Origin of the sequence: Stutzerimonas stutzeri (genome assembly GCF_000935215.1) — a bacterium.
In the GTDB taxonomy this organism is placed as follows: domain Bacteria; phylum Pseudomonadota; class Gammaproteobacteria; order Pseudomonadales; family Pseudomonadaceae; genus Stutzerimonas.
This window is the reverse complement of the sequence record NZ_JXXD01000026.1, coordinates 1-55998: the sequence shown is the minus strand read 5'-3', so window position 1 is coordinate 55998 and position 55998 is coordinate 1. Positions and strand designations below refer to the sequence as shown.

Here is a 55998-nt window from a genome sequence, read left to right as displayed (position 1 = left end):
CCCAGGCGTAAGCGCCCAGACCGGCAGGGTGCCAACCCAATTCACCTTCTTCGCTCGGCTCGAAGCGACGCGCCATGAAGCCGCCGATGATCGGGAAGTGGTGGGGGGTGATCTGGATGTCGAGATTCAGGCTGGCAACGGCACCACCAACCACCGAGCGCGACTTGAGCAGCGCGATCTCGGTTTGCGCCGGAGACACCGGCGGATTGGTGTTGACCACGTCAGTCAGGCTTGGCAGCCCGTTCTTCGGTTCGATCTGGATCATCGCGCTGGCGAGATAGACCGGCGTCGCAAGCAGGGCGTAGGCGATCCCCAGGGCTGCAAAGAACCCGGTGATGCCCAGGATCAACAAGCGGTTGTTGATGAAGGTGTCAAAGAGGTGGGCCAAGTCGATGTCCTTGTCCTCTTTGGTTTCATAGATCGGGCGGGGCATGGTTGTCATCGAAGTTCCTTCTTCATTTCAGGTAAGGAAGCCAGCTCTCGACGGATTTCGTCAGGAGATTGTGGACATGTTCAAACGCGGGTTTGGATTGGCGGTACGGGTCCGGGATTTCCAGCTCGTCCTGCCATTTACCGATGAGAAACGTTTTGCCGTGCACTTCAGGTGCGATCTGGCGAATGTGCTGAATGTGGCTATGCTCCATCGCTAGGATCAGATCCGCCTGGTGCAGCATGTGGCTGTCGACCTGGCGCGCGCAGTGAGCTGGTAGCTCCAGCCCGTTGTCCTGCAGTACTTCATGGGCGGTCTTGTCCATCGGGTTACCTACTAATGCACCAATCCCTGCCGAGCTGATCGTCAGGTCCTGGCCGCTGAGTCTGTGTGCGAACAGCGCTTCGGCCGTGGGGCTTCGGCAGATGTTTCCGACACAGACGATCAAGATGTTCTTGAACATGGGATCAACCTCGTGGCTGCAACTTCGCAGCCGCCGGGGTGCGGCCCGGGGTGAACGAATGTGAGATTTTTGGGAGTGTCATTAGTTCCTTCCTGCCGCATCTTGTGATGCGGCTTTTCTGATCTTTTTCGGCGGTGTTCAGCGCGTTTGCCGATCAGTACACATCCTTGTTGAGCAGCAGCGCTGGCGGGGTACGCACCAGGATGTAGAGGTCGAACCATACGGACCAACGCTCGATGTAATCCAAGTCGAACTCGACGCGTTTCTCGATCTTCTCCAGCGTGTCGGTTTCACCGCGGTAGCCATTGATCTGTGCCCAGCCAGTGATGCCTGGCTTGACCCGATGGCGCGCGGAGTACTCGGCCACGGCATCCTCGAACAGCACGCCGGCAGCCTTGGTAGCCGTGGCATGAGGGCGCGGACCGACCATTGACATGCTGCCGAGGAAGACGTTCAGCAGCTGAGGCAGCTCGTCGAGGCTGGTCTTGCGGATGAAGCGGCCCACACGGGTGATGCGATCATCGCCACGGATGGTTTGGCGATCGGCGTTGGCGTCCGACTTCTCGTGGTACATCGAGCGGAACTTGAAAACTTCGATCAGGCGGTTGTTGTAGCCGTAGCGCTTCTGCTTGAAGAGCACGGGGCCTGGCGAGTCGAGCTTGATCGCCAGGGCGATCGCCAGCATGACCGGCGCGGCGGCGAGCAGGGCGATGCTGGAAATGACGATATCTTCCAGACGCTTGAACATCGGCGACCATCCACGCAGCGGCAGATCCGACGCGATCAGGGTCGGCAGGCCGCCGACCTCGGTGATGCGCTTGTCGGCGTGGCGGAAGGCGACCATGTCGGGTACCAGCAGAACATTGACCGGCAGCTTGCGCAGCTCGGCGATCAACTGGCCGATCCGGCTGTCGGCGAACCAGGGCAGGGCGACCAGCACCTGGGTGACCTTCTCTTCACGGATCATCTGTTCGAGATCACGCGTGTTGCCCAGCAGCGGCAGGTTGGCCAGCTCCTTGGGCAGACGCTCGAGGCGATCGTCGATAAAGCCGAGCACGCCGGTGCGAATATCGCGGTGGTTCTGCAGGTACTCGGCAACGCGTACGCCATTGTCGGTGCCGCCGAGGATCACGGCGTTCTGCAGGAACATGCCGCGTGCCATCAGGCGACGGAACAGCGCAAGCATCGCCAGGCGTTCGGCGCCAAACAGGATGGTGCTGGTGAGGAACCAGAACGCCAGGTGTTTGGCCTCGAGATAACCGAACATGCCCATGCCTTGATGCATAAAGACCAGGAAACTGAACGCTGCCGCCCAGGCGACGAACATCACGCGGAAGCGCAGCAGGGTGCTGAACACCTCTTCGCTGTAGATGCCAACGGTCTGGAAAATGATGACGCTCAGTACCGCGAAGAAGCCGAGGAAGGCGCTGAACGGGCCGCTGGTGGGCAGCTCCATGAAGGCCAGAAGCAGGAGCCCCGGCAGGATGGCCGTCAGCGCATGTATCAGGCGAATGCTGGCAAGGAAGTAATCGACGAAACTCGGGTGAGCATATTCAAGGGTTCCAACTGACTGTACGCGCATACAAGGCTCCATCCTCAGCTCAAAGCTGGCTCAAATCTCGAATTAATCGCCGCGGCACGCGGGAGGGTGATAGCAGGCCGCCATCGCAACCGTGTTCGGGACTCCTGCTCCGACCGTGCCTCTCAGGATGAGTTCAGTACTAGTCAAAGGCCTGCCAAAAAAATGATGAAAACCACGATCTCCCTGCAAGCCACTGTTTTGAAAGAGGTTTAGACGGAACTTGCGGATGTCTGGGAAGACCTGGGTGCGCGCATCCGGTGACCGACGGCGCTATTGATCGAACTTTTGGATTAATACCGCTGCGCTTGTTTCGCACAACTTCCGGCGCCGGCTCCTGTCTTATGCAACGGTGCGAATAGCGAGGAATGAACAGCCATGAGCGATGCCAAGGCGCTGCTGATACTGCATGGAAAACAGGCGCTCAATGACGAGGTGCGCGAGGCTGTCAAACAGCAGCGTGAATTGGGCTGGGAGCTGGCGGTTCGTGTGACTTGGGAACCCGGCGACGCCCAACGGCTGGTGCAGGAGGCCTTGAGTGCGGGCTACCGAATGCTGGTCGCCGGTGGTGGCGATGGCACCCTGCGTGAAGTAGCTGAAACCATGCTGGAAGTCGAGGCGGACGCGTCGTTGGCACTGATGCCGCTGGGTAGCGCCAATGATTTCGCCAAGGCTGCCGGTATATCGCTCGATCCATTCGAATCGCTGGCGCTGCTGGACGAGCCTGCGCAGGCCGTCGATATCGGCATGATGAACGGTCGGCCATTCGTCAATATGGCCACTGGTGGCTTCGGCTCGCGAGTAACCGCCAGCACCTCGGAAGAACTCAAGCGTTTTCTGGGTGGCGGCGCTTATCTGCTGACCGGGCTGACGCGCTTTGCCGAGATCGATGCCGCTCGAGGGCGATTCAGCGGTCCGGGCTTCGAATGGGAGGGCGAGTTTCTGGCGCTAGGGATCGGCAATGGTCGCCAGGCGGGCGGGGGCCAGCTGCTCTGCCCGCAGGCAAGCATCAATGACGGCTTGCTCGATGTCTGCATAGTGCCTGCGCCGGCCGATGCCGTCGGTACGCTGGGAACATTGCTCAGCGGCGGATTGCTCGGAGTCGAGGCTGTGTCCGTCAGCGCGCGGGTGCCCTGGCTCGAGGTAGAGGCGCCGACGAAGATCGACATCAATCTGGACGGCGAGCCGTTCCGCAGCGCCCATCTGCGCTTCGAAGTGCGCGCCGGCGCATTGCGCATGCACCTGCCGCCTGACTCTCCCTTGCTGTTGCGCAATGCCGACAAGCAATAACCCCTGTTTGCCATTCCGACGGTTGCGACGCGCGGCATAAAAAACACGCTGCGTCGCATAAAGCGTTGGAGCATCCGGCCGATATGCCTTTTACCATGTTTTCCCAAGGAGCCTGGAAATGGCCGGCATTCTCGATTCAGTCGATCAACGTACCCGTCTTGTGGGGCAGAATCGCCTGGAGATTCTCATGTTCCGGCTCGGCGGGCGGCAGAAGTTTGCCATCAACGTCTTCAAGGTGCAGGAAGTCGTCCAGCTGCCGAAGATGACCCTGATGCCGCACCGCCACAGCTCGGTTTGCGGCGTGGTCAACCTGCGAGGGCAAACGCTGCCGGTGGTCGACCTGTCTCGCGCCATCGGCCTGCGACCGCTGGTGCCGGATGAGCGCAGCACCATCATCGTCACTGAGTACAACCGCACCGTGCAGGCTTTTCTGGTTGGCGGCGTGGACCGCATCGTCAACCTGAACTGGGAAGAGGTGATGCCGCCGCCAACCACGGCCGGCCGTCAGCATTACCTCACGTCCATCACCAAGGTCGATAACGAGCTGGTGGAAGTGATCGATGTGGAGAAGGTGCTCGCCGAGATCGTGCCCTACGACACCAGCATTTCCGCCGAACGCCTGGCCGATCCGATGCTCGAGCGCGCCAGAGGCCGCGAAGTGCTTTGCGTGGACGATTCCACCGTCGCCCTCTCGCAGCTGCGCGAAACCCTCAGCCAGCTCGGGCTGAAGGTTCACACCGCCAGCGACGGACTGAAGGGCCTGAACATGCTCAAGGCCTGGGCCGATGCCGGCGAGGTGCTGACCGACAAGTTGCTGATGGTCTTCACCGACGCCGAAATGCCGGAGATGGATGGCTATCGCCTGACTACGGAAATTCGTCACGACCCGCGCCTGCGTGATCTGTACGTGGTGCTGCACACTTCGCTGTCGGGCAGTTTCAACCTGGCGATGGTGCAGAAAGTCGGTTGCGACAACTTCCTTTCCAAGTTCCAGCCGGAAAAGCTCGTGGACGTGATCCAGGACCGTCTGAAAATGGAAGAGCAGGACTGATCAGTCCCTCGCTCTGTCGGCTGCTGAACATCGCAGTCGAGCCCTGATATGCTGCTGCGCTTCCCCTCAGGAGGCGCCGCATGCATCTCTCCTCGCTCTATCGCTTCCCCCTCAAATCGGCCGCTGGCGAAGCGCTGCAGCAATGCGCGAGTGACGCGCTGGGTCTGGTCGGTGATCGGCGCTGGATGGTGGTTGCAGCCGGCACAGGTCGCTTTCTTACCCAGCGTGCCGTACCCAGAATGGCGCTTTTACAGGCGCACTGGGACGGCGAAACCGCGCTGCGGCTGACTGCGCCGGGCATGCAGGAGCTGCCGGTTGCCGTGCCGGATGCCAAGGTAATGCGCTGCGTGCAGATCTGGAGTTCCAATGCCGTGGTGCCTGATGCCGGCGATGCCGCAGCGGCCTGGCTGACGGATTTTCTCGGCCAGCCCTGCCGTCTGGTGTATCTGCCCGAAGACGACGGCATTCAAGTCGATCTTGACTACGCAAGGCTGGGCGAGCGCACGGCATTCAGCGATGGATTTCCCTTTCTGCTGATCGGTCAGGGCTCTCTGGACGACCTGATTCGCCGCGTGGGGCGCCCGCTGGAAATGTTGCGGTTTCGCCCGAACCTGGTCATCAGCGGTACGGAGCCTTATGCCGAGGACGGCTGGACGCGTATTCGCATCGGCCATTTGGCGTTTCGCATCGTCAAGCCCTGTTCCCGCTGTGTCATTCCCACCCTCGACCCGTTCACCGCCGAGCGCGATCCCGATCGTGAACCGCTGAATACGCTGCTCACATATCGCAAAGGGAAGGGCGGTGTCTTCTTCGGTCAGAACCTGATCGCCGAAAGCGCCGGTGAGCTGGAGGTGGGGATGCCGGTGGAAGTGCTGGAGTAATTCCAGCCAGGCCTGCCCAAGTGGGCAGGCCTGTTTGGTTGCCTGAAAGCCGCCGCATCACTGAGACTCGAAGAAGCGCTCGTGCCATTCCACCAGCGGTTGCGGCGAGTTCAGTTTCTGCCCGTAGATGACCGAGTAGGTCAGCACGTTCTGCACGTACTGGCGGGTTTCGTCGAACGGAATGCTTTCCACCCAGACATCGAATGACAGGTGCTCGGCGTTGCGCAGCCATTGACGTACGCGACCCGGCCCGGCGTTGTAGGCCGCCGAGGCGAGCACGCGGTTGCCGTTGAACTGGCCGTAGATCTGGCTCAGATAGGCGGTGCCCAGCTGGATATTGGTGTTGGGGTTGAGCACCTGCTGTTGTGAGGCCAGCTGGATATTGAAACGTCTGGCGGTTTCCTTGGCCGTGGCCGGCATCAGCTGCATCAGCCCAGTGGCGCCGACATGGGAGCGGGCGTCGGCCATGAACGCGCTTTCCTGGCGGGTGATGGCGAATGCCCAGCTCGGGTGAATCTCTCGGGCCCTGGCTGACTGAATAAGCGTGCTGCGGTGGGCCATGGGAAAGCGGATGTCCAGGTCGTCCCAATACTGCGCCTGGCTGATGGTGCGGATCGCCGGGAAATACCATTCCTTTTCATAGGCAAGCCGCGCCTGCGCCACCAGTTCGTCCCTGCTAAAGAGACGGCTGACGTGGTACCACTCGCGACGGCCATCGACGATCTGCCCGCGGTCGTGAAATTCCAGCGCGCGGCGGATGCCAGCGGTGTTGCGCACCTTTTGCACGACCTTGCTATCGAGCGCCAGTGGCTGGTGGTTGAGCTTGTACGGTGCCTGAATGCGGTCGGCAGAAAGGAAGCCGTAGAAGTCCCGCTCCCTGGCAACCGGCTGGTAAAGCTGTGCCGCTTGCTGGCTTTCGGGCTTGGCCAGTTGCAGGCTGCGTGCCTGCCAGTAGCGCCAGCGATTGGTATTGGCCAGGTCTTCGGGGAAGCGTTGGGTAAGCCGGTATGCGTCATCCCACTGGCCCAGGCGCAGCAGCAGCCGGGCGCGCCATTCGCTGACGGTGTTGTCACGCAGTTCGGGGTCGTATTCGGCCATCACTTTCAGGGCGCGTGCGTCGAAACGCTTGGCCAGCGTCAGCCCGATCTGCCGGGCGATGGCGACTTTCTCTTCGGCCGAGAAGGCGAAGCGCCGAGCGTAGCCGTCGAGCAGATTCAGCGCCTGCTCCGGGTCCTGACGGGCGAGGCGGCGCAATCCGAGCGACACGACGTCGGCCATTTCCGGGCTGGTTGGCACGAAGCGATCCGACTGGCGAAGCATTTGCGGCTTCTGCGCGACATCGATCATCAACTGCCCCTGAGGTTGCAGGGTCGGCAGGCGTTTGACCAGATAGCTGGCCACGCCGTAGTTACCGCTCTCGACTGCCAGCTTGGTGCGCTTCCAGCGGCGTTCTTCGGTCAGCAACCCTTTGATATCCCACAGTTCGAACAAGGGATCACAGGCGTTGTGCTGCGACTTGCCGACCAGCCAAAGGCGCTCGGCCGTGGCATCGGCACCTGGCAGGTCGTTGCGTAGCTGATACTGGCCGAACAGACAGTCGAGCTCGGTGAAATTCATCTTCGGGTCGTAGTAGCGGATGAAGGTCTGCCAGTCCCCGCGCGCGGCCAGAAGGCGCAGCCAACGCAGCTTCATCCAGCTGATCTGTGGCAGGTCACCGTGCTCGGCAAGAAACTTCTCCACCTCCTGGTTGCTGGCCGATTTCAGACGATGGGTCAGGTCGTCGTACGCGAGATAAGGTTCGAGCGGGTAGTCGCGCAGGGCGTTGTAATAACGCCGGTAGGGGCCGCTGTCGCCCTTGGCCAGGGCCTGCTTGGCCTGGTCGTAATACTGGCGCTGCTGACTGAGACTGGCGGCGGACGCATCCAGGCCGAAGGTTGAAACGAACAGGCAGAAACACAAACTGGAGAGTCGGCCGCGCATGGTACATCCGTAAAACGGGGGCTTGAGATGACAGGTGATCGGCTGCGCCTGGGCGCAGCCGCAATCGGCCTGTCGCAGGGGCTAGCTTAGCCTGCCGCACGGGGCAGTTAAACGCGCATTAAGCTCCCGTAACAAACAAAGGCAGACTTCCGGCGAGCGTACCCCCATGGCTCGCGCGACCATCGACCGGGAGCGGATGCGATAGCCCGTGTGGCTGGTAAGGCCTTGCTCACAGCGGGTGGGCCATGGCGATCTGTTAGACTGCGCGCCCAGTTTTCCGGAGGTAGTCATGACCCTGCTCAAGTTCACCGATGTATCTCTCGCCTACGGCACCACGCCGTTGCTGGACGGCGTGTCCTGGCAAATCGCGCGAGGCGAGCGGGTCTGCATCATTGGCCGTAATGGCACCGGAAAATCCAGCATGCTGCGCCTGGTCAAAGGTGATCGTGCCGCCGATGACGGGGAAATCTGGCGTGCCCCGGGGCTGAAGATCGGCGAACTGCCGCAGGAGCTCCCGCGAGCGGACGACCGCACGGTATTCGATGTGGTCGCCGAAGGCCTGGCCGGGGTCGGCGAGCTGCTCGCCGAGTACCATCACCTGAGCCAGAACATCCAGAACGACGCCGATCTCGAGAAGCTCATGCATGTGCAGCAGGCGCTCGAGGCGAAGGATGGTTGGCGCTTGCAGCAACTGGTCGACAGCACCCTGAGCCGCCTGCAGCTGCCGGCTGACCGCACCCTGGCCGAACTCTCAGGTGGCTGGCGCCGCCGCGTGCTGCTGGCCCAGGCACTGGTGTCCGAACCGGATCTGCTGTTGCTCGACGAGCCCACCAACCACCTGGATATCGGTGCTATCGCCTGGCTGGAAGAGGCGCTTACCGGTTTCAACGGTGCCGTGCTGTTCATCACCCACGACCGGGCATTCCTGCAGAACCTAGCGACCCGCATCCTCGAACTGGACCGCGGCCACCTGATCGACTGGAATGGCGACTACGCAAGCTTCCTGGTGCACAAGGAGCAGCAGTTGGCGGCTGAGGAAACGGCCAATGCGCTGTTCGACAAGAAGCTGGCACAGGAAGAAGTGTGGATTCGCCAGGGCATCAAGGCGCGGCGTACCCGCAATGAAGGCCGCGTTCGGGCATTGAAGGCGCTGCGCGCCGAGCGCAGCGAGCGCCGTAACGTGCAGGGCAAAGCAACCTTCCAGGTGGAAACCGCTGAGAAGTCCGGCAAGCAGGTCATCGTTGCCGAGGATGTGACGTTCGCCCATGTCGGCGGCGATCCGCTGATCAAGAACTTCTCCATGGTCATCCAGCGCGGCGATCGCATCGGCTTGCTCGGTGCCAACGGTACCGGCAAGACCACCTTGCTCAAGCTACTGCTGGGCGAGCTTCATCCGAGCAGCGGTTCCATAGAGTTCGGCACCAAGCTCGAAGTGGCGTATTTCGACCAATTGCGTCACCAGCTGGAGCTGGAAAAGACCGTGGTCGACAACCTCGCCGAAGGACGTGAGTTCATCACCATCGATGGCCAGAATCGTCATGTCCTGAGCTATCTCGGCGACTTCCTGTTCAGCCCGCAGCGGGCACGGACGCCGGTCAAGGCGCTGTCTGGAGGCGAGCGGGCACGGCTCTTGCTGGCCAAGCTGTTCAGTAAGCCGGCCAACCTGCTGGTGCTCGACGAACCGACCAATGACCTCGACGTGGAAACCCTCGAACTGCTCGAAGAGGTGTTGCTCGGTTTCCAGGGCACCGTATTGATGGTGAGCCACGACCGGGCCTTTCTCGACAACGTGGTCACCAGCACCTTGGTGTTTCAGGGTGGTGGTGAGGTACGCGAGTACGTTGGCGGCTACCAGGACTGGTTGCGCCAGGGTGGTTCGCCGCGTTTGTTGGGTGTTGCAGAGTCCGGCGGCGAGACGAAGGACGCCAAGAAAGCGCAGCATGCTCCGGTCGCGGCGGAAGCTGCCGAGGTCGCGCCGGTGAAGAAGAAGCTCAGCTACAAGTTGCAGCGCGAGCTTGAGGCTTTGCCGGGCAAGATCGATGAGGCGGAACAGGCAATCGAGGCGCTCCAGACGCAGATCTCCGATCCGGCCTTCTATCAGCAGCCGGCAGACGTGACCGCTGCGGTGTTGAGTCGCCTTGAAGCGCTGCAGCTGGAGCTGGACGGCTTGCTGGAGCGCTGGGCAGAGCTGGAGGAGTAATCCCGCCACTCTGGCGAGCAGGGGTGCGGGTTGCTGGGGCCCGCGCCACACCAATCGCTGCCCGACGATGCGGCTCCCCATCACGGCTTATGAGATGGATCAATGCCCGGCGTGCTGGCGCGTAGTTAAGTATCCGCATCGGATCATGCAGTAATGATGGAGCGTTAATGGCAATCGAATATCGCATTACCCTGGATGATGAACACGACTTCAGCTACAGGATCGAGCTGGATCGTGAGTACGACAGGGAGGTCGCCGCGCAGGCGCCGAAATGGACCCGTCTGGAGCATCAGCGCTGCTCGAATTGCCCACTGAGCAAGGACGATTTCAGCCATTGCCCGGCTGCGGTCGACCTGCACCGGGTGATCGAGGATTTCCAGGGCCTGCCGGCAGTGAAGAAGGCCTTGGTATGGGTGCGCACGCCGGAGCGTGAGTACACCAAGCAGGTTGGTCTGGACGAGGGGCTGCGGGCACTGCTCGGGGTGATCATGGCTACCAGTGCCTGCCCGGTGCTCGGCGGACTCAAGCCCATGGCCAAGCAGCATTTGCCATTTGCCAGCAACAACGAGTTCGTTTTGCGGGCGGTATCGCTCTATCTGGCGCGGCAGTATTTCAACCTGCGCGAGGGTCGCCATGCGGACTGGGAACTGCGCGGGCTGGTGCGTTCATTTCAGCAGCTGCAACTGGTTAACCAGGCGTTCTGGCAGCGTATTCACGATACCTGTCACGCCGACTCCAATCTCAAGGCCTTTCTGACCTTCTTTTCCATGGCGTCGAGCCTGACCTATTCGCTCGAGACGCAACTGCAGAAGATCCGCCCGCTGGTGATGAGTGCGGGCGACGGCGTCGAAGCGGTCTGAACTCGCCAGCTTGCGCAGAGTGGCTTCACCCTGCGCGGCGACCTGGCTAATCGGCCTTTTTCAAACGCACGGCCAGTACATCGCACGGCGCGCCGTGGAGGATGTCGTTGGCGGTCGACCCCAGCAGCAGGGCGAGTCCGTGGCGACCATGGCTGCCGACCACGATCAGATCACAGCCCTGTTCCTTCGCCAGGCGATGTACTTCCTGGCGGGGCTGTCCGTAGGCGAGGTGGCGATTCTCCGGTGCCAGACCCGGGTAGCTGTCGGCGAAGCCGTTCATGCGCTCGCGTGCCTGGTCGAACTGCTGTTGTTGCAGCATCGAAAGGTCCATCGGCACGTCGCCGCCGAAGGCCATGGCCATCGGCTCGATGATGTGCACCAGGCTCAGCTTGGCATTCGAGGTGCTGGCCAGCGCCTGGGCGCGAGCCACGACCGGATGGCACTCTTCGGTCAGGTCGATGGCGACCAGTATGTGTTGGTAGGGCATGGCGTGTTTCTCCTTGCTTGCCGGTTGCCTGAGGCAGCCGTCCCGGCGATGTTTGGGGATAACCCCTCGTTTAAGAGGTTTATACGACCTTGCTTCGGCCTTCGCCAGTGGCTTGTTGTCACCATCGATGACGGCTGAGGGACACAGGCTGCTATCATGGCCGCCCTTGTCGCTGCGACGCATAGCATGCCCGTGACGACGCTGAATGCGCCCTGTTGCCTCGCCAGCCGCCGCTGGCAGTTGTGAACGGCTGTCACCGAGAAAACACCATGCTGATGTTCGACTCCGATTACTCGCTCGCCTGGGCTCTCTACGGGATAGCCGCGCTGGGATGCCTGCTGTTCTGGTTCCGGGTGACGCGCGGAATGTGGCGCTGGTTGCGCGAGCCGCTACGACTGATCGCGGCTGTGTTGCTGTTCACGCCGACCATCGTCGACCCGGCGAAGGAACTCTTCGCGCCGGCGGTGGCCATTACCGCCATGGACATGATCTTCCAGGTGGGCAACAACGCCTGGCGCGCCGTGGCGGATCTGGCCATGTACGGGCTGATCGCATTCGGCCTGTATCTGCTGCTCGTCGCCATACGCTGGCCGATCGAGCGAAAGTATCGACGCCGTCGCGACACTGCGGACGAAGCCGAGGACAGTCGGACGCTGCGCGAACGCATGGAAGATGACAGCGATGACGAGCTGGACTACACGCCGTCACGCGGGCGGATGCGCACCGAGCCCAGGCTCTAGTCGAGCGATTCACAGACACCGAGCGGAGATGACGCATGTGCGAGCTGCTGGGCATGAGCGCCAATGTTCCAACCGATATCGTTTTCAGCTTCACCGGTCTGATGCAGCGGGGCGGCAAGACCGGGCCACACAAGGATGGCTGGGGTATCGCCTTCTATGAGGGGCGCGGCTTGCGGTTGTTTCAGGACCCCGTCGCCAGTTGCGAGTCCGAGGTGGCGAAGATGGTGCAGCGCTATCTGATCAAGAGCGAAGTGGTGATCGGCCACATTCGTCACGCCAATGTCGGCAAGGTTTCCCTGGTCAATACCCACCCCTTTGTCCGCGAACTCTGGGGACAGCACTGGTGCTTCGCGCACAATGGCCAGCTTTCGGACTTTGAGCCCGGCAAGGGCATCTATCGCCCGGTCGGCGACACCGATAGCGAGCGCGCCTTCTGCGACCTGCTGAACCGCATCCGACTGGATTTCCCTGACCGTTGCGACCCGCAGAGCCTGCTGCCCGTGTTGCTCGGCGCCTGCAACGAGTATCGCCGCAAGGGCGTGTTCAATTGCCTGCTGAGCAACGGTGAATGGTTGTTCAGCTTCTGCAGCACCAAGCTTGCGGAAATCACCCGGCGCGCCCCGTTCGGCCCTGCTCAACTCAGAGATGCCGAGCTGACGGTGAACTTCCATGCCGAAACCACCCCTGACGATGTCGTCACCGTGCTGGCGACCGAACCGCTGACCAATAACGAGCAATGGACCCTGCACGAGCCCGGTCAATGGAGCCTCTGGCAACAGGGCGAATGCGTCGCGCAGGGCAAGGTGGCGACATGCTGAGAAGTTATCTGCGCCTGACCCTTTTTGCGTTCGGCTTGCTGGTGGGCGTACAGGTGCCGGGTTTCATCGATGCCTATGCCAAGCACGTCGAGGCGAGGCGCCTTGAGGCCGAGCAGGGTTTGCACGGCTTTCAGGACACAGCGCGGCGCTTCTTCAGCGGCGATCTGGATGCGCTAGTGCGGCACTATCGAGATAGCGACGACCCGGTTTTCCAGAACGACGCTCAAAGCGTCGAGCATCTGGTGTCGCGGGCCCGCCTGCTCGAGCGCGAGTGGCAGGCGATGCAGCGACCGTGGTACGCACGCGCCATTCACGTACTGCTCGGCGCCGAGCGCAGTCTGCGCGAGCAGGTATGGAGCAGCTATCGCTTCCAGGTCCTACTGGCGCCCGAAGCCATTGCCTGGGGGCTGAGTTGCGCACTGTTGCTGGCCTGGCTGGTGGAGAGCCTGCTGCTGGCGGCAAGCTTCCCGTTCCGCTCGCGGCGCCGCTACCGTGCCTTTCGCTCGTGACTTGAGGGTTGCGCTGCCGATTGCCTGGGCTAGTCGCGGCCCGGGTAGCGGCTGGCGAACGGACGGATCAACTCACTTAGCCAGAAACTTCATCCCGTCTTCGAGCCCGCTCAGCGTCAGCGGATACATGCGGTCCTCCACCAGCTCGCGGATGATGCCGGTGGACGTGGTGTAGCCCCAGGTGTCCTTTGGGTAGGGGTTGATCCAGATGAGCTTCTTGTACTTCTCCATGAAGCGCTGCATCCAGACGTAGCCGGCTTCCTCGTTCCAGTGCTCGACGCTACCGCCCGGCTGGGTGACCTCATAGGGTGCCATCGCCGCGTCGCCGACGAACACCACCTTGTAGTCCGCGCCGTACTTGTGCAGCACGTCCAGGGTCGACGTGCGTTCCGAAGTGCGGCGGAAATTGTTCTTCCACACCGACTCGTAAATGAAGTTGTGGAAGTAAAAGTACTCGAGGTGCTTGAATTCGGTCTTGCAGGCCGAGAACAGCTCTTCGCAGACCTTCACGTGGGCGTCCATCGAGCCGCCGATGTCGAACAGGATCAGCAGCTTCACCGCATTGCGCCGCTCCGGGCGCATCTGGATGTTGAGCAGGCCGGCATCTCGCGCGGTATGGTCGATGGTGCCGTCGATATCCAGCTCGTCCGCCGCGCCCTGGCGGGCGAACTTGCGCAGGCGGCGCAGGGCGATCTTGATGTTGCGCGTACCGAGCTCGACCTGGTCGTCGAGGTTCTTGTACTCGCGCTGGTCCCAGACCTTCACCGCCTTGCCCTGGCGCTTGCCGGCGTCGCCGATGCGGATGCCTTCGGGGTTGTAGCCGCCCGACCCGAACGGGCTGGTGCCGCCGGTGCCGATCCACTTGTTGCCGCCGGCGTGGCGTTCCTTCTGTTCCTCGAGACGCTTCTTGAACTCTTCGATCAGCTTGTCCAGGCCGCCTAGGGACTGGATCTGCGCTCGTTCCTCGTCCGTCAGGCTGCGCTCGAACTCCTTGCGCAGCCAGTCTTCGGGGATCAGCGCCTCGAGATGCTGATCGAGATTTTCCAGACCTTTGAAATAGGCACCGAAGGCCCGGTCGAATTTGTCGAAGTGGCGCTCGTCCTTGACCATCACCGTGCGTGCCAGGAAATAGAACTCGTCCATGTCGGCGAACACGACGCGGTGCTTGAGCGCATCGATCAGGTCCAGCAGTTCGCGCACCGATACCGGCACCTTGGCAGCGCGCATCTCATTGAACAGGCCAAGCAGCATGGCAGAAAACCTCTGACGCACCGTGGATAGTGCGCAATGTTCGGGGCGCTCAGCGGGGGCTGTCGCCGGTGTGTTGGGGCAGTGCGTCGTGAATCTCGTACCACGCCGCCTTGGAGTCGACGAAGATGTGCGATTGCGGCGGTGCCGGCAGCGGTGAATCGAGGGTCCCGGCAGCGACGCCGACCTCATGCTCGCGGTTGTCGACGAACAGCAGATTGGAGCCGCAGCGGATGCAGAAGGTGCGCGTCACATGTTCGGAGGAGTGGTAAACGCCCAGCTGATCCTTGCCCGACATGAAGTGCAGGGCGTCCAGTGGCACGCTCGCGTAGCTGGCGAAGGCGGCGCCATGGGCCTTGCGGCACATCTTGCAGTGGCAGTGGGTCAACTCGTCGATGGGGGCGTCGATGCGATAGCGCACGACGCCGCACAGGCAACTACCGGTATGCGTTTGCATGGTTTGTTCCTCCAGTGAGTGCGCGACCGGCGCCACCGAAGCCGGCACCGATCAGCGGCTGTTGGCGCGTCGACTCATGAAGGCTAGACGCTCGAGCAGCATCACGTCCTGCTCGTTCTTCACCAGAGCACCAGCCAGCGGCGGGATGGCGCGGGTCGGGTCGCGCTCGCGCAGCACTGCCTCGCCGATGTTGTCGGCCATCAGTAGCTTCAGCCAGTCGACCAGCTCTGAGGTCGAGGGCTTCTTCTTCAGCCCTGGCACCTTGCGCACGTCGAAGAACACGTCCAGCGCCTCGCTGACCAGATCCTTCTTGATGTCGGGGTAGTGCACATCGACGATGCGCTGCAGCGTTTCCCGGTCCGGGAAGGCGATGTAGTGGAAGAAGCAACGGCGGAGGAAGGCGTCAGGCAGCTCCTTCTCGTTGTTCGAGGTGATGATGATGATCGGCCGTTGGGTCGCCTTGATGGTTTCGTTGGTCTCGTAGACGTAGAACTCCATCTTGTCGAGCTCCTGCAACAGGTCGTTGGGGAACTCGATGTCGGCCTTGTCGATTTCGTCGATCAGCAGGATGACCCGCTCCTCGCTCTCGAAGGCCTCCCACAGCTTGCCTTTCTTGATGTAGTTGCGGACGTCATGGACCTTGTCCACGCCCAGCTGGGAGTCGCGCAGGCGGCTTACCGCATCGTATTCGTAGAGGCCCTGATGCGCCTTGGTGGTGGACTTGATGTGCCAGGTGATGAGTTTGGCATCGAAGGATTCGGCCAGTTGCTCGGCCAGCATGGTCTTGCCGGTGCCGGGTTCGCCCTTGACCAGCAACGGGCGCTGCAGGGTGATGGCGGCGTTGACCGCGAGTTTCAGGTCGTCGGTGGCGACGTAGGACTGGGTGCCTTCGAATTTCATTGCGGATTCCTTCGGCGGGCCTGGCACGCAGGCGCTCGTTGTAGTCAGGAGGGGACTATAAGGGAAGCTCGTGTGAGTGTGAACGCGAGAGCATCATTCAGTCACTGAATGGCTGCGCGTGCGCTTCTGGTGGCGCCGCTTGGTCACTCGTCATCGCTCACGGATCGTTCGAATCGAGCCGAGAAAGCTTCGACGAAGGCGTTGCGCAGTATCTCGACGAAGGCCTGGAATGGGCTCACGTCGGTTTCGCGGGTGGTGCCGGACAGCTCGACACGGGTCGCGAACTGATCCTTGCGCTGGTTTTCCAGCACCTCCTGGCCGCCGCCAACCACGGCCTCCCAGAGGCCGCGGAAGAAGCCCTTGTGCTCGTTTGCCACGTCCTGTTCGTAATCGAAGATATCCACGTTGCGCAGCAACGGCTTGATGTAGCCGTCGAGTTGACTGTCGGTGGCCTGCACTTCGAGGACGAGATCACCCGTTCCGCCGGCGAAATCGAAGTCGGCATAGGCGCGACTGAGGTCGTTCAGCTGCTTTAGCGGTACCTCGGTGACGCGCAGATTGACCTCGAAGTCCTCCCAGTCGGTAAATGGGTCGAAGCTGGCCGTCGCCTCGATCGGCGCCTGGTCGAACAGCTTGCCGGTGCCCTCGAACGCTGCCGTGCGGGTGCCATCGGTATCATCGGTGTTGGTCAGGTTATACAGGCTGGCCTGGATGTCGCTGGCGTAGACGTGCACCTGTGGGTCGGAAGAGAAGTTGCGAAAGGACAGCTGTCCATCGACAACGCGAATCTCGTTCAGCGTGATCGGTATCAGGGCATCGAGCTGGTCGCGCCAATCGACTCCTTTACCGCTTTGTGAATCGCCGCTGTCGCCGCCATCGACGAAGTTCAGGTGCGGTTGTTCGAAGATCACCTCACCGACGATCTCGCGGTGCCGCAGGATTGCGTCCCAGCTGATGGCGATATCAATACCTGGCGCCTTCAACAGCGGCGCCTGTACGCGCTTGTCCTTCTTCTCGATCAGCAGCCCTTCGACGCGATAAGCCCCGCGCCACCAAGCCAGATCGACGTCTTCGACATGGCCCTGATAGTCGCCCATGTCGGCCATCTTTTCGTTCAGATAATTACGCACCAGATGGGGCAGGGCGAGGTGCAGCACGATCAGCAGCAGGCCAAGTGCGAGAAGAATCCACAGGGGAAGCAGGCGACGGGTCATGGCATTCCGGGGATGTGGGCGTGTTGACGATGGACCCCAGGTTTCCGCCGTGAGTTCGGCTGGACTGACGCCTGGACTGCACATAGGCTGATTGGTCTGGTACACCTCGGACAGGGCATTCCCATGAGTCGCATATTCGCAGACAACGCACGCTCCATCGGCAACACCCCGTTGGTCATGATCAACCGCCTTGGTCCCAAGGGCGTCAGCATCATGGCCAAGATCGAAGGCCAGAACCCGGCCTACTCCGTTAAGTGCCGAATCGGTGCCGGGATGATCTGGGATGCCGAAGACAGCGGCCGGATAAAGCCCGGCATGACGCTGGTCGAGCCAACCTCGGGCAATACCGGGATCGGTCTGGCCTTCGTTGCCGCTGCACGCGGCTACAAGCTCATGCTCACCATGCCGGCTTCCATGAGCCTTGAGCGGCGCAAGGTGCTGAAAGCTCTTGGTGCCGAACTGGTGCTTACCGAGCCGGCGAAGGGCATGAAGGGCGCGATCGAGAAGGCCGCCGAAATCGCGGCTTCGAACCCCGAGCAGTACTACATGCCGCAGCAGTTCGAGAACCCGTCCAACCCGGCGATCCATGAAAAGACCACCGGCCCGGAGATCTGGAACGACACCGACGGCAGCATCGATGTGCTGGTGGCCGGCGTCGGAACGGGCGGCACCATTACCGGTGTTTCGCGCTACATCAAGAACACCAAGGGCAAGCAGATCCTCAGCGTTGCCGTGGAGCCGACCAGCTCGCCGGTTATCAGCCAGACCTTGGCGGGTGACGAGGTCAAGCCCAGCCCGCACAAGATTCAGGGGATCGGCGCAGGCTTCGTGCCAAAGAACCTCGACCTGTCCATGGTCGATCAGGTCGAACTCGTCGACGACGAGGAGGCCAAACAGATGGCGCTGCGGCTGATGCGCGAAGAGGGCATTCTTTGCGGCATTTCCTGCGGCGCGGCGATGGCTGCGGCGGTCCGTCTGGCCGAGCGTCCAGAGATGCAGGGCAAGAACATCGTGGTGATCCTGCCGGATTCCGGCGAGCGCTACCTATCCAGCATGCTGTTCACCGACATGTTCAGCGAGCAGGAACTGGTGCAGTGATGCGGTGCGACGCAGCTGAGCAATTCAGCTGCGTCGCAACTGCGCCGTTGGCCGTGTGGTAGGCGCCTGGCGCAGAATCAACCACAGCGCGAGCGCGATTAGCGCACCGCCCTGGACGTAAGCCCAGGAAAGTGGCTCATCAAGAAAGATAACGCCCCACAGCACGCCAAATGGCGGGATCAGGAAGGTCACCGTCAGTGTCTTGACCGGTCCGATATCCGCTAGCAAGCGGAAGTAGAGGATGTAGGCGAACGCCGTACAGACCAGCCCCAGACCCAGCAGACTCAGCCAGACTGTCGAATCGCCCCAGTTCACCGGCGGCGCATTCAGTAACGACAGTCCGAACAATGGCAACAGGCACAGTGTCGCACCGAGTTGGCTACCGAACGCGACCACCTCGCTGTCCAGGCCTTCGCCCTGGTTGATCCATCGGCGGGTGAGAAAGCCGCCGAAGCCATAACAGGCGGTGGCGCCCAGGCATGCCAGTGCGCCGAGCAGCAGCTCCGTGTCGAATGGCACCGGCCCGATTCGCATCAGCAATGCCACGCCGCCGAGCCCGCTGAAAACGCCGATAATCTTGGCGAGCGTCAACTCCTCGGTGAAGAACAGGGCGCCGATCAGTACGCCCATCATCGGCGTGGTGGCGTTGAAGATCGCCGAATAGCCAGCCGGCACCAGCTGCGCGGCCACCGAATACAGTGCGAACGGCAAGCCGGAATTGATCACGCCCAGCACCAGGCACAACCCCAGCTTGCCGCGGAAATCCCAGCGCGTGCGCAGTAACAGCAGGATGACCAGCAGCCCTGCGGTTGCCAGCAACACACGAAAGAACGCCGTGGGAAAGGTGCCGAGCACTGGGGCAATGATGCGTAGAAAAAGAAAACTTGCGCCCCAGATGGCGGCGAGAGCAAGCAGGCGGAACATGTCGAGCGGGCGCATGGGGCGGCTCCACCGGAAGGGAGCTGCAAGTGTTGTCGCCCATCAGCCAACTGGCAATCCGAAACCGACTTTCAAACGGCGTGCTGCTAAGCTCGGCGGACGTTCATGTCCTGCAGTGGGTGCATCATGGTGCAGCAGAAACTGGCCGCTGAAATCGCTCGGCAGATCCTTCTGGGCTTCGACGACTACCGAGAGCACTTTCGCCTGATCACCGAAGGCGCGCGGGCGCGCTTCGAGCAGGCGCAATGGCAGGAAGCGCAGCGCGCATCGGCGGCGCGGATCAACCTCTACGAAGAGAAGGTTGGTGAAACCCGGCGTGGCCTGCTGGCCGGTTTCGATCACGCCGACCTGCTTCAGGTCGAGGCCTGGCCGCAGATCAAAAGTGCCTACATCGAGTTGATCAACCCACGCTTCGACGACGAGCTGTCGGAGACCTGGTACAACTCCATCTTCTGTGGGCTGTTCAGCCATGACTGCATCAGCGACGGCACCATGTTCATCCATACCACGCGACCGGCGGTGCGTGCTCATGAACGGCTGGCGCAAACCCGTACCTACCAGCCCAACGGCGACTTGAGCGGGATGCTCGAACAGATTCTTGGCGATTACGCATTCGCCGTGCCCTACTGCGACTTGCCAGGAGACCAGCGGCGCCTGCAGGCGCAATTGCACGAGACCCTGCCCGACTGGGTCTGCAAGGATCCGGAGCTGACCGTGGAGCTGTTCGTCTCGGTGCTCTATCGCAACAAGGGGGCATACCTGCTTGGGCGGATCTTCACCCGCGACGAACAGTGGCCGCTGGTCATTCCGCTACTGCACCGCGAGGGTGAAGGCATCATTGCCGACGCGCTGATCACCGACGAGGCGGAGGTGTCGATCATCTTCTCCTTCACCCGCTCGTATTTCATGGTCGAGGTGCCGATTCCGGCGGAGTTTGTCGGCTTCCTCAAGCGCATCCTGCCCGGCAAGCACATCGCCGAGCTGTACACTTCGATCGGCTTCTACAAGCACGGTAAGTCGGAGTTCTATCGTGCGCTGATCGATCACCTGGCCAATACCGACGACCGCTTCGTCATGGCGCCCGGCGTTCGCGGCATGGTGATGACGGTGTTTACGCTGCCGGGCTTCAATACGGTGTTCAAGCTGATCAAGGACCGCTTCTCGCCGATCAAGAGCGTCAACCGAGCCACGGTGATCGAGAAGTATCGCCTGGTGAAGAGCGTCGACCGGGTAGGGCGCATGGCTGACACCCAGGAGTTTGCGGATTTCCGTTTCCCCAAGACGAAATTCGATCCGGAATGTCTGGCCGAGCTGCTGGAGGTAGCGCCGTCAACGGTCGAGGTGCAGGGCGATACCGTGCTGGTGCGCCACTGCTGGACCGAGCGCCGCATGACGCCCCTGAATCTCTACCTTGAGCATGCCAGCGACGAGCAGGTGCGCGAGGTGCTGGAAGATTACGGGCTGGCGATCAAACAGTTGGCGGCGGCGAATATCTTTCCCGGCGACATGCTGCTGAAGAACTTCGGCGTCACCCGCCATGGTCGGGTGGTGTTCTACGACTATGACGAGATCAGCTTTCTGACCGAAGTGAATTTCCGCCATATTCCGCCGCCGCGCTATCCCGAGGATGAAATGGCGTCCGAGCCCTGGTATTCGGTGGGGCCGAACGATGTATTTCCCGAGGAATTCCCGCGCTTTCTGTTCGCCGACCATGGCCAGCGCCGGCTTTTCGCCAGCTTGCATGGCGAGCTCTACGATGCTGATTACTGGAAAGGGCTGCAGGACGCCATCAGCGGCGGCAAGGTGATCGATGTGTTCCCTTATCGACGCAAGGCCGATCGCAACTGAAGACCGGCAGTGAATTCGTTTGAACGCCTTTGCGCCGCCTCGGTCGCAGTTGTAAAGCGCCGTAACAAAGCGGCGCTCCATTCGGGGATTGCGCTTGCAAAGGGCACGAGCGCCGGAGCCGAAGTTGAATTATGCTGTCCACGAAGCCGCATGGCTCCGATGTAGCCCGTTATTTCGCAGGAGGGTGTGACCATGAAAGCAAGGCTCAACGAGATGTTCTGGAAGTTGGCGGTCGCTCTTGGTTTGATCGAACCGCCTCGTATGCAACCTATCCCGGTACGTGCCCAGCGCGAGCAGGATCACCGTCGCCGCTGAGTTTGGTGGCGTCTACGCGGTGGGCAAGGCGGGTCCTCCGCGCTCCACGGCTCGTTTGTAAGCGGGCCGCTGTTGTATCCGCTGCAGAAAATCCATCAGGCGTGGGCGACTCTCGTCCAGGCCGGCTCTGGCACGGGCAGCTTCGAGCGGGAAGCTCATCTGTATATCCGCTGCGCTGAACGTGTTGCCTGCAAACCAGTCGGACTTCTCCAGTTCCGCTTCCATGTAATCGAGATGGGTCTTCAGTTGTGGCCCAATGAAGGCGCTGTTAGCGCCCTTGGCGATTGCGCGTGCGATGGGGCGAACAAAGAACGGCATCGGCCCATTGGCGACGCGGTCGAATACCAGCCGCAGTAGCAGTGGGGGCATCGCAGAGCCTTCCGCGTAGTGCATCCAGTAGCGAAAACGACGGTATTCCGGAGTGCCGCCCTGCGGCATCAGGCGTCCGTTGCCATAGCGTTCCAGCAGGTATTCGAGGATGGCTGCCGATTCGGCCAGCGTCAGGTCGTCGTCGGTGATCACCGGAGACTTGCCCAGTGGGTGTACGGCTTTCAGCTCTGCTGGCGCGAGCATGGTCTTCGGATCGCGCGGGTAACGCTTCAGCTCGTAAAGCAGTTCCAGTTCTTCCAACAGCCACAGGACGCGGTGCGAGCGGGAGTGGTTCAAATGGTGGACGGTGATCATGCCTGCTCCTCATGCGGGGACGTCGCAAGCATAGTCGCTCTGCAGAGCAGTGGCCGTTATGGCAGACTCCGCCGCCGAGGTGAACCATGTCCCGTCCACGATGCTCACGCTGCCAGCGCCCGTCTTCCCTTTGCCTTTGCGCGCTGATACCTGCGCTGGATAGCCGTACCCAGGTGCTCATCCTCCAGCATTCCAGTGAAGCGAGTCATGCGCTCAATACGGCGCGCCTGGCCGCGTTGGGGCTGCGCAATGCAGAACTGCGGGTGGGCGAGCGCTTCGAGGACGATTGCGATGCTGCACGGCCGAGCTACCTGTTGTTTCCCGGGGAAGATGCCATGTCGCTCGGGAGTCTGGCCGATGCCGCCCAACCCGTGCGCCTGATCGTGCCGGATGGGACCTGGCGAAAGGCGCGCAAGATCCTGCACGTCAATCCATGGTTGGCTGAGTTGCCGCGGGTTGCGCTGCCAGAAGGGCTGAGCTCCCGCTACCGCTTGCGAAAAGCGCCAATGCCCGGCGCGTTGTCGACCATCGAGGCAATCGTTACGGCACTTAACCTACTGGAAAGCCCCAGCCGATTCGATGAGTTGCTCCGTCCGTTCGACGCCTTGATCGAGGGCCAGATCGATGCGATGGGGCGAGAGGTATATCAGCGTAATCATGCCGACACCTAGAGGTATGCGAGCGAAAGCGCTATGGCCGTGCGGAGCTGATTTACCTGAAACCAGTGTCATTGCTGACCGGCAATGTTCTCTGCCTGAGGATGTAGAGCGTCACCAGCGTCGCGCTCAGTAGCATCCCGATGCGGGCCCACATCAGTGGCACCAGCCAGCAGGATATGCCGATGCTTATCCACATGGTGGCGATTGCGTATACCTTGCCCTTGAGCGGAATACCGTTCCCTTCCAGGTAGTCACGAAACCACGGACCGAGCCGTGGGTGGCCTACCAGCCAGTCATAGAAACGTTGCGAGCTACGCACGAAACAGGCCGCGGCCAGCAGCAAAAATGGCGTGGTCGGCAGGACGGGCAGGAAGATGCCGACGAAGCCCAGCACAACGGCCAGCCAGCCGACGCCGAGCAGGATCGATCGGATCAGAGGGTTGCGATGCTGCCGGATATCGCGATGGGCCATGGTACTAGTCAGCCCGGTTCTTCGATTCGCTGCGATCTGTGCGCGGCTGGCTCACGTCAGCGTCGTCAGATATTCGCGATGGGCATCGAAATGTGCAGAACAATGCCTTTCCCTCCTGTGGTGCTAGCCAGCGGGACAGGTCCGGCAGTGGGGCGACGCGCCGGCGACTGCGCTCCGGCAGTCGCACCGTTGCAGGTGAGCATGACGCCCACCTTGACGCTTGGCCCCCTCCGCAGCCGGTCAGTGGCGACGCGGCTTGAGCAGGGCTGGCTTTTCCTCGGGGGCATGGCAGATCAGGTAGAGGGCCGTCAGTAGCTCGGGGATCTGCGCCACCATTTCGTCGACCAGCTCGGGGTTGTCGGCGATATCGGCGAATTCCGGTTGCTCGTCGAACAGGCCCGAACCGACCATGATCGGCAGCAGCAGCTCGCTGACTTCCTCTTCGGAGTCCTCGAACCAGATCGCCTCGCGCATGAACACGCCTTCCATGAAGCCGATGCACCAACCGCGCAGATCGGATTCGTCCGGCTCTTCACCCAGGTCCAGTTCGCACGGCAGTTCCATGTCTTCGTCACTGGCCAGCTGGCGAGCAATATGTGCCTTGAGCTGAACCAGCGTGGCCTCGATGGCTTCGCGCTCGGTGTCGTCCTTGTACTTGGGTGGTTCGGAGAACAGCGCGTCGATCCATTCACGCTCGGGCACCTGTTCGGAGCAGATGCACAGCGCTGTCAGGTAGCCATGGGCGGCGATGTAATCCAGTGCTTCCTCGTGCAGGTCATCTGCATCAAGAAAGACTTGCAGGCGGGCGAGTTGCTCGGCGAATGACATCGGGAACTACCTTGGGGGCTGGAAGACAACCCGGATTCTAGACGAGGCGCGGGGCGCAGGCTACCCGGATTCTAGACGAGGCGCGGGGCGCAGGCTCGTGCCTTCGGATGACGCCTCGTCCGTATTGGCCGCGCGATCCTGAACTCCATGGTTCGCTCGCGTATACTGCGCGCCTTGTTTCGGAGACCGGCATGCTCGACCAGGCACAGCGCATCCTTAAAGACGTATTCGGCTACGACGCGTTTCGTGGCGACCAGGGCGCGATCATCGAGCGTGTCGGCAGTGGCGGTGATGCGCTGGTACTGATGCCGACCGGCGGCGGCAAGTCCCTGTGCTACCAGGTTCCGGCGCTCTTGCGCGAAGGACTGGCGGTGGTGGTTTCGCCGCTGATCGCGCTGATGGACGACCAGGTCGCGACACTCGACGAGCTGGGCGTCTCGGCCGTTGCGCTCAACTCGACGCTGAGCGCCGATGAGCAGCGCGAGATCGCTGAGCGCATCCGGCGCAACGAGATCAAGATGCTCTATCTCGCGCCTGAGCGGCTGGTTCAGCCCCGCATGCTGGCGTTCCTGCAGCGGCTGGATATCGCCCTGTTTGCCATCGACGAGGCCCATTGCGTCTCCCAGTGGGGGCACGATTTCCGTCCCGAGTACATGCAGCTGGGCCAGCTGGCCGAACTGTTTCCTGGCGTGCCGCGTATTGCGCTGACCGCGACGGCGGACAAGCGGACGCGGGAAGAAATCGTCCAGCGTCTGCATCTGGAGAACGCCGAACGGTTTCTCTCCAGCTTCGACCGACCGAACATCTTCTATCGCATCGTGCCCAAGGAGCAGCCGCGCAAGCAGCTGCTGGGTTTCCTAGCCGAACGCCGCGGCGATGCCGGCATTGTCTATTGCATGTCGCGCAAGAAGGTCGATGACCTGGCTGCGTTCCTCAGCGAGCAGGGCTTTCCGGCACTGCCATATCACGCGGGCCTGCCCAACGAGCTGCGCGCCTATCACCAGAAGCGTTTCCTCAACGAGGAAGGCCTGATCATGGTCGCGACCATCGCCTTCGGCATGGGGATCGACAAGCCCAACGTGCGCTTCGTCGCCCACCTCGATCTGCCCAAGTCGCTGGAAGCCTACTATCAGGAAACCGGACGGGCAGGGCGCGACGGGCTGCCTGCCGACGCCTGGATGGCCTATGGCCTGCAGGATGTGATCTTCCTCAAGCAGATGCTCAACAACTCAGAGGGTGATGAGCGGCACAAGCGGGTCGAGCAGCACAAGCTCGATGCCATGCTGGCGCTTTGCGAGGAAACCCGCTGCCGGCGCCAGGCGCTGCTCGCGTATTTCGATGAAGAGCTGCCCAAGCCCTGCGGCCATTGCGACAACTGCGTCGATGGCGTGCAGACCTGGAATGCCACCGAGCCCGCCCGTCAGGCGCTATCGGCGATCTACCGCAGCGGCCAGCGTTACGGCGTCGGCCATCTGGTGGACATCCTCCTCGGGCGTGACAATGACAAGGTCCGCGGCTTGGGCCATCAGCATCTGTCGGTGTTCGGTATGGGCAAGGCGCTGGCTGAGGCTGAGTGGCGTTCGCTGTTTCGCCAGCTGGTGGCGCGCGGGCTGGCGGACGTTGACCTGGATGGTTTCGGTGGGCTGCGTCTGAGTGACAGCTGCCGGCCATTGCTGCGTGGAGAGGTGAGCCTCGAACTTCGCCGTGATCTGACCAGCAAGGCACCGAAGCCGGCAGCCAGTGCCGCCAGCCAGCTGGTGCGCAGCGAGGAACGGGAAACCTGGGAAGCGCTGCGCACCTTGCGCCGCAAACTGGCCGAAGAACACGGTGTGCCGCCGTATGTGATTTTCCCGGATGCCACGCTGCTGGAGATGCTACGCAGCCAGCCGGCCTCGCTGTCGGACATGGCCACCATCAGCGGTGTCGGCGCGCGCAAGCTGGAGCGCTACGGTCAGGCCTTCCTGGAGGTTCTGCAAGGCAGCGTAGAAGTGGCCAAGTCACCTGCCGATCTGCGACACGAATTGATCACGCTGGCGCGCGCAGGCATGACGCCTGCACAGATCGCGCGTCAGCTCGACTGCAGTGAGAAGAACGTCTACGCGATGCTCGCCGAAGCCATCGGTCTGCAACAGCTGAGCCTGGAACAGGCGCTGGATCTGCCCGAGGATCTGCTCGGGGAAATCCAGGAGGCCTTTCTCGACGGCGAGGGCGAGCTGCCACCGGTGAGCGCCGTGGCCGAGCAGTTCGCTGGGCGGGTACCCGAACAGGTGCTTTATTGCGTGCGTGCCGCACTGCAGGTCGAGTTCGAATTGTAACCAGGTGCATCCCTGCAGCTCGGTCGGAAGCTGCTGCGACAGCGGGTGTCTGCCGGGCTGCAACGCCCGCCGTGCCATCATTACGACTTCTGTCGCTCGATCAGGGTTCGAAGGTCGTCTTGCCTGCTTTCCGGAGCTGTGGTTAGCTCACTAATAATTAGTTTTTGCAGGAATGGCCGTACATGTACGCCGAGCAACATCGCTTTGCCATGCAATTGGCGCAACTTTCTCGTGGCTGGCGCGCTGAACTGGATCGACGCCTGGCTGATCTCGGACTCTCGCAGGCACGCTGGCTGGTGCTGCTGCACCTGGCCCGTTTCGATCACGAACCCACCCAGCGCGAGCTGGCCCAAAGCGTTGCCGTTGAAGGGCCGACGCTGGCCCGCTTGCTCGATAGTCTCGAAGCGCAGGGGCTGGTGCATCGTAAGGCGTCTGCAGAGGATCGCCGGGCCAAACGCATTTCCCTGGGTGCGCCGGCACGGCCGCTGATCGAGAAGATCGAGGCGATTTCCACGCAGGTGCGTCAGGAAGCCTTTGCCGGGATCGACGAGGAGGATCTGCGCAAGTGCCAGCAGGTGCATGCACGGATCCTGGCCAATCTCGACCGGCGCTGATCCAGGCTGGGCACGCCGGTCTAGAAGCTGCGCCCCAGATTCATGTACAGCGCCTGTTCGTCCTCGTCATTGAAGCCGTAGCCGAAGTTCAGTGGCCCCAGTGGCGTGTCGTAGCCGAGAAAGATGCTCGCGGCGTTGATATAGCCGCTGTCGAAGGCATTGTCGGCATTCCAGGCGCGACCGCGCTCCAGTGATCCACCGAGATAGAGCGGGAAGTCCAGCGGCTGAAACGCTCGCGGCGTCACGCGACGGTAGTACACCATGCGCGCCAGGCTGACGTTCTGGCCGGCCAGGGCATCCTGACGGAAGCCCGACAGCTGACGCGCGCCGCCAAGCAGAAAGCTCGACGTCACCACTTCCGCGTCATCCAGCGTGCGACCGTAGCGCCCACCGAGCACCCAGGTGTTGGCACCGTGACTGAGTGCCTTGTCCAGCTTGAGGTGCCACTGTCGATAACGCTGGTCCGAACTCAGGCTGGGGTCGTACTGACGCATGGTCAGGCGGATATCCTCGCCTTCGCGGGGAAAGTCGATGTTGTCGAGGGTGTCGAACGAGTACTGTAGCTCGTAGTAGCCCTCGGTAAAACTGAAGTCGGGTAGATCCTGTTCGCCGATTCGCACATCGGCCTCACCCCAGGCCTGACCTATTCCAAAACGGATCTCGCCATTGTTGGCGATCTGTCTGCCAAGATTGAAACCGTAGCCGTAGCGTTGCAGGCGGTACTCGGCAATCGGATCGTTGTCGAGAATGGACTCGACGTTCTGCGCCTCGACGAACAGATTCGGCGCGACGAACCAGCGCGAGCCGGCATCCAGTGGCTGGTAGAACTCGCTGTAGAGTTCCTGCCGATCACCCAGCTGCAGGCGGGTAAGCCACTCGGCACCCAGTTCGTTGATGCCGTTCTTCCGATAACTCGCACCGAGGTTGAATACGCTGTCGCCGCGGAAGTCGTCGGACAGGCTCAGGCCCAGTCGCAGGTAATCGGTGCCGGTGCGCTTCTCGCGGGCGTTGATGACCAACGTATTGCCGAGTTTGCCGCGTTGGACGCGATATTCCACGCGCTCGAAATAGTCCAGGCCATAGAGGGTGCCCATGTCCTTCTGCAGGTCCTCCAGATCCAGCGGTTCACCGAGTGGCTGGCGGACATGCCGGCGGATCACCGCATCGCTGACCTTCGAGTCGTTCTCCACCCTAATAGCGGTGATGACCGGTGTTCGCGGGTCGCTGGAGCGCGCAAGGCTCAGTGCCGGATTGCCACCGGTGGTGATGCGCATTTCGGCAAGACGTCCCTCCAGAGCCAATGTGGCACGGTAGCCGGCATCGACCAGCTGTTCGGCGCGGGCGAAGTCGGTGGAGCCGTAAGCGGCCAATGGCGGCTGGATCAGAAGGTCCTGCGACTGCAGGGTGGCCAGCTGCGCTTCGGAGTTGCGGCGGGTCATCATGGTGGTGGTCTGGTTGAGCACGTCGACTACTGTCAGCAATTCCTTGCGCGGCTTGAGCGGCGTGCCGATGTCCACCACGATCAGGCGGTCGACGCTCATGTCGCGTGCCACGTCCATCGGGATGTTGTCGACCATGCCGCCATCCACCAGCAGGCGGCCGTCCAGCTCCACCGGTGCGAACACGGCCGGAATCGACATGCTGGCGCGAATCACCTGGGGCAGGTGGCCGCTGCGAAAGACCACCTTTTCATCGTTGGCAATATCCGTGGCCACCGCACGGAAGGGGATCGGCAGCTGGTCGAAGTCGCGGGTGTCGCTGGCGTGCACCAGCAGGCGCTCGAGTAGCAGCGCGAGGTTCTGCCCTTGAATCACGCCCAGCGGCAGGCCGAGGCTGCCGTCGTCGCGGAAGCTCAGCTTCTGCTTGATGAGGAAATCACGGTCGTCCTGCTTGCGGCGGTAGGGGATGTCCTGGCGCGGCGGATCGTCGGACAGCACTTGCTGCCAGTCGAGGGTCAATGCCAGGCGCTCGAGTTCGGCAACGCTATAGCCTGCTGCGTATAACCCGCCGACCACCGCGCCCATGCTGGTGCCGGCGATGGCGTCGATGCGTACGCCTTGCTCTTCCAGCGCCTTGAGCACGCCGATATGAGCCAGCCCGCGCGCCGCACCGCCAGACAGGACGAGCCCGGTCTTCGGCTGAGCCGGCTCGGCGAACAGCGGCGGCAGGGTTAACAGCATCAGCAGGGAAACGAACAGGCGGAGCATGGCTGAACCGGGGAAGGGGGGAGAGGCGGCTATTATAGGCCGCCGTATCCCCTTCGGAGCTGTCCTGAATGACCGCAAGCAAACCGGAAATCGTCATTACGTATTGCACCCAGTGTCAGTGGCTGCTGCGTGCTGCCTGGCTCGCACAGGAGCTGCTGTCGACCTTTGCCGATGACCTGGGCCGCGTCTGTCTGGTACCCGCCACAGGCGGCACCTTCCATATCAGCTGCGATGGCGTGCAGATCTGGGAGCGCAAGCTCGATGGCGGCTTTCCCGAGGCGAAGGAGCTCAAGCAGCGCGTGCGTGATCGCATCGACCCGCAGCGCTCGTTGGGGCATAACGACCGCTGAGCGTCAGCTGGCCAGTTTCGGAACGACACTCGGCGGGCTTTTCAAGCGGCTGGTAACCACGCTGGCGATGATGATCAAGGCGCCGCCGAGCAGCATGCGCAGTGTTGGCTGCTCGCCGAACAGCCACCAGGCGAAGGCAATGCCGTAGACCGGTTCGAGAGCGAAGATCACCGACGTCGTACGCGCCTTCAGGACCCGCAGGCTAGCGACGAACAGGCTGTGCGCGAGTCCGGTGCAGAGCACCCCGAGCAGAGCCAGCCAGAGCCAGTCCTGCGCGGGTATCGCAGGTATCGCCGACCAGCAGAATGGCAGCAGGGCTGCGAGGATCGCCAGGTTCTGCCAGAGCGCCGAGCGAACCGGATCGAGGCCGCGGGTGACGGCACGGTTGAGCAGCGACAGGAACGCGAACAGCAGGCCGGAAAGCACACCGTAGAGCAATCCTGCAGTCGGTCCGCTGCTGAGATCGAACGCCGGCGCGACAAGCAGCAGGCCGGCACAGACCAGCCCGACCATGGCGAACTCGATGGCGCGGGTGCGTTCGCGGAACAACAGGCCTTCGAGCAGCACGGTGAAGGCGGGGAAGCTGGCAAAGCCCAGGGTCGCAATGCCGACGCCAGCGATCTTCACTGCGATGAAGAACGTCAACCAGTGCGCACCCAGCAACAGCCCGCCCAAGGCCAGACCGCCACGCTGCCGCCAGTTTGGCGTCGCCCCGCTGGGTCGCAGCAACTGCGCCACCAGTAGCAGGGCCAACACGGCGAACAGTGCACGACCAAAGGTGATGATCAGCGCCGAGCTTTCGGCCAGTTTTCCGAGCACGCCGGACAGGCCGAACATCAGCGCGCCGAGATGGATGGCCAGCAGGGCGTTGCGCGGCGTCATGGAACGATCCACCCGAGCGAGTGGTGTGTGCGTGCGCTGTGGTGTGAACGGATGAGTAGGGTCATGGCTACCTGAACCTTGCGAATCAGGACCATGCTAGGCCGTGGCTTGGAGTGTGTCTGTCGCGTCAGTCACCGGTTTTGTCGCGCAGCTCGCGTCGCAGTGCGCGCGGTGTGCAGCCTCGTGCGCGAACCAGTGCGGCGGTGAAGGCGCTTTGCGAGGCATAGCCCACCTGCGCGGCGATCTCGCCGATCGGCAGGCGGGTGTCGTGCAATAGCGCCTCGGCATGCTGCAAGCGGCGCTGGCGTACGTGTTCCATCGGTGTTCGGCCTGTCTCGCGAAGAAAGCGCGCGTGCAGACCTGCAACCGACAACCCGGCGATACGGGCCAGGTCGGCAACCTGAACCGGGTGGGATAGATGCTGATCGATGAAGGCGTCGATAGCGGCGACCGGCAGCGCGTGTTGGTCATGGTGGATATTTTGTCCACTGGCCAGACTGGCGAGCAGGAGTACGGCGCCCTGTTCGGCAATCAATGGATCATTGATCGGGCTGTGCGCCAGCCAGGCGACCAGGCGCTGCTGGCTTGCGTTCAGGCGCACGGTATCCGGTCGATCGATCAGACGCAGGCTGGATTCGGTGTGGTGGCCCAAGCGCTGACGAACCCAGCTCTCCGACGGGAGATCGAGCACCAGGCAGTGACTGCCGGTGACACTGGCACAGGCATGGTGAGTGGCGGACGGAATTACCGCGAGACTCTGCTCGCCGACGCGGCTGCCGCGCCCGGCAATCTCGAATTCCAGCAGTCCTTTCAGGCCGAACACCAGTTGCGGATGTTCGTGGCTATGGGCGATGAGGTGGTGATGGTAGTTGCGCAGCGATAGCATCTGGCGGCTGTCCCGAAGCAGGCCCGCTGACCAGTGGTCTGTGCGGTGAGTTGGTTGAGGCAAGCTCGGGTGAACATGGCTCCAAGACAATGCGCGGCGACGAGTCATAGCGGGCTATGGCGAGGAGCAGTAACACCGTATTGGGGCCTTGGGCGCCGAAATTGACCGACTGAACTTACCAAACAGACCACTTGGCCAGATTCGGTTAGTCGACGGCTGGCCGCCAGCGGTCAGAGAATCAGAGGATGACCTTGTCGCGAAGTTTCTCGGCCGCTTGCTGCAGTGCCTGAATCACGCGCTCCTTGTCGAAGTTCTGCACGCCGTTGGTATCCAGGTACATGGAGAAGCCGGGGAGTTCGTGCTCGACGAAACTGCAGGTGGCGCCAAGGTCGCGGCGGAAGTCCACCACCTGGTAGATCTGCACCGGGCGGGAGAAACCCTTGACCGCGATCTGGCCCTTGTCGCGGCACATGATGACGTCTTTGATCAGCGAATAGGTTTCGTGGGAGATCAGGATCTCGCTGGCCTCGGCGGCGCTTTCAAGACGGCTGGCCAGGTTCACTTCGCGCCCGATGATCGTGTAGTCCATGCGCGTATCGGCGCCGAAGTTGCCCACCGTGCAATAACCGGTGTTGATACCCATGCGGATTTCCATGGGTTTGGTAATGCCCTGTGCGCGCCATTGCTGGCGCAGCACCTTCATGTGTTTGCGCATGGCGATGGCCATGGAAACCGCTGCCACCGCGTCTTTCTTGGCACCCTGGCTGGAAGGGTCACCGAAGAACACCATCACGCAGTCGCCGACGAACTTGTCGATGGTGCCACCGTACTTCAGGGCAATCTTCGACATCTCGTTTAGGTAGTTGTTGAGCAGGTCGGTAAGGGCCTCGGCCTCCAGTTCCTCGGCCAGCTCGGTGAATCCCTTGATGTCGGAGAAGAACACGGTGAGCCGCTTGCGCTGGGTTTCCAGGCGAACGCTGCGTTTGCCGGTGAAGATCGACTCCCACACCTGGGGCGAGAGGTACTTGGCGAGGTTGCGTGCCAGACGCGCGGCCTTGGCCTGCTCCGTTTCGATCTCCTTGCGCGCCTGGGCGAGGCGCTGGCCCTGCTGGTGCACGAAGTAGGCGGTGGCGCATATGTAAAAGGTCGTGAACAGGATGCTCACCAGAGAAACCAGTGGCGGTGTGGTACCGCGGTAGCTCAGGGGCACCACGAGAGATGCCAGGCCGACCCCGACACCCACGCAGATCAGCGAGATGGCGAGGTTGCGCAGGCTGCCGCTCACCAGCGCGCTGAAGCTGAGTGTCAGCAGAAACATCAGGCTGGGCACGATCGAAAAACCGAGCAGCAATATGCCGGCACCGGCGTTCAAGGCATCCAGGCAGAGCAGAACCTGCGCCGTACGCTCGGGGTTATCGCGCTTGAAGCGATAGCTCAGGTGATAGGCCAGGTGCGGATAGAGCAGTGTATACGGCACCATCCACAGCAGGTCCATCGAGAAATACTGGGTGTAGGTGCCGGCTGCCAGCGTTGCGGCGCAGATCAGGTAGGCGAGCACGCGGGAGTAGTACTCGCGCAACGGGCGAGTGGCGAGGCCATTGCGGCGCTCAACCGTAGTGGAAGTCATGTGTGCGTACGATCCCTGGTAGTTTTTTCGACGCCGTTCTCTCGCGCCTTGCAGACTGACGCCAGGCTCGATCGTCGGGTCACCCTGCGAAGGCGACAGCTTTCGAGCACATCAGCGACAGTCTCGCGATCACGGGGCCAGCTCGGCGATGGCCGGCCCGCGCGAAAGCCGTCAGATCATAACCAAGCAACGCCGCATCGCCAAACCAGAGGATGAAAACAATGATGGCACCGGTCGGATAGCCGCTGTCATCAGGCTCAGAAGCGAATCCGGCCCGTCAGCATGTCCTTGAACATCACCCAATCGCCGAGAAAGCTGTAGAGCGGATACTGGAATGTCGCCGGCCGGTTCTTCTCGAAGATGAAGTGGCCGACCCAGGCGAAGCCATAACCGGCCACCGGCATCGCCAGCAACCAGAGCCACTGCTGAGTAAAGAGTGCGTAGCCAAGTATGCCCAGCACCAGCAGGCTACCGACGAAGTGCAGGCGACGGCAGGTGGGGTTGCTGTGCTCGGCGAGATAGAACGGATAGAAATCGGCAAAGCGGCTGAAGCGTTCGGCGGTTTGCGTACTCATGGCGTACCTCCTGTTATTGTCGCGCACAGACTAGTCATCGCTAACCTTGCGTGTCAGTGACAATCAGGGCCAGTTTAGTAGCCTTGGGCGCAGCTGCCCCACCTATCGAAGAATAAGAAAACCCCATGACCGAACGCACCACTTCCTCGAGCTGGGCGCTGAGTATCGTCCAGGCCCTGGAATCCGCCGGGATCGATTGCCGCCAGCTGTTCATTGAGCTGCATCTGGACTATGCCGCTCTGGGCGACCCCGACGCGCGCTTTGCCCAGGACGACATGACGCGCCTGTGGCAAAGCGCTGTGGTGGTTTCCGGTGACCCCGCCATTGGCCTGAACATGGCGCGCCAGGCGCGGCCGGCTGCACTGAACGTGGTCGGTTATGCACTGATGTCCAGCCGCAATCTCAAGGAAGGCTTCGCCAGATTGGTGCGCTACCAGCGAATCATCGCCGAGGGTGCCGATCTGGATTTCCAGCCCTGCGCACAGGGCTATCGGTTGAGTCTGACGATAATCGGCGACCGCTTGCCGCCAGCTAGGCAAAGTGCCGAAGGCTCCCTGGCAGGCTGCCTGACATTCTGCCGCTGGCTCACCGGAACGCCGTTGCTGCCGCTGGAAGTCAGCTTTCAGGGCCAACCGCCGGATGATCTGGAGCCCTATCGGCAGCTGTTCCAGGCGCCTTTGCGCTTCGACGCGCGTCGCTACGCGTTGCTGTTTCGCGAAGAGGATGTGGAAATGCCGTTGCCGACCGCCAATGAAGCGCTGGCGCAATTGCATGATCGTTTCGCCGGTGAGTACCTCTCGCGCTTCTCCGACAGCAAAGTTATGCATCGCGCGCGGCAGATACTCTGTCGATTGCTGCCGCAGGGCGAGCCCAGGCGCGAAGTCGTGGCGCAGGCGCTGTGCCTGTCGGAGCGCACCCTGCAACGGCGTTTGCAGGAGGAGGGCAGCAGCTTCCAGCAATTGCTCGACGATACGCGTCGCGATCTGGCGGTGCAGCACCTGGCCCAGCCGGACCTGGCGCCGCTGGAAATCGCCTATCTGCTTGGCTTCGCCGATCCGAGCAATTTCTACCGGGCGTTCAAGCGCTGGTTCGGCGTCACGCCCGGCGAATACCGTCTGGCCGCGCGCTCACGCCAGTAGGAACCTGTGAAAGCCCACATAGCCTTAGCTAGAGCAGATCGGTTACTTATATGCGCCTTTCCATGATGGAGTGACCCAATTGGCCACCAGCCTGCTCGCGTTAATAGACGATATTGCGACCGTACTCGACGACGTCTCGCTCATGACCAAGGTGGCGGCCAAGAAGACCGCTGGCGTACTGGGCGACGATCTGGCACTCAATGCGCAGCAGGTGACCGGGGTGAATGCCGACCGGGAACTGCCTGTGGTGTGGGCAGTGGCCAAGGGCTCGTTTCGCAACAAGGCGATCCTGGTCCCCGCTGCGCTGCTGATCAGTGCCTTTCTGCCCTGGGCAATCACACCGCTGTTGATGCTCGGCGGCGCGTTTCTCTGTTACGAGGGGTTCGAGAAGCTGGCGCACCGCTTTCTTCATGGCGATGACAGCCATCACGCGGAGACGGTGAAGGCGCTCGCCGACCCGTCCGTGGACATGGTGGCGTTCGAGAAGAAAAAGATCAGCGGCGCGGTGCGTACCGACTTCATCCTCTCCGCCGAAATCATCGCCATCACCCTCGGCACGGTCGCGGCCGCGTCGTTCAGTCAGCAGGTCATGGTCCTGGTGGGCATCGCCATCCTGATGACGATAGGCGTCTACGGGCTGGTGGCCGCCATCGTCAAGCTCGACGATCTTGGCCTGGCCCTGAGCAAGCGGGCCAGCGGTGTGGCCAGCGCCATCGGACGCGGCATTCTGAGCGTCGCGCCGTGGCTGATGAAGTCGCTGTCGGTCATTGGCACCGCGGCGATGTTCATGGTGGGTGGCGGCATCCTCACCCACGGTATTCGCGCCGTGCATCATTTCATCGAGAACAGCGCCCACGAAGCGCTCGGGCTGCCCTATATCGGGGCGGTACTCGGCGGCTTGTTGCCGACGCTGCTCGATGCCGCATTCGGCATCGCCGCCGGCGGCGTGGTATTGGCGCTGGTTACGCTTGGCGGCCGGCTGTTCAAGCGCGGCTCCGGCGCCGCGGCCTGAGTCAGTGGCGCCAGAAGGCCGGGGTCAGCAGCACCAGCACCGTGATGATCTCCAGGCGCCCCAGCAGCATGCCGATCGACAGCAGCCATTTGGCCGTGTCAGGCAGTGTTGAGAAGTTGCCGGCCGGCCCGATGATCTCGCCCAGCCCTGGGCCCACGTTGCAGACGGCGGTCGCCGCGCCGGTCAGCGCGGTGATCGGGTCGAGGCCGAGCAGCGCCAGGCACAGCGCCAGTACGCCGATGGTCATGGTGATGAAAAAGGAAAAGGTCAGGATCGAGCGAACGATTTCTTCGTCCAGATTGTGCCCGTTGTACTGCTGGCGGATTACCGCGCGGGGGTGAATCAGCTGCTTGAAGTTGGCGCGTAGCAGCGAGTAGGCCACCTGGAAGCGGAACATCTTCAGCCCGCCTGACGTCGAGCCCGAGCAGCCGCCGACGAAGGTCAGGTAGAAGAATGCCATGACGGCGAAACCGCCCCACTGGGTGTAGTCATCCACCGCGAAACCGGTCGTGGTAACCACGGAAACCACGCTGAAGGTCACGATGCGCAGTGCATCCAGCGCCGGAATGTCATTGTTCAGCCAATACCAGCCGCTGAACAGCACGCTGGTGATGGTGAGCATCAGGACGAAGCCTCGCACCTGCTGATCCTTGAGCAGCGCCGTGCGATGGCCTCGCAGCGTCATCACGTAAAGGGTGAACGGCAGACTGCCGAGCAGCATGAAGAATACTGCGACCCAGTGCGCGGACGGCCCGAACTTGCCCATCGATGCATCGGAGGTGGAAAAGCCGCCAGTGGCGACGGTAGACATCGCATGGTTGATGGCATCGAACATGCTCATGCCGGTCAACAGGAAGGCCAGAAACGCGGCGACGGTAAACGTCACGTAGATGACCAGCAGGTACTGCCCGGCCACGTGCGAGCGCGGCATCACCTTCTCCGACCAGTCCGAGGACTCGGTCTGGAACAGCCTCATGCCGCCGACTCGCAACAGCGGCAGAATCGCGATCGCCATGCCGATGAAGCCGATGCCACCCAGCCAGTGCAGCAGCGAGCGCCACATCAGCAGCCCGGGCGATGCGCTATCCAGTCCCGAGAGCACGGTGGCGCCAGTGGTGGTGATACCGGACATGGTTTCGAAGAAGGCGTCCGAATAGCTGATGTGCTGGATCAGCATCAGCGGCAAGGCGGCGAAACAGCAGACCACCACCCAGCTGATCGTGGTCAGGAAGTACATGTCGCGCGGCCGCAGGTTGGTGTTGGCCGGTCTACCCGGTGCGATAAGGGCGAAGCCGCAGGAAAAGGTGATCAGGCTGCCCCAGATGAATGCCTGCAGGTCATCGGTGCGTTCGAATGCCAGCAGGGTCAGCATCGGAATGATCATGCTGACGGCCAGGGTGATCAGGAAAATGCCGAGGATGAAACCGATGATGCGTAAGGTCGGCAGGGCCATGTAGAGGGTGCTCGGCACGGTGAAAGAGGGCGGACATTCTACTCGCGTCGCTCCGCCAGTAAACCGCCCGACGGCTGGTAGAAAAATGTTTTCTCGGCAGCCGTGGAGCCTCTTCCCAAGCGCAGCGCCATGAATAGAATAGCCGCCCGGGCGCCGGCCCATTTCCGGTCTCTGGGTGTTCACCTTCCATGTCAATCGACAATCCCTGCCTCACGTGCGGCGCCTGCTGCGCGTACTTTCGTGTGTCCTTCTATTTTGGTGAATGCGTTTCTGCCGGCGGTGCGGTGCCGGACCAGCTGACGGTTCAGGTTTCGCCGTTCCATGTGGCCATGCTCGGGACCGAGAGCAAACCTGCGCGCTGCGTCGGACTGCTGGGCGATGTCGGTTGCGGCGTGCGCTGCAGCATGTACGAGCAGCGTTCGAGCACCTGCCGCGAATTCGAGGCGTCCTGGGAGAACGGCGAGCACAATGCGCATTGCGACGCGGCGCGGGCGGCACACGGCCTGCCACCGCTGGTGCCGCCGCTGCAGCCGCAGCTCTCGCCGGATCGGGTGGCTTGACCTGGTGGGCTGTTTGGTAAGTTCGGTTGGTCAATTTCGGATGACCATGGCCCCGATACTGTGTTGCTGCTCCTTGCCATAAGCCAGCTATGACTCGTCGCAGCGCCTTGTCTCGGATCCATGTTCGTTCGAACTTGCCTCAACCAATTCACTGCACAGGCCACCAGCGCCGGCCGGCGCGTTGTTTGCGCTGTCGGCCGGCCACCACTCGCGGTACGTCGCCAACACCCTCTAGAATGTCCGACCCTTTCAGGAGGTAATGGATGGACGCTCTGGACCTGTTGCTCAACCGTGTATCTGTCACTCGGCTATGCGAGCCGGCACCCGATGCCGATCAACTCGATCTGCTTTTTCGTGCAGCCTTGCGTGCGCCGGATCACGGCCAGTTGCACCCCTGGCGCTTCCTGACCGTCGAGGGCGATGCGCGCGGCAAGCTCGGTGAGCTGTTTGCCGCCGCTCTGCAGGCCCGGCAGACCGATGCCTCGGCCGAAGCGCTGCAGAAGGCACGCAACATGCCGCTGCGTGCGCCGATGTTGATCGTGGTGATCGCCAGTCCGAAGGCGCACCCGAAAGTCCCGGAAGGCGAACAGTTGCTGGCTGCCGGCTGCGCGGCGCATGGTCTGCTGTTGGCCGCCCATGCTCAGGGGATCGGCGCGGTGTGGCGCACCGGTGAGTTCGCCTATGACCTGCACGTGATGAAGGGGCTGGGCCTGGCGGAGCAGGAACGTCTGCTGGGCTTCCTGTACCTGGGCACGCCGGAGGGCCGCATCCGTAGCGCCCCGGTGCTCGAGCCCGAGGCTTTCGTCAACGCCTGGAACGGTCAGTGATGGCTCTGAATCTCTGACACCGTGCCTGCAGCGTTTGCCAACGGCAGATGCAGGCTCGCGATGAAGCCGCCATCGGGGTGGTTGACCAGCTGCAGCTGGCCACCGTGGCGCTCGGCCGCACGGCGTGCGATGGCCAATCCGAGGCCATGTCCGGCCGCCGTTTGTCCTGGCGCTCGGAAGAAGGGTTGGCTCAGTTGCGGCAGGTGTTCGTCGGCGACTCCTGGCCCGTGGTCGCGCACACTCAGTACCAGCTCGTCACCGTCGCGCTGCGCGCGCAGCTCCACGGGCACGCCCTCGGGGTTGAAGCGCAGGGCGTTGCGCAACAGATTGTCCAGCGCGCGTTCGAGCATTTCCGTCCAGCCAGTGAATGCCAGGCCTGGCTCGACCCGGCTGTCGATACGCTGAGCGGGCGCGACGATCCGGGCGTTGTCCTCCAGTTGTTCGAACATCGCTGGCAGGTCGACGGCCGTTGTCGCGCCGGGTTCCGCATCCAGGCGTGAGAGTTCGAGAATCTCGCTGATCAACGCTTCCAGTCGATCGCATTCCTTTGCCAGTCGCGGCCAGATCACTTCGCGTTCGCTCGGACTGGCGCGCTCGGCCAGTGCCTGGGCAATGCGCAGGCGCGCCAGCGGTGAGCGCAGTTCATGGGATACGTCGCGCAATAACTGGCGCTGACTGCCGATCAGCGCCTGCAGCCGTGCGCCCATGCGGTTGAAATCGCTCGCCAGCACGCCGAGTTCGTCGCGCCGTGTTGCCAGGCGGGCAAGGGACTGCTGCTGATAGCTGGTCTGTCCCAGATCGTGCACGGCACGGCGCAGGCGATCCAATGGGCGGGTGATGGACAGCGTCAGTAGCAGGCTGAAGCCGGTGAGCACCACCAGTGCGATGCCCAGCGCGCTGAGCGGCCAGGCCAGGCTGCCGCGATGCCAGGCCTGCAGTTCGGGGTAGGGGATGCGGTAGATGAACAGGTAGGTTTCACCGCTGGTCGGGCTGGTGTAATCGGCGGTGAGGCGTCGCCAGGGCAGTGGGCGCTCGCGATCCTGATGGCGCGCCTCGAAAGCGGCGGCGCGGGCAGGGAAGGTGCCGCGGATGATCGGCTGGCCGTTTTCCGCCAGCACCTGTACATCGACCCGTGCATGATGCCGGTGCTGTTCCAGCAGGCGCTGTGCAGCCAGCGGGCCCTGGCGCTCGTAGACCTCGGTCCAGGTTTCGGCGAGACCTTGCAGCGCCGGGTGGCGGCCGAGAATCCAGGCGTCCTGGTTCAACGCATGGCCGAGCAGCATGGCCAGGCCGGCAACCAGTGCAATGGCCAGCCAGAAGGTTGCGAGTATGCGCCAGAACAGTGATCGCACTGGGTCTCTCCACGGCAAAGCCCGGCAGCTCCCTCCGGCGTTCTGAACGCTTGGCGGAGCCTGCCGGGCAGGTTTCAGGAAGGGCGCAGATCAGTTCTTCTGATCGCGGTCCGCTTTCCATTTGAGGAACTCGGCACGTTCGGCGCGCTTTTCTTCCATCTTCTTCATGCCTTCGTCGAAGGCCTCGTGCTGCTCGGGCTTGAGCAGCGCGCGCATGCTCTGGTGGGTCTTCTCGCGGCTGGCGTCGAGATCGTTCTGCATGGCCTTGCGCTCGGCTTCGGGCAGCTTGTCGAGGTAGCGCTGAGTGATCTGCTGGCGCTGGCGCATCTGCTCACCCATCAGCTTGCGCATTTCGCGTTGCTGTTCCTTTGTCAGGTCCAGGTCCTGAAACATGTGCGGGGCGTTCTTGCCGCCGTGATGACCGTCGTGCATGCCGCCAGGCATGGCAAAAGCGAGGGTCGGAATGGCAGCGGCGAACATCAGGGCTACGAGTGATTTGCGCATGGTGAAAACTCTCCTGTGTAGGGAAACCGGCCATACCGACGCGTTGCTCATTGGCGGCAGGTCTGTGACCGGATGAGTTCAGTCTACGCAGGGCAAGGTCAAGGGCGGTCAGCTCAGGGTAAAGCCTCGGTAAAGACGATCAGACCGCGTACAGATAGCCGCGGCTGCGCAGAGCGACGATCCGTGGGCTGCCGTCGGCGTGCGGACCAAGCTTGCGCCGCAGGTTGCTGACGTGCATGTCGAGGCTGCGGTCGTAGAGGGTGAGCTTACGTCCCAGGGCGTGCTGGGCAAGAGTCTGCTTGTCGATCGGCTCGCCTGGTTGCGCGAGCAGCGTTTCGAGGATGCGGCCTTCGGAGAGCGTCAGGCTGACGTCATGACCGCCGACGCTGGCCACGCCGCGTGCCGGGCTGTAGCAGAGATCGCCGAACTCGACCTGGCTGGGCGTCGCGGTCGGCTGGCTGCGGCGCAACACTGCACGTAGGCGTGCGGTGAGTTCGCGCGGGTCGCAGGGCTTGGCCAGATAATCGTCTGCGCCAAGTTCGAGGCCGAGAATCCGATCCAGTGGCTCGCCGCGACCCGACAGCATCAGCACCGGCAGATCGGGATGTTCACTGCGCAGTTGCTTGAGCAGCTCCAGGCCGCTGCCGTCGGGCAGCATCACGTCCAAGACCACCGCGGCTGGCTGGTGCTGCGCCAGCGCCTGGCGTGCACTGTTGCCATCGTGGCAGGCATGGGCGACGAAACCTTCCTGTGCGAGCCAGCTGATCAGCAGCTCGCAGAGTTCTTCGTCATCGTCGATAAGCAGCAATTCACTCATGTCGGCTCAGGTACTCAGTTGAGCCACTGGCGTCGACGGCGACCGCGCGTGACCAGCAGGCCCAGGGTGAAACTGACGACCCCGACAGCACCACCGACGGCGAACCACTGTTGCTGTTCGTTCAACATCGCGGGCAGCACTTTTGCCTGCTCGGTCTGCAACTGCAGGCGCAAGCGGCGATTTTCCTCGCGCAGACGCAGCAACAGAGCTTCGGTGGTGTCAGCGCTCGGGCCGGCAGGCTCTGGCTCGGCAACGGCGTCAAGCTCGTCGTATTCGGCGGGGTCGCCGGGCTCGGTCACCGGAACAGCAGGTTCCGTTATTGCTTCCTCGGCATACAGCGCCGGGGTGAGCAGGGTCAGGGCAAACAGCAGGGCAAGCGATCGTTGACGCATCGGAACTCCTATTTCCTTACGAGGCCGTGGGCTGCCAGCGGCCGGGCTATTCCCTGCTGTGTCGGCTCAGGGCAGTACTTTCTTGAAGGGCTTGACCACCACGTTCACGTATACGCCGGCGGCCTTGTAGGGATCGGCGTCGGCCCACTGCTGCGCGGCTTCCAGCGAATCGAACTCGGCGACTACAAGACTGCCGCTGAACCCGGCTTCGCCCGGGTCGTTGCTGTCGATGGCTGGGTGCGGGCCGGCGAGAACCAGGCGACCTTCGTTCTTCAACTGCTCCAGGCGTGCCAGGTGGGCCGGGCGAGTGGCGAGGCGGTCCTGCAGGGAATTCGGTGCGTCGGTGGCGATAACGGCGTAGAGCATGGTTGATCCTCGTTCGCGTAGGGGCGTATATAAAAAAGTACAGAAAGCCCGGCATGGTGACAGTGCCGGCGCGGCTTCTTTGTCGCGCGGGTCCAGGCGCTACAACGGACCGCGCCGTGCAGCGCGGCATCATAGCAAACGGCGCTTGGGACGGAAGCGCTGCGCTTTCCCCCACTGCAGCGGTTGATGGCACGCAGGATCGTATCGGCGGTCGAAGCAAGAGCGGTTTGCGGCGCCTGCAGCGCTGGCTGGCCGTAATGACGGTGACGACACGAGCCAAAGCGCCGGTGCGGCGTTAGACTAGTCGGCCGTTTGCGCCGGAGCACCCCGTCTTTCGGGCCGGTGAAGCCTCACCGCCGCAGGCTTACGGATTCTTATCGAGGTGTCTGCACCTCACTGGAGCGCGTTACCAGATGATTGTCGATCTGCATTGCCACAGCACCGCCTCGGACGGCGCGCTGGCGCCTGCCAAACTGGTGGAGCGAGCCCATGCGCGTGGTATCGAGATGCTGGCGCTCACCGACCACGACACGGTCGACGGCCTTGCCGAGGCGCGGGCAACTGCGCAGGCGCTCGGCATGCAGCTGGTCAATGGCATCGAGCTTTCTTGCCTGTGGAACGGGGCTACCATTCATGTATTGGGCTACGCCTTCGACGCTGATGCGCCTGCGCTGCAACAGGCGATCGCACAACTGCACGAAGGACGTTGGCGCCGCGCCGAACTGATCGGCCAGCGCCTCGAAGCGAAGGGGATGCCGGGTGCGCTGGAAGGCGCGCGGGCGCTTCAGCAGGAACTCGGCGACAGTGGCAACGCACCGGCGCGACCGCATTTCGCCGATTTTCTCGTGCGTGCCGGTCATGTCCGCGACCGTGCCGAAGCGTTTCGCAAATGGCTGGGTTCGGGCAAGCTCGCCGACGTCAAGCAGCATTGGCCGAGCCTGGAGCAGACAGTCCAGACCTTGCGTGACGCAGGTGCGTGGATCAGCCTGGCGCACCCGTGGCAGTACGATTTCACTCGCAGCAAGCGGCGCCGGCTGGTGATCGATTTCGCCCAGGCCGGCGGTCACGCGCTGGAGGTGGTCAACGGCATGCAGCCGCTGGAACAGGTCGGCGGCCTGTCGATCCTGGTACGTGAGTTGGGCCTGATGGCCACAGTGGGCAGTGATTTCCATGCGCCCGGCGACTGGTCGGAACTGGGGCTGTACCGCAGCCTGCCGGAGGACCTGTCGCCGCTTTGGAGACATTTCGATCATGAGCGCCGCATACCTGCTGCCAGCTGAACAGGGAGTTTCCATGAGCCAGTTCTTTCAGATCCATCCGGACAACCCGCAACCGCGCCTGATCAAACAGGCCGTGGAAATCATCCGCAAGGGCGGCGTAGTGGTCTACCCGACCGACTCCAGTTATGCCGTCGGCTGCTCGATGGGTAACAAGGCCGGCATCGAACGCATTCGCCGGCTGCGCCAGCTCGATGACAAGCACAACTTTACGCTGGCCTGTCGCGATCTGTCGCAGCTTGGCCTTTTCGCCAAGGTCGATACCGCGGCCTTTCGCCTGCTCAAGGCTCATCTGCCCGGTCCCTACACGATCATCCTGTCGGCTACCCGCGAGGTGCCGCGCATGTTGCTGCACCCCAAGCGCCGCACCATCGGCCTGCGTGTGCCGGAACAGCCGATCGCCCAGGCGCTGCTGGAAGAACTCGGTGAGCCGCTGATGAGCGTCAGCCTGATCCTTCCCGGTGAAGACCTGCCGATGAGCGACCCCTACGAGATGCGTGACGCGCTGGAGCATCAGGTAGACCTGATCATCGATGGCGGTTACGGTGGCCTCGAAGCATCGACCGTGGTCAGCCTGGTCGACGATCGGCCTGAAGTGATACGGGTCGGCTGCGGCGATCCCGAACCCTTCATGGCTTGAGCCTGGATGGCGAGCGTGCCTGTACAACATCTGGCCTGTCGGTGAGAGGGTTGAGGCAAGTCGGATGAACATGGCTCCGAGACAAGGCGCGGCGACGCGGTATCTGGGCCATGGGCACCGAAATTGACCAACTGAACTTACCAAACAGGCCAATTAATCAAGGACACCCTTTTGAGCTCCATGGATTCACAGCGGCGCGTGGTTTCCGGCATGCGTCCCAGCGGCCGGCTTCATCTCGGTCACTACAACGGCGTATTGAAGAATTGGGTCAGGCTGCAGCACGAGTACGAGTGTTTCTTCTGCATCGTCGACTGGCACGCGCTGACCACCGACTACGAAAGCTCCGGCGAAATCTCGCAGAACATCATGGATATGGCGGTGGACTGGCTGGCTGCCGGCGTCAGTCCCAGTTCAGCGACGCTGTTCATCCAGTCACAGGTGCCGGAGCACGCCGAACTGCACCTGCTGCTGTCGATGATCTGCCCACTGGGCTGGCTGGAGCGGGTGCCGTCCTACAAGGAGCTGCAGCAGAATCTGCAGCACAAGGACCTGGATACCTATGGCTTCCTCGGATATCCACTGCTGCAGGCCGCGGACATCCTGATCTATCGTGCCGGGCTGGTGCCGGTCGGCGCCGACCAGCTGCCGCATATCGAATTCGCCCGCGACGTGGCGCGACGTTTCAACCATCTCTATGGCCGCGAAGCGGATTTCGAGGACAAGGCCGAAGCGGCGATCCGCAAGCTCGGCAAGAAGACCTCCAAGCTGTACGTCAGCCTGCGCAAGAGCTATCAGGAGCAGGGCGACGTCGAGGCGTTGAACACCGCCCGTGCGGTCATCAAGGAACAGCAGACCATCACCATCGGTGATCAGGAGCGGCTTTACGGCTACCTGGAAGGCTGCGGCAAGCTGCTGCTGCCGGAACCGCAGGCGCTGCTCGGCGAGCAACCGAAGATTTCCGGGCTCGACGGCGGCAAGATGGCCAAGTCCAACAGCAATGCGATCTACCTGCGTGATACGTCGAACGAGATCGAGGAGAAGATTCGCCGTATGCCCACCGATCCGGCCCGCGTGCATCGCAGCGACCCCGGTGAACCGACGCGCTGCCCGGTGTGGCAGATGCATCTGGTGCACTCCGAAGAGGCCGTCTGCCAGTGGGCAGAGCAGGGTTGCCGCAGCGCCGGCATCGGCTGCCTGGAGTGCAAGGGGCCGCTGATCGACTCGATCAAGGCTGATCTGACACCCCTGCAGGAACGCGCGCTGGACTACGAGCAGAATCCCGACCTGGTCCGCAGCATCCTCGCAGAAGGTGCGGAGCACGCCCGTGACGAGGCCCGTGAGACGCTGATCGAAGTTCGCCAGGCGATGGGCCTGAATTACCGCTGAGCGGCGCATAAGCGGCCGGCTCCGAAGGATTTTCATGCAGCACACCGAGTCCCCCAGTCCCGAAGCGATCCAGCCCGGCGAGCAGCTACGCCTGGCGCTGGTCTATGGCGAGGCGGTGACCGAGCTGCCGCTGGACCTCTATATTCCGCCGGATGCGCTGGAAGTCTTTCTCGAAGCCTTCGAAGGCCCGCTGGATCTTCTGCTTTACCTGATCCGCAAGCAGAACATCGACATCCTCGATATTCCTGTGGCCGAGATCACCCGGCAGTACATGGGTTACGTCGAGCTGATGAAATCGGTGCGCCTGGAGCTGGCCGCCGAGTATCTGGTGATGGCCGCGATGCTCGCCGAGATCAAGTCACGCATGCTGCTGCCGCGCTCGGCCGAGGTCGCCGAAGAAGAGGATGATCCGCGCGCCGAGTTGATCCGCCGGCTGCAGGAGTACGAACGTTTCAAGGCCGCCGCCGAAGACATCGACGAGCTGCCGCGGGTCGGCCGCGACCTGCAGGTGCCGCGTCTCGATGCACCTGAGGCGCGGGCGCGCAAGCTGCTGCCGGACGTGAGCCTGGAAGAGCTGCTGGTGTCGATGGCCGAGGTGCTGCGCCGCGCCGATATGTTCGAGAGTCACCAGGTCACCCGCGAAGCGCTGTCGACCCGCGAGCGCATGAGCGAAGTGCTCGAACGACTGAAGGACGGTGGTTTCGTCCCCTTCGTGACGCTGTTCCGCATCGAGGAAGGTCGACTCGGCGTGGTGGTGACCTTCATGGCTGTGCTCGAGCTGATCAAGGAGTCGTTGGTCGAGCTGGTGCAGAACGAACCCTTTGCGCCGATTCATGTGCGCAGCCGTACCGAATAGGCATTTGCAGGAGTCAATCGTGGACCTGTCCGATCCCAAGGATCTCGCTTCTCTGCTCGAAGCCTTTCTGCTCGCATCCGGCAAACCGCTCTCCCTGGAGCGCCTCGGCGAACTCTTCGAGGAAGCCGAGCGGCCGTCTTCGGCACAGCTGAAGAAGGCCCTCGAAGTGCTGGAAAAGTCCTGCAAGGGCCGCGCCTTCGAACTCAAGGAAGTCGCCAGCGGTTACCGCCTGCAGGTGCGTCAGCGCTTTTCGCCATGGGTCGGCCGGCTCTGGGAAGAGCGCCCCCAGCGTTACTCCCGCGCGCTGCTGGAAACCCTGGCGCTGATCGCCTATCGCCAGCCGATCACCCGTGGCGAGATCGAGGATATCCGCGGCGTCGCGGTGAACAGCCAGATCGTCAAGACGCTGCAGGAGCGCGAGTGGATTCGTGTGGTTGGCCATCGTGACGTGCCGGGACGCCCGGCGATGTTCGCCACCACCCGGCAGTTTCTCGATCATTTCAACCTGAAGAATCTGGATGAACTGCCGCCGCTGGCCGTGCTGCGCGAAATGGAGCCCGAGCTGCGCCCGGTACTCGACGATGAGGATGCCCCCGTGCCTGTCGCCTTGCAGGCGCGGGCCGATGAAGTTGCAGATGAGCCGCAGGCCCCACTGCGTGAGCAGACCAGCTTCCGCAGCCTGCTGGCCGAGCTCGACGGCATGGAGAAGGGCCTGAAGACCGACTTCGACGATCTGCTGGAAGCCGAAGAGACATCGGCAGACGAGCCGCGCGGAGACGAGCCCGCGCAATAAGCGCCAAGCCACCTCCAACCGGCGTACTCAGGCTCCTGGTCGCCGCTTCCATGCCGGCATCGCGTCGTGTCAGAACGCCAACTGACCCTGGATGGTTTATGGTTGTCTGAGCTTTCAACCAAGCGTAGAGCCCTTCAACCACAGTTGAATTTTGCAGCAGGAGTGAGGCATGCATCCGCGAGTTCTAGAAGTCACCGAGCGCCTGGTCGAGCGCAGCCGCAAGACCCGCGAGCGCTATCTGGCGATGATGGCCGCCGCCGCCAGTGAGGGTCCGCAGCGCGGCAAGCTGCAGTGTGCCAACTTCGCCCACGGTGTCGCCGGCTGCAATTCCGGCAAGGACAAGCAGAGTCTGCGCCTGATGAACGCGGCCAATGTGGCCATCGTCTCGGCATACAACGACATGCTCTCGGCGCATCAGCCCTATGAGCATTTTCCGGAAATGATTCGCCAGGCGCTGCGCGAGATCGGTTCGGTCGGCCAGTTCGCTGGCGGCGTGCCGGCGATGTGCGATGGCGTGACCCAGGGCGAGGCGGGCATGGAGATGAGCCTGGCCAGTCGCGAGGTGATCGCCATGAGCACCGCCGTTGCGCTGTCGCACAACATGTTCGATGCGGCATTGATGCTCGGCATCTGCGACAAGATCGTCCCGGGCCTGATGATCGGCGCGTTGCGCTTCGGCCATCTGCCGACCATATTTGTGCCGGGTGGGCCGATGCCCTCGGGGATTCCCAACAAGGCGAAGGCCGAGGTGCGCCAGCGCTATGCCGAGGGCAAGGCCAGCCGCGAGGAGCTGCTGGAATCGGAGATGAAGTCCTATCACAGCCCGGGCACCTGCACCTTCTACGGCACCGCCAACACCAATCAGGTGGTGATGGAGATCATGGGCCTGCACCTGCCGGGCTCGTCGTTCGTCAACCCTTACACGCCGCTGCGCGATGCGCTGACCCGGGAGGCGGCGCACCAGGTCACGCGCCTGACCCATCAGGCCGGCAACTACACACCGCTGTGTCAGGTGGTCGACGAGAAATCCATCGTCAACTCGGTGGTCGCACTCAATGCCACCGGAGGTTCGACCAACCACACCCTGCATATCCCTGCGTTCGCCCGCGCCGCCGGCATCCAGCTGACCTGGCAGGACATGGCCGATCTTTCCGAGGTGGTGCCGACGCTGGCAAAGGTCTACCCCAACGGCCAGGCCGACGTGAACCATTTCCACGCCTGTGGCGGGGTGCCGTTCATGGTGCGCACGCTGCTCGACGCCGGTCTGTTGCACGAGGACGTGCATACCGTCGTCGGCAAGGGCCTGCGGCGCTACATCCAGGAGCCGTTCCTCGACGGTGACAAGCTGGTGTGGCGCGATGGCCCGGCGCATAGCCTTGACGAAAACATCCTGCGCCCGGCCGAGCGGCCATTCTCGCCGGAGGGCGGGCTGCGCGTGCTGGAAGGCAACCTCGGCCGCGGCGTGACGAAGATTTCTGCCGTGGCGCCCGAGCACCGTTTTGTCGAGGCGCCGGCGCGGGTATTCATCGATCAGAGCGAGTTGGCTGCGGCGTTCAAGGCCGGGGAGCTGGAGCGCGACTTCATTGCCGTGGTGCGTTTCCAGGGGCCGAAAGCCAATGGCATGCCCGAACTGCACAAGCTCACGCCGTTCCTCGGTGTGCTGCAGGACCGCGGCTACAAGGTGGCGCTGGTCACCGACGGGCGCATGTCCGGTGCTTCGGGCAAGGTGCCGGCGGCCATTCATGTCTGCCCGGAGGCACTGGACGGCGGGCCGCTGGCGCGGGTGCGCGATGGCGACATCCTCCGCGTCGACGGCGAGAACGGAGAACTGCGAGCACTGGTCGATCCCGCCGAATGGGACGCGCGGGAACCGGCGATTCGGCCCGAAGACATGGGCATCGGCTGCGGTCGGGAGCTCTTTGCCTTCATGCGCGCCTCGTTCAGCACGGCAGAGCAGGGCGCCAGTGCATTTACCGAGAGTCTGGAGGCGCTGAAGTGAAGACGGCGCTCGTTGGAGATATTGGCGGTACCAATGCACGTTTCGCGCTGTGGCGCGACCAGCGTATCGAGCAGATTCGCGTGATTCCCACGGCCGACCATGCGCGGCCGGAGCTGGCGATCCTCGCGTACCTGAGTGAAGTCGATCAGCCGCTGAAAGCCCTCGAGGCGGTGTGCCTGGCCTGTGCCGGGCCGGTCGGCGGCGATCTGTTTCGTTTCACCAACAACCATTGGCAGCTGAGCCGCGAAGCCTTCTGCCGCGAGCTGGGCGTGAAGGAGCTGTTGCTGATCAACGACTTCACCGCCATGGCCCTCGGCATGACGCGGCTGCACGATGGTGAGCGCATCACGGTTTGCGATGGCGAGCCTGAACCGGGGCGGCCGCGGCTGGTCATAGGGCCCGGCACCGGGCTCGGAGTCGCCGGATTGCTGCCACTGTCTGGCGGCGGTTGGCGCGCCTTGCCGGGCGAGGGCGGGCATATCTGCCTTCCCGTCGGCAGCGAGCGCGAGGCGGCGATCTGGGCGCATCTGCATCGTTCGCTCGGCCATGTAAATGCCGAGGCAGTGCTCAGCGGTCCGGGGCTGCTGACGCTCTACCGCGCATGCTGCGCGCTGGATGGGCAGCAGGTGGCGCTCGATTCGCCCGCAGCTATCACCAAGGCCGCGCTGGCCGGCGATGCCTACGCCGCGGCGGTGCTGGAGCAGTTCTGCCGCTGGTTGGGGCGTATCGTCGGCGATAACGTGCTGACCCTCGGTGCCCGCGGCGGCGTTTACATCGTCGGTGGAGTGGTGCCGCGTTTCGCCGAGATGTTCCTGCGCAGCGGTTTCAGCGAGGCGTTGCGCGAGAAGGGACAGATGAGCCGCTATTTCGATCGCCTGCCGGTCTGGCTGGTGACCGCGCCGTATCCGGGCCTCGAGGGCGCGGGCGTGGCATTGCAACCGTTGTTGGAGGGAGCCTAGGCTGCGACATGGCGGGTCGACGGGTGACCCCATAACAACAAGAAAAGGGACGTGACGTGAGCCAAGCAGGTAAGAACATCCTTCTGGTCGACGACGATCAGGAAATCCGCGAACTGTTGCAGACCTATCTCAGCCGCTCGGGCTTTCATGTGCGCGGCGTGCCGGACGGCGGGCAGTTTCGCGCGGCGCTGTGTGCCGAGCCGGCCGATCTGGTGATTCTCGACGTGATGCTGCCCGACGAGGACGGCTTCAGCCTGTGCCGCTGGATTCGCCAGCACGAGCGGTTGGCTTCAATGCCGATCATCATGCTTACCGCCAGCTCCGACGAGGCCGATCGGGTCGTCGGCCTGGAGCTGGGCGCCGACGACTACCTGGGTAAGCCGTTCAGCCCGCGCGAATTGCTCGCGCGGATCAAGGCACTGCTGCGACGCGTCAGCTTCGCCCAGGAACGCGGCAGCGACGTGCTGGCCTTCGATGAGTGGCGGCTGGACATGATCAGCCACCGCCTGTTCCACGCCGACGGCGAGGAGGTCTTTCTCTCCGGCGCCGATTTCGCCCTGCTCAAGCTATTTCTCGATCATCCGCAGCAGATCCTCGACCGCGACACGATCGCCAACGCCACCCGTGGTCGCGAGGTGATGCCGCTGGAGCGCATCGTCGACATGGCGGTCAGTCGCCTGCGCCAGCGCCTGCGCGACACCGGCAAGTCGCCGCGGCTGATCCGCACGGTACGTGGCAGCGGTTACTTGTTGGCTACCCAGGTGACGCCGCACCATGAATCTGCGCACTGAGCGGGGGCGCCTGCGGCTGGTACCACGTTCGCTGCTCGGACGGATGCTGTTGCTGACCCTGCTGGCGGTGTTGCTGGCCCAGGGGCTTTCGAGCCTGATCTGGCTGTCCCAGCTACGCGCCAGCCAGATGGAAGGCTTGCTCACCAGCGCCCGCAGCCTGGCGCAGTCGATGGCGGCCAGCGTCAGCTACTTCCGTTCGCTGCCGCTGGGCTATCGCCCATTGGTGCTCGATCAGTTGCGCAGCATGGGCGGTACGCGTTTCTTCGTGTCGCTCAACGACAAGCCGCTGGACATGGAGATCCTCCCGGAAACGCCGCGCAAGCGTGCGGTCCTACATGAGGTGGAGCAGGTATTGCGCCAGCGACTCGGCGGCGCGGTGGACCTGAACATCGAGTTCGTCAGCCCCGATGACCTGCGGATCTTCAACAGCGGCATCACGCTCGATGAGTTGCCGCGCTCCTGGGCGCACTACGCGCTGGGCCTCGAACCGCTGTCACCGCCGGTGTTGGTGACGCAGATCCAGATCGCCCCGCAGGAATGGCTCTATCTGGCCTCGCTGATGCCGGCACCTTACGTCAGCCTGGAGGACGAGGGGCTGCCGGCCCAGCAGTTGTGGTTCATCGTGCTCACCAGCGCCTTTCTGCTGCTGTTCATCGGCCTGCTGGTGCGCTGGCAGAGCCGGCCGCTGAAGCGCCTGGCCAAGGCGGCGCGGGAGTTGTCGCTGGGCGCCGAGGTGCAGCCGCTGACCGAGGCCGGCGCCAGCGAGATCGTCGAGGTGAGCCGTGCCTTCAACAACATGCGCCAGCGCATCAGTCGCTACCTGACCGAGCGAGGCCAATTGTTCAGCGCGATTTCCCATGACCTGCGCACGCCCATCACGCGCCTGCGTCTGCGTGTCGAGCTGCTGGAAGATGAAGCCCAGCAGATCAAGTTTACCCGTGACCTCGACGAGCTGGAGCTGCTGGTCAAGGGCGCGCTGCAATGCGTGAAGGACACCGACATCCACGAGAACATCGAGGCGGTGGACCTCAATCTGCTGCTGGAACACATCGTCGAGCCCTATCAGGCCTGCGACCAGACCCGCGTGACCCTTGACGGCCGGGCTTCGGCGCCTTATCCGGGCAAACCGCTGGCACTCAAGCGCTGCATCGGCAATCTGCTGGACAATGCCCTGAAGTACGGTGAGCGCGCCCACCTGCATGTCGAGGACGGCAAGGACGCGCTGGTGCTGCACGTCGATGACGAGGGCCCGGGTGTGCCCGAGCAGCGTCTTGAGCATGTCTTCGAACCCCACGTGCGGCTCTCGGGGCAGCAGCAGGGCTACGGGCTGGGGCTCGGTATCGCACGGAATATCGCCCACGCCCACGGTGGCGAACTGAGCATGCGCAATCTGCAGCAGGGAGGGCTGAGGGTGACGCTGACCTTGCCGCGCTGATCCGACTCAGTGCACTTCGTTACGATCGCTGCGGCTTTGTAACGGCTCTGTGACCATCGCCCATCCCTTCGTTACCCAGTGTCCATTTCCCTGCGCATAGACTCGGTCCATCGCAAGCGACCATGACTTGCCGGATAAAAACAAGAAGGTGCCTCTACATGAACGCGATCCATCGTCTCGCTCTTTCCGTTTCTCTTGCCCTGCCATTGCTCGCCCATGCCGGCGAGGTCGAAGTTCTGCACTGGTGGACTTCCGGTGGCGAGAAGCGCGCCGCCGACACCCTGCAGAAGCTGGTCGAGCAGAAAGGCCATACCTGGAAGGACTTCGCCGTCGCCGGCGGTGGTGGCGAGGCTGCCATGACCGTACTGAAGACCCGCGCCGTTTCCGGCAACCCGCCGTCCGCCGCACAGATCAAGGGCCCGGACATCCAGGAGTGGGGCGAACTCGGCCTGCTCGCCAATCTCGATGACACCGCCAAGGCAGAACGCTGGGACGAAATGCTGCCCGAGCAGGTGCGTAAGATCATGCAGTACGACGGTTCCTACGTTGCGGTGCCGGTCAACGTGCATCGGGTCAACTGGCTGTGGATCAACCCGGAAGTGTTCGAGAAGGCCGGCGCCACGCCGCCGAAGACCCTCGACGAATTCTTCGCCGCAGCCGACAAGCTCAAGGCTGCCGGCTTCATTCCGGTTGCCCACGGCGGCCAGCCCTGGCAGGACGGCACCGTGTTCGAGGGCTTCGTACTGAGCATTCTCGGCCCGGACGACTATCAAAAGGCCTTCGTCGAGCTAGATAACGACACCCTGACCGGCGACAAGATGGTTCAAGCCTTCACCGCACTGAAGAAGCTGCGCGACTACATCGACGCCGACGCGGCCGGGCGCGAATGGAACCGTGCCACCGGCATGGTCATCGACGGCAAGGCCGGCATGCAGATCATGGGCGACTGGGCCAAGAGCGAGTTCACCGCCGCCAACAAGGTGGCTGGCGAGGACTACCAGTGCCTGCCGTTCCCCGGCACCCAGGGCAGCTTTGCCTACAACATCGACTCCCTGGCCATGTTCAAGCTCAGCGACGATGACAACCGCAAGGCTCAGGAAGACCTGGCGCGCACGGTGCTGGAGCTGGAATTCCAGACCTTCTTCAATCAGAACAAGGGCTCTATCCCGGTTCGCCAGGACCAGGACATGAGCGAGTTCGACGCCTGCGCCCAGCAGTCGATGACCGACTTCAAGGAGGCCGCCAAGGGCAGCGGCCTGCAGCCCAGCCTGACCCATGGCATGGCGGCTTCGAGCTATGTGCAGGGCGCGGTGTTCGACGTCGTCACCAACTTCTTCAACGACCCCAAGGCCGACCCGCAAAAGGCGGCCAAGCAACTGGCGGCGGCGATCCAGGCCGTGCAGTAACGCTGAGGGCGGACCGTTCCGCCCGCTTCCCGAAACGTTCGTCCCGGCACAGGCCTCGGTCTGTGCCGCGGGCGACGACATCCCCGATTTCCATGAGGGATCACACCCATGAGCTCCATCGCGCTTCAAGCCAGGCCTGCCAAAGCCTCGCCGCTCGACGCCCTGCAGCGCTGGCTGCCCAAGCTGGTTCTGGCGCCGAGCATGCTGATCGTACTGGTCGGCTTCTACGCCTACATCGGCTGGACCTTCCTGCTCTCGTTCACCAACTCACGCTTCATGCCCAGCTACAAGTGGGCCGGCCTGCAGCAGTACGAGCGCCTGTGGGACAACGATCGCTGGTGGGTCGCCAGCCAGAACCTGCTGGTGTTCGGTGGCATGTTCATCGCCATCAGTCTGCTGATCGGCGTGGTGCTCGCCGTACTGCTGGACCAGCGCATTCGCCGCGAAGGGCTGATCCGCACCATCTACCTGTACCCCATGGCGCTGTCGATGATCGTCACCGGCACCGCCTGGCAGTGGCTGCTCAATCCCGGTCTGGGCCTGGACAAGCTGCTGCGCGACTGGGGCTGGGAAGGCTTTCGCTTCGACTGGCTGGTTGATCCGGATCGGGTCATCTACTGCCTGGTGATCGCGGCGGTGTGGCAGGCCTCGGGCTTCGTCATGGCGCTGTTCCTCGCCGGTCTGCGCAGCGTCGATCAGTCGATCATCCGCGCCGCCCAGGTGGATGGTGCGAGCCTGCCGACCATCTACCTGCGCATCGTGCTGCCGAGCCTGCGCCCGGTGTTCTTCAGTGCCTTGATGATTCTGGCCCATATCGCGATCAAGAGCTTCGACCTGGTCGCGGCGATGACTGCCGGTGGGCCGGGGTATTCCAGCGATCTGCCGGCGATGTTCATGTACGCCCATACCTTCACCCGTGGCCAGATGGGCCTGGGTGCGGCGAGCGCCATGCTGATGCTCGGCGCGGTGATGGCGATCATCGTGCCTTATCTGTACTCCGAGCTGAGGAACAAGCGCCATGTCTGACTTCGCGCAACCGCGCCTGACCCTCGGGCGCCTGACCATCCATGCCACCTTGTTGCTGGCCTGTGCCGTCTACCTGGTGCCGCTGATCGTGATGCTGCTGACCAGCTTCAAGACCCCGGAAGACATCCGCACCGGCAACCTGCTGAGCTGGCCTGAGGCGTTCAGCGCCATGGGCTGGCTGACAGCCTGGGACAGTATCGGCGGCTATTTCTGGAACTCGGTGAAGATCGTCATTCCGGCGGTGCTGATTTCCACCGCGTTGGGTGCGCTCAATGGCTATGTGCTGTCGATGTGGCGCTTCCGTGGCTCGCAGCTGTTCTTCGGTCTGCTGCTGTTCGGCTGCTTCCTGCCGTTTCAGGTAATCCTGCTGCCGGCGTCCTTCACCCTCGGGAAACTCGGCCTGGCCAATACCACCACCGGCCTGGTGCTGGTGCACGTGGTCTACGGCCTGGCCTTCACCACGCTGTTCTTCCGCAACTTCTACGTCAGCGTGCCGGACGCGCTGGTGCGGGCGGCACGGCTGGACGGTGCCGGCTTCTTCACCATCTTCGGGCGCATTCTGCTGCCGATGTCGGTGCCGATCATCATGGTCTGCCTGATCTGGCAGTTCACCCAGATCTGGAACGACTTCCTCTTCGGCGTGGTGTTCGCCAGTGGCGATACCCAGCCTGTCACCGTGGCACTGAACAACCTGGTGAACACCAGCACTGGCGCCAAGCAATACAACGTCGACATGGCTGCGGCGATGATCGCCGGCCTACCCACGCTGGTGGTCTACGTGGTTGCCGGCAAATATTTCCTGCGCGGGCTGACTGCCGGCGCCGTCAAGGGTTGAGGAGAATAACGATGGCTTCCCTGGAACTGCGCAACGTTCAAAAAAGTTATGGCAACAGCCAGATCGCAACGCTGAAGGACATCGCGCTGAAGATCGACGCCGGTGAATTCCTGATCCTCGTCGGGCCTTCGGGCTGCGGTAAATCCACGCTGATGAACTGCATCGCCGGGCTAGAGAACATCACCGGCGGTGAGATTCTCGTCGACGGCGAGGACATCAGCCAAGCCAGCCCGAAGGATCGCGACATCGCCATGGTGTTTCAGTCCTACGCGCTGTATCCGACCATGACGGTGCGCGACAACATCGCCTTCGGCCTGAAGATGCGCAAGGTGCCGGCGGCGAAGATCGAGGAGGAAGTGGCGCGGGTCGCCAAGCTGCTGCAGATCGAACCGCTGCTCGAGCGCAAGCCGTCGCAGCTGTCGGGTGGCCAGCAGCAGCGCGTGGCCATGGGCCGGGCGCTGGCGCGGCGGCCGAAGATCTACCTGTTCGACGAACCGCTGTCGAACCTCGATGCCAAGCTGCGGGTGGAGATGCGCACCGAGATCAAGCTGATGCACCAGCGGCTGAAGACCACCACGGTATACGTCACCCATGACCAGATCGAGGCGATGACCCTCGGCGACAAGGTCGCGGTGATGAAGGACGGCGTGATCCAGCAGTTCGGCACGCCCCACGAGATCTACAACAACCCGGCCAATCTGTTCGTTGCCAGCTTCATCGGCTCGCCGCCGATGAACTTCGTACCGTTGCGCATCCGCCAGCGCGAC

The 55998-nt window shown here is 62.8% G+C and carries 56 protein-coding genes (1 of these 56 only partly in view); 32 read left to right on the top strand and 24 right to left on the bottom strand.

Annotation, left to right across the window (positions count from 1 at the left end):
* From LO50_RS04145 to LO50_RS04135, 3 genes are all read right to left on the bottom strand, one after another.
* Positions 1 to 442: the start of a polysaccharide biosynthesis tyrosine autokinase gene (locus LO50_RS04145; RefSeq protein WP_042926903.1), read on the bottom strand. The gene continues 1775 nt to the left of window position 1, outside the view; the window shows 442 of its 2217 coding nt (coding positions 1-442); the start codon lies at positions 440 to 442; the stop codon falls past the left edge of the window.
* A 13-nt stretch (positions 443 to 455) separates the two neighbouring features.
* Positions 456 to 893: a low molecular weight protein-tyrosine-phosphatase gene (locus LO50_RS04140; protein WP_014820788.1), complete on the bottom strand. Its 438-nt coding sequence runs from the start codon at positions 891 to 893 to the stop codon at positions 456 to 458.
* A 154-nt stretch (positions 894 to 1047) separates the two neighbouring features.
* Positions 1048 to 2475 (bottom strand): undecaprenyl-phosphate glucose phosphotransferase, encoded by a 1428-nt coding sequence (locus LO50_RS04135; RefSeq protein WP_044314198.1) that lies wholly within the window; start codon positions 2473 to 2475, stop codon positions 1048 to 1050.
* A 375-nt stretch (positions 2476 to 2850) separates the two neighbouring features.
* On the opposite strand from LO50_RS04135, the gene yegS reads away from it, so the two are divergent.
* The 3 genes from yegS (at position 2851) to LO50_RS04120 (ending at position 5694) form a co-directional block, all read left to right on the top strand.
* Entirely contained in the window at positions 2851 to 3762 is a 912-nt protein-coding gene (yegS, locus tag LO50_RS04130) for a lipid kinase YegS (RefSeq protein ID WP_044314197.1), read from the top strand.
* Between the two features lie 118 nt (positions 3763 to 3880).
* Positions 3881 to 4813 carry a chemotaxis protein CheV gene (locus tag LO50_RS04125; protein WP_014820785.1) on the top strand — a complete coding sequence of 311 codons (933 nt, stop codon included), beginning with the start codon at positions 3881 to 3883 and terminating at the stop codon, positions 4811 to 4813.
* A gap of 80 nt (positions 4814 to 4893) precedes the next feature.
* Positions 4894 to 5694: an MOSC domain-containing protein gene (locus LO50_RS04120; protein ID WP_044314196.1), complete on the top strand. Its 801-nt coding sequence runs from the start codon at positions 4894 to 4896 to the stop codon at positions 5692 to 5694.
* Between the two features lie 57 nt (positions 5695 to 5751).
* On the opposite strand, the gene LO50_RS04115 is transcribed toward LO50_RS04120, so the two are convergent.
* Positions 5752 to 7674, bottom strand: a complete 1923-nt coding sequence (locus LO50_RS04115; RefSeq protein WP_044314195.1) for a transglycosylase SLT domain-containing protein — start codon at positions 7672 to 7674, stop codon at positions 5752 to 5754.
* Positions 7675 to 7963: 289 nt separating this feature from the next.
* Between LO50_RS04115 and LO50_RS04110 the strand changes: the two genes are divergently transcribed.
* Entirely contained in the window at positions 7964 to 9874 is a 1911-nt protein-coding gene (locus tag LO50_RS04110; protein ID WP_044314194.1) for an ATP-binding cassette domain-containing protein, read from the top strand.
* A 167-nt stretch (positions 9875 to 10041) separates the two neighbouring features.
* A complete protein-coding gene (locus LO50_RS04105; protein ID WP_044314193.1) occupies positions 10042 to 10734 on the top strand; it encodes a DUF6901 family protein in 693 nt (230 codons plus the stop codon).
* Positions 10735 to 10780: 46 nt separating this feature from the next.
* Here LO50_RS04105 and LO50_RS04100 read toward each other — a convergent pair whose 3' ends face one another.
* Positions 10781 to 11221 carry a universal stress protein gene (locus LO50_RS04100; RefSeq protein WP_014820780.1) on the bottom strand — a complete coding sequence of 147 codons (441 nt, stop codon included), beginning with the start codon at positions 11219 to 11221 and terminating at the stop codon, positions 10781 to 10783.
* Between the two features lie 269 nt (positions 11222 to 11490).
* Between LO50_RS04100 and LO50_RS04095 the strand changes: the two genes are divergently transcribed.
* From LO50_RS04095 to LO50_RS04085, 3 genes are read left to right on the top strand one after another with little or no spacing between them, the layout of a single operon-like run.
* Positions 11491 to 11961 carry an MFS transporter gene (locus LO50_RS04095; RefSeq protein ID WP_042926897.1) on the top strand — a complete coding sequence of 157 codons (471 nt, stop codon included), beginning with the start codon at positions 11491 to 11493 and terminating at the stop codon, positions 11959 to 11961.
* 35 nt (positions 11962 to 11996) lie between these two features.
* On the top strand, positions 11997 to 12779 hold the full coding sequence (locus tag LO50_RS04090; RefSeq protein ID WP_044314192.1) for a class II glutamine amidotransferase: 783 nt from the start codon (positions 11997 to 11999) through the stop codon (positions 12777 to 12779).
* Positions 12773 to 13288, top strand: coding sequence for a DUF2937 family protein (locus LO50_RS04085; RefSeq protein ID WP_044314204.1), 516 nt, complete (start codon positions 12773 to 12775; stop codon positions 13286 to 13288). Before LO50_RS04090 ends, LO50_RS04085 begins: the two co-directional genes overlap by 7 nt.
* 72 nt (positions 13289 to 13360) lie before the next feature.
* Here LO50_RS04085 and LO50_RS04080 read toward each other — a convergent pair whose 3' ends face one another.
* The 4 genes from LO50_RS04080 to LO50_RS04065 form a co-directional block, all read right to left on the bottom strand.
* Positions 13361 to 14539, bottom strand: coding sequence for a vWA domain-containing protein (locus LO50_RS04080; protein ID WP_014820776.1), 1179 nt, complete (start codon positions 14537 to 14539; stop codon positions 13361 to 13363).
* 49 nt (positions 14540 to 14588) lie between these two features.
* On the bottom strand, positions 14589 to 14993 hold the full coding sequence (locus LO50_RS04075) for a GFA family protein (RefSeq protein ID WP_044314191.1): 405 nt from the start codon (positions 14991 to 14993) through the stop codon (positions 14589 to 14591).
* 51 nt (positions 14994 to 15044) lie between these two features.
* The gene (locus tag LO50_RS04070; protein WP_014820774.1) at positions 15045 to 15893 is read right to left on the bottom strand and encodes an AAA family ATPase; all 849 of its coding nucleotides are present in this window, start codon (positions 15891 to 15893) and stop codon (positions 15045 to 15047) included.
* Positions 15894 to 16036: 143 nt separating this feature from the next.
* Positions 16037 to 17107 carry a DUF748 domain-containing protein gene (locus LO50_RS04065; protein WP_044314190.1) on the bottom strand — a complete coding sequence of 357 codons (1071 nt, stop codon included), beginning with the start codon at positions 17105 to 17107 and terminating at the stop codon, positions 16037 to 16039.
* A 123-nt stretch (positions 17108 to 17230) separates the two neighbouring features.
* Here LO50_RS04065 and cysK point away from each other — a divergent pair, with 123 nt between their 5' ends.
* A complete protein-coding gene (cysK, locus tag LO50_RS04060) occupies positions 17231 to 18205 on the top strand; it encodes a cysteine synthase A (protein ID WP_044314189.1) in 975 nt (324 codons plus the stop codon).
* A gap of 24 nt (positions 18206 to 18229) precedes the next feature.
* On the opposite strand, the gene LO50_RS04055 is transcribed toward cysK, so the two are convergent.
* Entirely contained in the window at positions 18230 to 19144 is a 915-nt protein-coding gene (locus LO50_RS04055; protein ID WP_044314188.1) for a DMT family transporter, read from the bottom strand.
* A 126-nt stretch (positions 19145 to 19270) separates the two neighbouring features.
* On the opposite strand from LO50_RS04055, the gene aceK reads away from it, so the two are divergent.
* The gene (aceK, locus tag LO50_RS04050) at positions 19271 to 20992 is read left to right on the top strand and encodes a bifunctional isocitrate dehydrogenase kinase/phosphatase (protein ID WP_044314187.1); all 1722 of its coding nucleotides are present in this window, start codon (positions 19271 to 19273) and stop codon (positions 20990 to 20992) included.
* Between the two features lie 192 nt (positions 20993 to 21184).
* Entirely contained in the window at positions 21185 to 21307 is a 123-nt protein-coding gene (locus tag LO50_RS25555) for a PA1414 family protein (protein ID WP_255849390.1), read from the top strand.
* Positions 21308 to 21319: 12 nt separating this feature from the next.
* Here LO50_RS25555 and LO50_RS04045 read toward each other — a convergent pair whose 3' ends face one another.
* Complete coding sequence (locus LO50_RS04045; RefSeq protein WP_044314186.1) at positions 21320 to 21991, bottom strand: glutathione S-transferase; 672 nt, start codon at positions 21989 to 21991, stop codon at positions 21320 to 21322.
* 86 nt (positions 21992 to 22077) lie between these two features.
* Here LO50_RS04045 and LO50_RS04040 point away from each other — a divergent pair, with 86 nt between their 5' ends.
* Positions 22078 to 22662, top strand: coding sequence for a tRNA-uridine aminocarboxypropyltransferase (locus LO50_RS04040; protein WP_044314185.1), 585 nt, complete (start codon positions 22078 to 22080; stop codon positions 22660 to 22662).
* Between the two features lie 40 nt (positions 22663 to 22702).
* On the opposite strand, the gene LO50_RS04035 is transcribed toward LO50_RS04040, so the two are convergent.
* A complete protein-coding gene (locus tag LO50_RS04035; protein ID WP_044314184.1) occupies positions 22703 to 23122 on the bottom strand; it encodes a YbaN family protein in 420 nt (139 codons plus the stop codon).
* A gap of 240 nt (positions 23123 to 23362) precedes the next feature.
* Positions 23363 to 23950 carry a UPF0149 family protein gene (locus LO50_RS04030; RefSeq protein ID WP_023445117.1) on the bottom strand — a complete coding sequence of 196 codons (588 nt, stop codon included), beginning with the start codon at positions 23948 to 23950 and terminating at the stop codon, positions 23363 to 23365.
* A 191-nt stretch (positions 23951 to 24141) separates the two neighbouring features.
* On the opposite strand from LO50_RS04030, the gene recQ reads away from it, so the two are divergent.
* Positions 24142 to 26265: a DNA helicase RecQ gene (recQ, locus tag LO50_RS04025; RefSeq protein WP_044314183.1), complete on the top strand. Its 2124-nt coding sequence runs from the start codon at positions 24142 to 24144 to the stop codon at positions 26263 to 26265.
* Positions 26266 to 26447: 182 nt separating this feature from the next.
* Entirely contained in the window at positions 26448 to 26879 is a 432-nt protein-coding gene (locus LO50_RS04020) for a MarR family transcriptional regulator (RefSeq protein WP_014820763.1), read from the top strand.
* Positions 26880 to 26899: 20 nt separating this feature from the next.
* On the opposite strand, the gene LO50_RS04015 is transcribed toward LO50_RS04020, so the two are convergent.
* Entirely contained in the window at positions 26900 to 29086 is a 2187-nt protein-coding gene (locus LO50_RS04015) for a patatin-like phospholipase family protein (RefSeq protein ID WP_044314182.1), read from the bottom strand.
* A 68-nt stretch (positions 29087 to 29154) separates the two neighbouring features.
* Between LO50_RS04015 and LO50_RS04010 the strand changes: the two genes are divergently transcribed.
* A complete protein-coding gene (locus LO50_RS04010) occupies positions 29155 to 29436 on the top strand; it encodes an Rdx family protein (RefSeq protein WP_003300657.1) in 282 nt (93 codons plus the stop codon).
* A gap of 3 nt (positions 29437 to 29439) precedes the next feature.
* Here the strand turns inward: LO50_RS04010 and LO50_RS04005 are convergent, their stop codons facing one another.
* From LO50_RS04005 to LO50_RS03990, 4 genes are all read right to left on the bottom strand, one after another.
* A complete protein-coding gene (locus LO50_RS04005) occupies positions 29440 to 30318 on the bottom strand; it encodes a DMT family transporter (RefSeq protein WP_044314181.1) in 879 nt (292 codons plus the stop codon).
* Between the two features lie 127 nt (positions 30319 to 30445).
* Positions 30446 to 31204 (bottom strand): AraC family transcriptional regulator, encoded by a 759-nt coding sequence (locus tag LO50_RS04000; protein WP_044314180.1) that lies wholly within the window; start codon positions 31202 to 31204, stop codon positions 30446 to 30448.
* A 238-nt stretch (positions 31205 to 31442) separates the two neighbouring features.
* A complete protein-coding gene (locus tag LO50_RS03995; protein WP_044314179.1) occupies positions 31443 to 32831 on the bottom strand; it encodes an adenylate/guanylate cyclase domain-containing protein in 1389 nt (462 codons plus the stop codon).
* A 257-nt stretch (positions 32832 to 33088) separates the two neighbouring features.
* Positions 33089 to 33406, bottom strand: coding sequence for an Mpo1-like protein (locus tag LO50_RS03990; protein WP_023445124.1), 318 nt, complete (start codon positions 33404 to 33406; stop codon positions 33089 to 33091).
* Between the two features lie 125 nt (positions 33407 to 33531).
* Here LO50_RS03990 and LO50_RS03985 point away from each other — a divergent pair, with 125 nt between their 5' ends.
* Complete coding sequence (locus LO50_RS03985; protein WP_044314178.1) at positions 33532 to 34545, top strand: AraC family transcriptional regulator; 1014 nt, start codon at positions 33532 to 33534, stop codon at positions 34543 to 34545.
* Between the two features lie 79 nt (positions 34546 to 34624).
* Complete coding sequence (locus LO50_RS03980) at positions 34625 to 35557, top strand: DUF808 domain-containing protein (RefSeq protein ID WP_044314177.1); 933 nt, start codon at positions 34625 to 34627, stop codon at positions 35555 to 35557.
* 1 nt (position 35558) lies between these two features.
* On the opposite strand, the gene LO50_RS03975 is transcribed toward LO50_RS03980, so the two are convergent.
* Complete coding sequence (locus tag LO50_RS03975) at positions 35559 to 37010, bottom strand: TrkH family potassium uptake protein (RefSeq protein ID WP_044314176.1); 1452 nt, start codon at positions 37008 to 37010, stop codon at positions 35559 to 35561.
* 188 nt (positions 37011 to 37198) lie between these two features.
* On the opposite strand from LO50_RS03975, the gene LO50_RS03970 reads away from it, so the two are divergent.
* Positions 37199 to 37570 carry a YkgJ family cysteine cluster protein gene (locus tag LO50_RS03970; protein WP_003300645.1) on the top strand — a complete coding sequence of 124 codons (372 nt, stop codon included), beginning with the start codon at positions 37199 to 37201 and terminating at the stop codon, positions 37568 to 37570.
* A gap of 263 nt (positions 37571 to 37833) precedes the next feature.
* Positions 37834 to 38397 carry an NAD(P)H nitroreductase gene (locus tag LO50_RS03965; protein ID WP_044314175.1) on the top strand — a complete coding sequence of 188 codons (564 nt, stop codon included), beginning with the start codon at positions 37834 to 37836 and terminating at the stop codon, positions 38395 to 38397.
* Here LO50_RS03965 and LO50_RS03960 read toward each other — a convergent pair.
* The 5 genes from LO50_RS03960 to LO50_RS03940 form a co-directional block, all read right to left on the bottom strand.
* Positions 38391 to 39749, bottom strand: coding sequence for a sensor histidine kinase (locus LO50_RS03960; protein ID WP_044314174.1), 1359 nt, complete (start codon positions 39747 to 39749; stop codon positions 38391 to 38393). The genes LO50_RS03965 and LO50_RS03960 overlap by 7 nt on opposite strands.
* 90 nt (positions 39750 to 39839) lie before the next feature.
* On the bottom strand, positions 39840 to 40253 hold the full coding sequence (locus LO50_RS03955) for a pilus assembly protein (protein WP_044314173.1): 414 nt from the start codon (positions 40251 to 40253) through the stop codon (positions 39840 to 39842).
* Between the two features lie 139 nt (positions 40254 to 40392).
* On the bottom strand, positions 40393 to 41070 hold the full coding sequence (locus tag LO50_RS03950) for a response regulator transcription factor (protein WP_014820751.1): 678 nt from the start codon (positions 41068 to 41070) through the stop codon (positions 40393 to 40395).
* A gap of 14 nt (positions 41071 to 41084) precedes the next feature.
* Positions 41085 to 41462 (bottom strand): SH3 domain-containing protein, encoded by a 378-nt coding sequence (locus LO50_RS03945; RefSeq protein WP_044314172.1) that lies wholly within the window; start codon positions 41460 to 41462, stop codon positions 41085 to 41087.
* 66 nt (positions 41463 to 41528) lie between these two features.
* Entirely contained in the window at positions 41529 to 41828 is a 300-nt protein-coding gene (locus tag LO50_RS03940; RefSeq protein ID WP_003294265.1) for a YciI family protein, read from the bottom strand.
* A 413-nt stretch (positions 41829 to 42241) separates the two neighbouring features.
* On the opposite strand from LO50_RS03940, the gene LO50_RS03935 reads away from it, so the two are divergent.
* The 13 genes from LO50_RS03935 to LO50_RS03875 all read left to right on the top strand — a co-directional run.
* Positions 42242 to 43108, top strand: a complete 867-nt coding sequence (locus LO50_RS03935; protein ID WP_044314171.1) for a PHP domain-containing protein — start codon at positions 42242 to 42244, stop codon at positions 43106 to 43108.
* A gap of 13 nt (positions 43109 to 43121) precedes the next feature.
* The gene (locus LO50_RS03930) at positions 43122 to 43745 is read left to right on the top strand and encodes an L-threonylcarbamoyladenylate synthase (protein ID WP_044314170.1); all 624 of its coding nucleotides are present in this window, start codon (positions 43122 to 43124) and stop codon (positions 43743 to 43745) included.
* Between the two features lie 180 nt (positions 43746 to 43925).
* Positions 43926 to 45131, top strand: coding sequence for a tryptophan--tRNA ligase (locus tag LO50_RS03925; RefSeq protein WP_023445133.1), 1206 nt, complete (start codon positions 43926 to 43928; stop codon positions 45129 to 45131).
* 34 nt (positions 45132 to 45165) lie between these two features.
* A complete protein-coding gene (locus LO50_RS03920) occupies positions 45166 to 45987 on the top strand; it encodes a segregation and condensation protein A (protein WP_042926867.1) in 822 nt (273 codons plus the stop codon).
* Between the two features lie 19 nt (positions 45988 to 46006).
* Positions 46007 to 46780 (top strand): SMC-Scp complex subunit ScpB, encoded by a 774-nt coding sequence (gene scpB / locus LO50_RS03915; protein ID WP_044314169.1) that lies wholly within the window; start codon positions 46007 to 46009, stop codon positions 46778 to 46780.
* Positions 46781 to 46949: 169 nt separating this feature from the next.
* Entirely contained in the window at positions 46950 to 48779 is a 1830-nt protein-coding gene (gene edd, locus LO50_RS03910; protein WP_044314168.1) for a phosphogluconate dehydratase, read from the top strand.
* Positions 48776 to 49738, top strand: a complete 963-nt coding sequence (locus LO50_RS03905; RefSeq protein WP_044314167.1) for a glucokinase — start codon at positions 48776 to 48778, stop codon at positions 49736 to 49738. The genes edd and LO50_RS03905 overlap by 4 nt, the downstream gene beginning before the upstream one ends.
* Before the next feature lie 56 nt (positions 49739 to 49794).
* Positions 49795 to 50529: a response regulator gene (locus tag LO50_RS03900; RefSeq protein ID WP_003280657.1), complete on the top strand. Its 735-nt coding sequence runs from the start codon at positions 49795 to 49797 to the stop codon at positions 50527 to 50529.
* Complete coding sequence (locus LO50_RS03895) at positions 50513 to 51964, top strand: ATP-binding protein (protein ID WP_044314166.1); 1452 nt, start codon at positions 50513 to 50515, stop codon at positions 51962 to 51964. The genes LO50_RS03900 and LO50_RS03895 overlap by 17 nt, the downstream gene beginning before the upstream one ends.
* Before the next feature lie 158 nt (positions 51965 to 52122).
* The gene (locus LO50_RS03890) at positions 52123 to 53370 is read left to right on the top strand and encodes an ABC transporter substrate-binding protein (RefSeq protein WP_044314165.1); all 1248 of its coding nucleotides are present in this window, start codon (positions 52123 to 52125) and stop codon (positions 53368 to 53370) included.
* Positions 53371 to 53478: 108 nt separating this feature from the next.
* On the top strand, positions 53479 to 54396 hold the full coding sequence (locus LO50_RS03885; RefSeq protein ID WP_014820740.1) for a carbohydrate ABC transporter permease: 918 nt from the start codon (positions 53479 to 53481) through the stop codon (positions 54394 to 54396).
* On the top strand, positions 54389 to 55231 hold the full coding sequence (locus tag LO50_RS03880; protein ID WP_044314164.1) for a carbohydrate ABC transporter permease: 843 nt from the start codon (positions 54389 to 54391) through the stop codon (positions 55229 to 55231). The genes LO50_RS03885 and LO50_RS03880 overlap by 8 nt, the downstream gene beginning before the upstream one ends.
* 11 nt (positions 55232 to 55242) lie before the next feature.
* Positions 55243 to 55998, top strand: a 756-nt coding sequence (locus tag LO50_RS03875) for an ABC transporter ATP-binding protein (protein ID WP_044314163.1), incomplete at its 3' end; no start/stop codon positions are given.

Bases quoted from the DNA above. Each gene is read 5' to 3' on its own strand.
- LO50_RS04140 (WP_014820788.1), bottom strand. From the start codon at position 893: ATGTTCAAGAACATCTTGATCGTCTGTGTCGGAAACATCTGCCGAAGC.
- LO50_RS04135 (WP_044314198.1), bottom strand. From the start codon at position 2,475: ATGCGCGTACAGTCAGTTGGAACCCTTGAATATGCTCACCCGAGTTTC.
- yegS (WP_044314197.1), top strand. From the start codon at position 2,851: ATGAGCGATGCCAAGGCGCTGCTGATACTGCATGGAAAACAGGCGCTC.
- LO50_RS04125 (WP_014820785.1), top strand. From the start codon at position 3,881: ATGGCCGGCATTCTCGATTCAGTCGATCAACGTACCCGTCTTGTGGGG.
- LO50_RS04120 (WP_044314196.1), top strand. From the start codon at position 4,894: ATGCATCTCTCCTCGCTCTATCGCTTCCCCCTCAAATCGGCCGCTGGC.
- LO50_RS04115 (WP_044314195.1), bottom strand. From the start codon at position 7,674: ATGCGCGGCCGACTCTCCAGTTTGTGTTTCTGCCTGTTCGTTTCAACC.
- LO50_RS04110 (WP_044314194.1), top strand. From the start codon at position 7,964: ATGACCCTGCTCAAGTTCACCGATGTATCTCTCGCCTACGGCACCACG.
- LO50_RS04105 (WP_044314193.1), top strand. From the start codon at position 10,042: ATGGCAATCGAATATCGCATTACCCTGGATGATGAACACGACTTCAGC.
- LO50_RS04100 (WP_014820780.1), bottom strand. From the start codon at position 11,221: ATGCCCTACCAACACATACTGGTCGCCATCGACCTGACCGAAGAGTGC.
- LO50_RS04095 (WP_042926897.1), top strand. From the start codon at position 11,491: ATGCTGATGTTCGACTCCGATTACTCGCTCGCCTGGGCTCTCTACGGG.
- LO50_RS04090 (WP_044314192.1), top strand. From the start codon at position 11,997: ATGTGCGAGCTGCTGGGCATGAGCGCCAATGTTCCAACCGATATCGTT.
- LO50_RS04085 (WP_044314204.1), top strand. From the start codon at position 12,773: ATGCTGAGAAGTTATCTGCGCCTGACCCTTTTTGCGTTCGGCTTGCTG.
- LO50_RS04080 (WP_014820776.1), bottom strand. From the start codon at position 14,539: ATGCTGCTTGGCCTGTTCAATGAGATGCGCGCTGCCAAGGTGCCGGTA.
- LO50_RS04075 (WP_044314191.1), bottom strand. From the start codon at position 14,993: ATGCAAACGCATACCGGTAGTTGCCTGTGCGGCGTCGTGCGCTATCGC.
- LO50_RS04070 (WP_014820774.1), bottom strand. From the start codon at position 15,893: ATGAAATTCGAAGGCACCCAGTCCTACGTCGCCACCGACGACCTGAAA.
- LO50_RS04065 (WP_044314190.1), bottom strand. From the start codon at position 17,107: ATGACCCGTCGCCTGCTTCCCCTGTGGATTCTTCTCGCACTTGGCCTG.
- cysK (WP_044314189.1), top strand. From the start codon at position 17,231: ATGAGTCGCATATTCGCAGACAACGCACGCTCCATCGGCAACACCCCG.
- LO50_RS04055 (WP_044314188.1), bottom strand. From the start codon at position 19,144: ATGCGCCCGCTCGACATGTTCCGCCTGCTTGCTCTCGCCGCCATCTGG.
- aceK (WP_044314187.1), top strand. From the start codon at position 19,271: ATGGTGCAGCAGAAACTGGCCGCTGAAATCGCTCGGCAGATCCTTCTG.
- LO50_RS25555 (WP_255849390.1), top strand. From the start codon at position 21,185: ATGAAAGCAAGGCTCAACGAGATGTTCTGGAAGTTGGCGGTCGCTCTT.
- LO50_RS04045 (WP_044314186.1), bottom strand. From the start codon at position 21,991: ATGATCACCGTCCACCATTTGAACCACTCCCGCTCGCACCGCGTCCTG.
- LO50_RS04040 (WP_044314185.1), top strand. From the start codon at position 22,078: ATGTCCCGTCCACGATGCTCACGCTGCCAGCGCCCGTCTTCCCTTTGC.
- LO50_RS04035 (WP_044314184.1), bottom strand. From the start codon at position 23,122: ATGGCCCATCGCGATATCCGGCAGCATCGCAACCCTCTGATCCGATCG.
- LO50_RS04030 (WP_023445117.1), bottom strand. From the start codon at position 23,950: ATGTCATTCGCCGAGCAACTCGCCCGCCTGCAAGTCTTTCTTGATGCA.
- recQ (WP_044314183.1), top strand. From the start codon at position 24,142: ATGCTCGACCAGGCACAGCGCATCCTTAAAGACGTATTCGGCTACGAC.
- LO50_RS04020 (WP_014820763.1), top strand. From the start codon at position 26,448: ATGTACGCCGAGCAACATCGCTTTGCCATGCAATTGGCGCAACTTTCT.
- LO50_RS04015 (WP_044314182.1), bottom strand. From the start codon at position 29,086: ATGCTCCGCCTGTTCGTTTCCCTGCTGATGCTGTTAACCCTGCCGCCG.
- LO50_RS04010 (WP_003300657.1), top strand. From the start codon at position 29,155: ATGACCGCAAGCAAACCGGAAATCGTCATTACGTATTGCACCCAGTGT.
- LO50_RS04005 (WP_044314181.1), bottom strand. From the start codon at position 30,318: ATGACGCCGCGCAACGCCCTGCTGGCCATCCATCTCGGCGCGCTGATG.
- LO50_RS04000 (WP_044314180.1), bottom strand. From the start codon at position 31,204: ATGCTATCGCTGCGCAACTACCATCACCACCTCATCGCCCATAGCCAC.
- LO50_RS03995 (WP_044314179.1), bottom strand. From the start codon at position 32,831: ATGACTTCCACTACGGTTGAGCGCCGCAATGGCCTCGCCACTCGCCCG.
- LO50_RS03990 (WP_023445124.1), bottom strand. From the start codon at position 33,406: ATGAGTACGCAAACCGCCGAACGCTTCAGCCGCTTTGCCGATTTCTAT.
- LO50_RS03985 (WP_044314178.1), top strand. From the start codon at position 33,532: ATGACCGAACGCACCACTTCCTCGAGCTGGGCGCTGAGTATCGTCCAG.
- LO50_RS03975 (WP_044314176.1), bottom strand. From the start codon at position 37,010: ATGGCCCTGCCGACCTTACGCATCATCGGTTTCATCCTCGGCATTTTC.
- LO50_RS03970 (WP_003300645.1), top strand. From the start codon at position 37,199: ATGTCAATCGACAATCCCTGCCTCACGTGCGGCGCCTGCTGCGCGTAC.
- LO50_RS03965 (WP_044314175.1), top strand. From the start codon at position 37,834: ATGGACGCTCTGGACCTGTTGCTCAACCGTGTATCTGTCACTCGGCTA.
- LO50_RS03955 (WP_044314173.1), bottom strand. From the start codon at position 40,253: ATGCGCAAATCACTCGTAGCCCTGATGTTCGCCGCTGCCATTCCGACC.
- LO50_RS03950 (WP_014820751.1), bottom strand. From the start codon at position 41,070: ATGAGTGAATTGCTGCTTATCGACGATGACGAAGAACTCTGCGAGCTG.
- LO50_RS03945 (WP_044314172.1), bottom strand. From the start codon at position 41,462: ATGCGTCAACGATCGCTTGCCCTGCTGTTTGCCCTGACCCTGCTCACC.
- LO50_RS03940 (WP_003294265.1), bottom strand. From the start codon at position 41,828: ATGCTCTACGCCGTTATCGCCACCGACGCACCGAATTCCCTGCAGGAC.
- LO50_RS03935 (WP_044314171.1), top strand. From the start codon at position 42,242: ATGATTGTCGATCTGCATTGCCACAGCACCGCCTCGGACGGCGCGCTG.
- LO50_RS03930 (WP_044314170.1), top strand. From the start codon at position 43,122: ATGAGCCAGTTCTTTCAGATCCATCCGGACAACCCGCAACCGCGCCTG.
- LO50_RS03925 (WP_023445133.1), top strand. From the start codon at position 43,926: ATGGATTCACAGCGGCGCGTGGTTTCCGGCATGCGTCCCAGCGGCCGG.
- LO50_RS03920 (WP_042926867.1), top strand. From the start codon at position 45,166: ATGCAGCACACCGAGTCCCCCAGTCCCGAAGCGATCCAGCCCGGCGAG.
- edd (WP_044314168.1), top strand. From the start codon at position 46,950: ATGCATCCGCGAGTTCTAGAAGTCACCGAGCGCCTGGTCGAGCGCAGC.
- LO50_RS03895 (WP_044314166.1), top strand. From the start codon at position 50,513: ATGAATCTGCGCACTGAGCGGGGGCGCCTGCGGCTGGTACCACGTTCG.
- LO50_RS03890 (WP_044314165.1), top strand. From the start codon at position 52,123: ATGAACGCGATCCATCGTCTCGCTCTTTCCGTTTCTCTTGCCCTGCCA.
- LO50_RS03885 (WP_014820740.1), top strand. From the start codon at position 53,479: ATGAGCTCCATCGCGCTTCAAGCCAGGCCTGCCAAAGCCTCGCCGCTC.
- LO50_RS03880 (WP_044314164.1), top strand. From the start codon at position 54,389: ATGTCTGACTTCGCGCAACCGCGCCTGACCCTCGGGCGCCTGACCATC.